Source organism: Schaalia odontolytica (assembly GCF_031191545.1).
In the GTDB taxonomy this organism is placed as follows: domain Bacteria; phylum Actinomycetota; class Actinomycetes; order Actinomycetales; family Actinomycetaceae; genus Pauljensenia; species Pauljensenia odontolytica.
Genome location: NZ_CP133472.1, coordinates 804759 through 862429, shown reverse-complemented (window position 1 = coordinate 862429; position 57671 = coordinate 804759). Strand labels below are relative to the sequence as shown.

Annotated in this window: 41 protein-coding genes (2 of these 41 cut by a window edge); 29 read left to right on the top strand and 12 right to left on the bottom strand. The window is 65.4% G+C overall.

Features of this window, described 5'->3' with window-relative positions:
- From cysS to rlmB, 3 genes are all read left to right on the top strand, one after another.
- Positions 1-645: the end of a cysteine--tRNA ligase gene (gene cysS, locus RDV55_RS03665; protein ID WP_111824079.1), read on the top strand. It extends 813 nt beyond the left edge of the window; only the last 645 of its 1458 coding nucleotides appear in the window; the start codon falls outside the window, past its left edge; its stop codon occupies positions 643-645.
- Positions 646-1485: 840 nt separating this feature from the next.
- Positions 1486-2028 (top strand): DUF1697 domain-containing protein, encoded by a 543-nt coding sequence (locus RDV55_RS03660; protein WP_111824078.1) that lies wholly within the window; start codon positions 1486-1488, stop codon positions 2026-2028.
- 315 nt (positions 2029-2343) lie between these two features.
- Positions 2344-3321: a 23S rRNA (guanosine(2251)-2'-O)-methyltransferase RlmB gene (gene rlmB, locus RDV55_RS03655; protein WP_111824077.1), complete on the top strand. Its 978-nt coding sequence runs from the start codon at positions 2344-2346 to the stop codon at positions 3319-3321.
- Positions 3322-3542: 221 nt separating this feature from the next.
- Here rlmB and RDV55_RS03650 read toward each other — a convergent pair whose 3' ends face one another.
- The 6 genes from RDV55_RS03650 to RDV55_RS03625 all read right to left on the bottom strand — a co-directional run bounded on the left by RDV55_RS03650 (position 3543) and on the right by RDV55_RS03625 (position 6860).
- Positions 3543-3860, bottom strand: a complete 318-nt coding sequence (locus tag RDV55_RS03650) for a hypothetical protein (RefSeq protein ID WP_245907743.1) — start codon at positions 3858-3860, stop codon at positions 3543-3545.
- A 27-nt stretch (positions 3861-3887) separates the two neighbouring features.
- The gene (locus RDV55_RS03645) at positions 3888-4475 is read right to left on the bottom strand and encodes a hypothetical protein (RefSeq protein ID WP_111824076.1); all 588 of its coding nucleotides are present in this window, start codon (positions 4473-4475) and stop codon (positions 3888-3890) included.
- Positions 4472-4822, bottom strand: a complete 351-nt coding sequence (locus RDV55_RS03640) for a hypothetical protein (RefSeq protein WP_245907741.1) — start codon at positions 4820-4822, stop codon at positions 4472-4474. Before RDV55_RS03640 ends, RDV55_RS03645 begins: the two co-directional genes overlap by 4 nt.
- 91 nt (positions 4823-4913) lie before the next feature.
- On the bottom strand, positions 4914-5204 hold the full coding sequence (locus RDV55_RS03635) for a WXG100 family type VII secretion target (RefSeq protein ID WP_111824074.1): 291 nt from the start codon (positions 5202-5204) through the stop codon (positions 4914-4916).
- A gap of 25 nt (positions 5205-5229) precedes the next feature.
- Positions 5230-5643, bottom strand: coding sequence for a hypothetical protein (locus tag RDV55_RS03630; RefSeq protein ID WP_111824073.1), 414 nt, complete (start codon positions 5641-5643; stop codon positions 5230-5232).
- The gene (locus RDV55_RS03625) at positions 5640-6860 is read right to left on the bottom strand and encodes a hypothetical protein (RefSeq protein ID WP_111824072.1); all 1221 of its coding nucleotides are present in this window, start codon (positions 6858-6860) and stop codon (positions 5640-5642) included. Before RDV55_RS03625 ends, RDV55_RS03630 begins: the two co-directional genes overlap by 4 nt.
- A gap of 165 nt (positions 6861-7025) precedes the next feature.
- Here RDV55_RS03625 and RDV55_RS03620 point away from each other — a divergent pair, with 165 nt between their 5' ends.
- The 15 genes from RDV55_RS03620 (at position 7026) to ppdK (ending at position 33453) form a co-directional block, all read left to right on the top strand.
- Positions 7026-7520 carry a DUF456 domain-containing protein gene (locus RDV55_RS03620; RefSeq protein WP_111824071.1) on the top strand — a complete coding sequence of 165 codons (495 nt, stop codon included), beginning with the start codon at positions 7026-7028 and terminating at the stop codon, positions 7518-7520.
- Positions 7521-7616: 96 nt separating this feature from the next.
- Positions 7617-8897: an adenylosuccinate synthase gene (locus RDV55_RS03615; RefSeq protein ID WP_111824070.1), complete on the top strand. Its 1281-nt coding sequence runs from the start codon at positions 7617-7619 to the stop codon at positions 8895-8897.
- A 600-nt stretch (positions 8898-9497) separates the two neighbouring features.
- Positions 9498-10418 (top strand): hypothetical protein, encoded by a 921-nt coding sequence (locus RDV55_RS03610; protein ID WP_174703828.1) that lies wholly within the window; start codon positions 9498-9500, stop codon positions 10416-10418.
- A gap of 115 nt (positions 10419-10533) precedes the next feature.
- Entirely contained in the window at positions 10534-11193 is a 660-nt protein-coding gene (locus RDV55_RS03605) for a heme-binding beta-barrel domain-containing protein (protein ID WP_111824069.1), read from the top strand.
- A gap of 7 nt (positions 11194-11200) precedes the next feature.
- Entirely contained in the window at positions 11201-12355 is a 1155-nt protein-coding gene (gene ygfZ / locus RDV55_RS03600; RefSeq protein ID WP_373462910.1) for a CAF17-like 4Fe-4S cluster assembly/insertion protein YgfZ, read from the top strand.
- Positions 12355-12882, top strand: a complete 528-nt coding sequence (gene dtd / locus RDV55_RS03595; protein WP_111824067.1) for a D-aminoacyl-tRNA deacylase — start codon at positions 12355-12357, stop codon at positions 12880-12882. Before ygfZ ends, dtd begins: the two co-directional genes overlap by 1 nt.
- Positions 12883-13166: 284 nt before the next feature.
- Entirely contained in the window at positions 13167-15635 is a 2469-nt protein-coding gene (locus RDV55_RS03590) for an ATP-dependent Clp protease ATP-binding subunit (RefSeq protein ID WP_165835862.1), read from the top strand.
- 248 nt (positions 15636-15883) lie between these two features.
- Positions 15884-21679, top strand: coding sequence for an Ig-like domain-containing protein (locus RDV55_RS03585; protein WP_111824065.1), 5796 nt, complete (start codon positions 15884-15886; stop codon positions 21677-21679).
- 77 nt (positions 21680-21756) lie between these two features.
- On the top strand, positions 21757-22722 hold the full coding sequence (locus RDV55_RS03580) for an AAA family ATPase (RefSeq protein WP_003791956.1): 966 nt from the start codon (positions 21757-21759) through the stop codon (positions 22720-22722).
- A 20-nt stretch (positions 22723-22742) separates the two neighbouring features.
- Positions 22743-23969: a DUF58 domain-containing protein gene (locus tag RDV55_RS03575; protein ID WP_111824064.1), complete on the top strand. Its 1227-nt coding sequence runs from the start codon at positions 22743-22745 to the stop codon at positions 23967-23969.
- Positions 23966-26641 (top strand): transglutaminase TgpA family protein, encoded by a 2676-nt coding sequence (locus RDV55_RS03570; protein WP_174703827.1) that lies wholly within the window; start codon positions 23966-23968, stop codon positions 26639-26641. Before RDV55_RS03575 ends, RDV55_RS03570 begins: the two co-directional genes overlap by 4 nt.
- A 17-nt stretch (positions 26642-26658) precedes the next feature.
- On the top strand, positions 26659-28170 hold the full coding sequence (locus RDV55_RS03565) for a serine/threonine-protein kinase (RefSeq protein ID WP_111824101.1): 1512 nt from the start codon (positions 26659-26661) through the stop codon (positions 28168-28170).
- A 136-nt stretch (positions 28171-28306) separates the two neighbouring features.
- Complete coding sequence (locus RDV55_RS03560) at positions 28307-29179, top strand: PP2C family protein-serine/threonine phosphatase (protein ID WP_111824063.1); 873 nt, start codon at positions 28307-28309, stop codon at positions 29177-29179.
- Entirely contained in the window at positions 29179-30504 is a 1326-nt protein-coding gene (locus RDV55_RS03555) for an FHA domain-containing protein (RefSeq protein ID WP_111824062.1), read from the top strand. Before RDV55_RS03560 ends, RDV55_RS03555 begins: the two co-directional genes overlap by 1 nt.
- A gap of 231 nt (positions 30505-30735) precedes the next feature.
- Positions 30736-33453, top strand: a complete 2718-nt coding sequence (gene ppdK, locus RDV55_RS03550) for a pyruvate, phosphate dikinase (RefSeq protein WP_111824061.1) — start codon at positions 30736-30738, stop codon at positions 33451-33453.
- 751 nt (positions 33454-34204) lie between these two features.
- Here the strand turns inward: ppdK and RDV55_RS03545 are convergent.
- A complete protein-coding gene (locus tag RDV55_RS03545; protein ID WP_245907740.1) occupies positions 34205-35014 on the bottom strand; it encodes a CPBP family intramembrane glutamic endopeptidase in 810 nt (269 codons plus the stop codon).
- A gap of 373 nt (positions 35015-35387) precedes the next feature.
- Between RDV55_RS03545 and RDV55_RS03540 the strand changes: the two genes are divergently transcribed.
- The 9 genes from RDV55_RS03540 to RDV55_RS03500 all read left to right on the top strand — a co-directional run bounded on the left by RDV55_RS03540 (position 35388) and on the right by RDV55_RS03500 (position 47147).
- Entirely contained in the window at positions 35388-37010 is a 1623-nt protein-coding gene (locus RDV55_RS03540; protein ID WP_111824099.1) for an FTR1 family iron permease, read from the top strand.
- A gap of 55 nt (positions 37011-37065) precedes the next feature.
- Positions 37066-37692 carry an iron transporter gene (locus RDV55_RS03535; protein ID WP_111824060.1) on the top strand — a complete coding sequence of 209 codons (627 nt, stop codon included), beginning with the start codon at positions 37066-37068 and terminating at the stop codon, positions 37690-37692.
- A gap of 138 nt (positions 37693-37830) precedes the next feature.
- Positions 37831-39150, top strand: a complete 1320-nt coding sequence (locus tag RDV55_RS03530) for a DUF2318 domain-containing protein (protein WP_111824059.1) — start codon at positions 37831-37833, stop codon at positions 39148-39150.
- Positions 39151-39171: 21 nt separating this feature from the next.
- Entirely contained in the window at positions 39172-40437 is a 1266-nt protein-coding gene (locus tag RDV55_RS03525) for an ABC transporter permease (protein WP_111824058.1), read from the top strand.
- Positions 40438-40442: 5 nt separating this feature from the next.
- Positions 40443-41630, top strand: a complete 1188-nt coding sequence (locus RDV55_RS03520) for an ABC transporter permease (RefSeq protein ID WP_111824057.1) — start codon at positions 40443-40445, stop codon at positions 41628-41630.
- An 8-nt stretch (positions 41631-41638) separates the two neighbouring features.
- The gene (locus RDV55_RS03515) at positions 41639-42451 is read left to right on the top strand and encodes an ABC transporter ATP-binding protein (RefSeq protein ID WP_174703825.1); all 813 of its coding nucleotides are present in this window, start codon (positions 41639-41641) and stop codon (positions 42449-42451) included.
- The gene (locus RDV55_RS03510; protein ID WP_111824055.1) at positions 42448-43023 is read left to right on the top strand and encodes an FMN-binding protein; all 576 of its coding nucleotides are present in this window, start codon (positions 42448-42450) and stop codon (positions 43021-43023) included. The genes RDV55_RS03515 and RDV55_RS03510 overlap by 4 nt, the downstream gene beginning before the upstream one ends.
- Positions 43024-43069: 46 nt before the next feature.
- Entirely contained in the window at positions 43070-44830 is a 1761-nt protein-coding gene (locus RDV55_RS03505; RefSeq protein WP_245907738.1) for an FAD:protein FMN transferase, read from the top strand.
- Between the two features lie 1801 nt (positions 44831-46631).
- On the top strand, positions 46632-47147 hold the full coding sequence (locus RDV55_RS03500; RefSeq protein ID WP_309187991.1) for a putative endonuclease domain-containing protein: 516 nt from the start codon (positions 46632-46634) through the stop codon (positions 47145-47147).
- Positions 47148-48056: 909 nt separating this feature from the next.
- Here the strand turns inward: RDV55_RS03500 and RDV55_RS03495 are convergent.
- Together RDV55_RS03495 and RDV55_RS03490 are read right to left on the bottom strand one after the other, a co-directional pair.
- Positions 48057-48638, bottom strand: a complete 582-nt coding sequence (locus RDV55_RS03495) for a hypothetical protein (protein ID WP_111824053.1) — start codon at positions 48636-48638, stop codon at positions 48057-48059.
- 210 nt (positions 48639-48848) lie between these two features.
- Positions 48849-51902: an FAD-binding and (Fe-S)-binding domain-containing protein gene (locus RDV55_RS03490; RefSeq protein ID WP_111824052.1), complete on the bottom strand. Its 3054-nt coding sequence runs from the start codon at positions 51900-51902 to the stop codon at positions 48849-48851.
- A gap of 9 nt (positions 51903-51911) precedes the next feature.
- On the opposite strand from RDV55_RS03490, the gene RDV55_RS03485 reads away from it, so the two are divergent.
- Positions 51912-52058 (top strand): hypothetical protein, encoded by a 147-nt coding sequence (locus tag RDV55_RS03485; RefSeq protein ID WP_165835860.1) that lies wholly within the window; start codon positions 51912-51914, stop codon positions 52056-52058.
- 387 nt (positions 52059-52445) lie between these two features.
- On the opposite strand, the gene RDV55_RS03480 is transcribed toward RDV55_RS03485, so the two are convergent.
- Together RDV55_RS03480 and RDV55_RS03475 are read right to left on the bottom strand one after the other, a co-directional pair.
- Complete coding sequence (locus tag RDV55_RS03480; protein WP_111824050.1) at positions 52446-54287, bottom strand: alpha/beta hydrolase; 1842 nt, start codon at positions 54285-54287, stop codon at positions 52446-52448.
- Positions 54288-54290: 3 nt separating this feature from the next.
- Positions 54291-54635: a type VII secretion target gene (locus tag RDV55_RS03475; RefSeq protein ID WP_111824049.1), complete on the bottom strand. Its 345-nt coding sequence runs from the start codon at positions 54633-54635 to the stop codon at positions 54291-54293.
- 226 nt (positions 54636-54861) lie between these two features.
- Here RDV55_RS03475 and RDV55_RS03470 point away from each other — a divergent pair, with 226 nt between their 5' ends.
- Positions 54862-56679 carry a hypothetical protein gene (locus RDV55_RS03470; protein WP_111824047.1) on the top strand — a complete coding sequence of 606 codons (1818 nt, stop codon included), beginning with the start codon at positions 54862-54864 and terminating at the stop codon, positions 56677-56679.
- Between the two features lie 109 nt (positions 56680-56788).
- Here RDV55_RS03470 and RDV55_RS03465 read toward each other — a convergent pair whose 3' ends face one another.
- A protein-coding gene (locus tag RDV55_RS03465) for an alpha/beta hydrolase (protein ID WP_111824046.1) crosses the window boundary here: on the bottom strand, positions 56789-57671 show its 3' portion. The gene runs 263 nt beyond the window's last position; the window shows 883 of its 1146 coding nt (coding positions 264-1146); the start codon falls outside the window, past its right edge; the stop codon is at positions 56789-56791.

Sequence of the window (57671 nt, the reverse complement as noted above, 5' to 3'; positions counted from 1 at the left end):
GAGAAGATGTCCAAGTCGCTGGGCAACGTGCTGTCTATCGGTGCTCTCACCGAGGAGTATCCGGCCGTCGCCGTGCGTTGGGCGCTGTCCACCGTTCACCACCGCTCCGCCATCGAGTGGGGTGCCGAGACGCTGCCCGCCGCGCACGCCGCCTGGGAGAAGTTCTCAACCTTCGTTGCCCGCGCCATCGAGACCGCCGGCGAGGCGGGGGTGGACGAGATCGCACTGGCACCCGCCGACCTGCCCGAGGCCTTCGTCGCCGCCATGGATGACGACCTCAACGTCGCCGGCGCGCTCGCGGTCCTGCACGAGCACCTCAAGGCAGGCAATGCCGCGCTGGCTGCCGGGGATGTTTCCCGTGTCTACCGCGAGCAGGTCCTCGTTCGTTCCATGCTGGACGTGCTGGGCCTGGATCCCGCCTCCGAGCAGTGGCGCGGACAGGCTGGTATCGGCGCTGGTGCCTCTAGCGCTGCTGCCGCCGAGCACGAGGCGCTGGACGCGCTGGTTCGGGCTGTGCTGTCCGAGAGGGCGGCTGCGCGTGCCGCCAAGGACTGGGCGCGCGCCGATGAGCTGCGCGACCGCCTGGCCGCCGCTGGCGTCACCGTCGCTGACGGCCGCGACGGTGCCACCTGGAGCGTCGGCTGATCCGTGGTTGAGCCGAGGCTGAGGGCCGGGCTGCGCCGTGGGCGGTGGCCCGCCCGCTCGCCGTTCGCGACGGTGCCACCTGGAGCGTCGGCTGATCCGCGGTTGAGCTGTGGCTGTGGGCCGGGCTGCGCCGTGGGCGGTGGCCCGCCCGCTCGCCGTCCGCGCCGCGAGCTTCGCTCGGCGCGTCGTCTCGAAGCCCGGCCAGGCCCCGCCACCGCCTGCGGGCACGGCAGCCGCGCCTAACTAGCGCCCACGGGCACCGCAGCCGCGCCTAACCAGCGCCCATGGGCACCGCAGCCAGGCCTCGCAACCCTCCGGCACCCTCCGTATCGGCACCGCTACCAAGGAAGCGCATTATGGCTTGTTGTGTAGGGGCATTGCGCTACTCGGGGAGGCGCTGCACCCGATCCGTAGGCATTGCACCCGTTCTGATCGGGTGCAGCGCCACGTAACAGGTGCAGCGCCACGTAACAGGTGCAGCGCCACGTAACAGGTGCAGCGTTACGTAACAGGTGCAGTGCCACGTAACGGGTGCAGCGCGCTATGCGCTGTTGAGCCAGCCGATGATGGAAGGAACCTTGTTGCTAGCAATGCTCCACGGCTTCGCTAGATGCGCCAGTATTGACTAGACATTGCGGTAATCGGTGGCTCATGCGATGTCTCGCTCAGTCGCGCAATGCTGCCCAGCCTCGCGCGTCGTTTCCCTGAGGAGACCCAGAGAGCGCAGCCGCGGCATTGACGAAGAGGGCTAGAAACCGGGTACCGCGAAAAGCCCGCTCAGCGCTGTACTCTGGTGTCGGGCTGAGGCCTTCTTGACGAGAGACAGACAGGATGAACGACATGGAGTACGTGGCTCTGCTGCGCGGCATCAACGTCGGCGGCAAGAACAAGGTCGTCATGAGCGAGCTGCGTGAGCTTATCGCGCGCGCTGGCTTTACGAACGTGCGCAGCTACATCAACAGCGGCAACCTCCTTTTCGAGGCCGACACCCCAGCTGAGGACGTGGCCCAGATGGTCGAAGACATCCTGGAAAGAAACTATGACTTCCCGATCCGTCTCGCGATTCTGACGGGGGAGGACTACCTCGCGGAACTGGCCGACCTGCCCGACTGGTGGCACGGCGACGTGGCTCGCCGCGACGCCCTGTTCTACGCGAGAGGCCTGGACCGGGATCACGTGCGCGAGCGCATCGAGGCGATGGAACTGGGTGATGAGGCCGTCCACTTCGGTGAGAGCGCTGTGTTTTGGGGCAAGTTCGACGAGAAAGAATTCCTGAAGACTGCGTATCACAAGCGCCTGCTGCGCGAGGACTTCTACCGCCAGGTGACTATCCGCTCGGGTGCGACGGTCGAGAAGATCGCCGCGTTGCTCGAGCGGGTGTGAGGTGAATACCGCCGCGGTCGGCGGTAGCGTCGAGGCCGCGACGAGTCCGGCCGCGGAGGCGTGCGGTGTGCGCGATGGCAGCGCGGGGCTGGGCTGATGCTGTCTCTAGGCTCGGGCCGGCAGTGTGGCGAGGCCGTGGCCGCGTTCGGGCGTGGGACTGACGCGTGGGCGGTGCGCGAGGGGCGACCGTGCCGTGGGGGTGCGACGCAACATGCTCATCGATCGTGATTTTGGCCCCCGCACGCGCCCCTATGGCCCCGATGCGGCCTAAAACCCGTACGCTTGTGTCAGTTCACGAGAAAACGAGGAGACACCATGGCCTCACACAGCGGGCGCCCCGGCGCCATCCGTAAGAAGGGCACCAAGAAGGGCGCGCAGGTCGGTACTGGCGGCCACTCGCGCCGCCGCCTTGAAGGCAAGGGCCCGACCCCCAGGGCCGAGGATCGCACCTACCATCCCGCTCACAAGCGCAAGGTGAAGCGCGAGGCCCGCGAGGCACAGGAGGCAGCGATCGCGCGCGCTCGCGCCAAGTCCTCGATCCGAGTGAAGCCCGGCCATGAGCTCATCGCCGGCCGCAACCCGGTCGCCGAAGCTGCCCGCGCCTCGGTGCCCATCGAGCGCGTGTTCATCCTCGACAACGTGAAGGATGACCGCGTGGAGGAGGTCGTGCGTCTCGCCTCGGCCATGGGTGCTCCCGTTTACGAGGTCACCCGCCGTGACCTGGACGTCGCGACCGACGGTGCCGTCCACCAGGGCGTCGCCATCGAGGTGCGCGGCTACGATTATGCCGATGCCTCGGACTTGATCGCGGGCTCCCTGCAGCAGCTGGGCCACCCGCTCCTCGTCGCTCTCGACCAGGTGACGGACCCCCACAACCTGGGCGCGGTCCTGCGCAGCGCGGGTGCTTTTGGAGCGGACGGCGTCGTCATTCCCGAGCGCCGCAGCGCGGGCGTCAACACGACCGCGTGGAAGGTGTCGGCCGGCGCGGCCGCCCGAGTGCCCGTGGCTCGCGCGACGAACCTCGTGCGCGCCCTCGAAGAGGCCAAGGCGGCCGGCTACTTCGTGGTCGGCCTGGATGGCGGTGGCGACGCGCCCCTGCGCGGCCTGTCGCTGGCGGATGGCCCCCTCGTCGTCGTGACCGGCGCCGAGGGCGCAGGCCTGTCCCGCCTCGTGCGCGAGACCTGCGACCAGATCGTGTCGATCCCGATCGCCTCGGCCGTCGAGTCGCTGAACGCGGCTGTCGCCACGGGTATCGCCCTATACGAGGTGGCCTCCCTGCGCGCGCAGGACTGAGCCTCCCGGACTGTCTGTCGTCTCGCCGTGGGTGCGCTCTAGCGCCTGCGGCGAGACTGCCTTTTGCTGCTACATGGATGACGAGGGCGTCTGTGTGCCTGCCGCTCGGCGCATTGCGGCGGGGGCGTCTGCCCTGAGGACGCCGTCGTCGGGGAGGTCGTTCGCGGTTCAACCCTGATGGAATCGCTGAGTCTGAGTTTCCTGAGGATCGAAGAATCAGGCTACCGTGTGAGCTTCTTGGTGGTCTTGCGCATCGCCTTAAGTTCGGGGACCGAGAGTGGTAAGTCCGGCTCGATGTCCCTGTGATCGAGGTGACGGACGGGGGCGGACAGGATGCCCTGCGCGTTGAAGGACTCTTCGAGCCAGCGCATCGACGATTCGATGTAACTGTTCACGAGGCCGCTAAGGTTGATCTGCGTCGCCCAATCAGCGAGGCACCACAGTTCGGTCATCGGCCCCGCTTCGGTTTCGATCGTGCGTGCGATGATGTCCACGTAAATCTTCGTGATGGCGGCTTGCTTGGCGCGGTTGAGACACAAGAGATCACAGTGTTCTCCGCAGTGGCACTATCGATTATTTCTCTTCGCGGCCCTTCGCATGAGGGCGACGCTCCTGAAGCTGAACAGGTGATCCTTGGGCAGGTCGTGTCCCATGAAGCGCTTGGGGGGACCCAGCAGGAGCCCCTGTGCGAGGAGCGCGTTGGTCAGATCGTGAAGGGCGGTGTCCATGAAGGCGTTGGACACCATCGGGTCCATCGATACCACCTCGCCGTCGAAGCACCACAGCTCGGAGGCCGGCCGACCGCCCACCGAGCAGGGGCGCGCGGCGATGATGATGCGCTTGCGCTCCTGGCGTGCGCGTTTGATGGACTTGGGTGCCAGGGATGGGAAGAGCCCGATGACCGGAAGGTTGTCAATGAATGATGACATGGCGAAATGTCGTGCGTCGGAGCCGGTGATCAGCTCGGTACCGACCCACCCGTGGCTAGCGAGCTGCTCGCTCATCCCCGGCGTCCCGTCCCGTGCTCCCGTGGACACCCAGTAGTCGGCGCAACGCTGGACCGCCTGGTGCGGGTCGGTCGCCAGCTGCGCGTACAAGTAGCGCTCTCGGTTCAGGAGGCTGTTCGAGGTCGAGGCCGGGGGAGTCGTGCTCATGAGCGTTCCTTGGTCGGAATGAATTGGGTGGTGGGATCGAGGATGCTGCCGTGCATCTGGTCGCGGTAGTCGGGGGCGGGGTGCGCCGCGACGACGATGCGGTTCTTGTGCGGCTGGTACAGCTGCGCACGTACGGCCTTCGTCGACAGGTGGATGGCGAGTCCACCCAACGCGAGGCCTGGGGAGATCTCGGCGCCATCCAGAAGGGTGTCGTGGCCGTGGTTGTGCGACGGGGCGGACCCGCCGGGCATGACCATGGCCTCGGCACCCGACCATCCGAGGTTTGCGAACCGTTCAGCCATCATGGTGGTCTCAGGCTCGATGCCGATGGCGCGCCACAAAGTCACGCAGCGCGCGGTAGGCTCCGCCGGTGGGGATGAAGCGCTGAACACCGTCATGGGGCGGCGCTGAAAGATGGCGGGGCCGGCAAGAACACTCTCAAAGCGACCACAGTGACGAGACTGTTTGCTCCGTTTCCTCATAGGTCCGGATCGCCTCGTCGAGGAGCTGCCGGGCGCGAGAGAGCGCCTCCGCAGTCTCACGGAGAGCCTCCTCGGTCATGCGCATGCGGTTGAATGCGGCGCGAGCTGCCTCGCCTTCCCAGTTGTTGGCGAGGTAGGCACTTGTCATGGGAACATTGTCAATGATCGCTTCCATGTGATCCACGCGCTGGCTGAGCGTGCTAGACAGGGACTGAAGTTCGCCCTCGTCGACGTAGAGATCTGCCACGGTTGCCTCCTTGAATAGCGGTTTCTTAGAATCCCCGCATAGTGCGGAGGCGTTGCTGGGTTTCTTCGCTCATAGCGGCGAGGCTTTCCTGGAGAGCTGCGAAGGGGTCTTCTTCATCTTCTTCCTCTGCTTCCTCACGGGCCTGCCGCATCGCTCGAGCGATGTTTTGCTGGGCTGTTTGTCGGAGAGCGTCTGCAGCCTCGGACGTATCCTTCCCGGAGAATACGTCACTCAGCGTTGTCTCGCCTTTATCGATGCGTTCCTGAATCTCTTTCCAGTCCGCACCGAGCTCTCCGTTTCGGGCAGCCTCGGCGCGTTCCTGCCTGTGTTCAGCGTTATCGCGCTCGTCTTGCTGACGCTCCCGCGTAATGCTCTCAGATACGTCTCGAAGTGAACGCATCAGCTCTTCAATCCTGGTGAAATAGTCCTGGTTAGTCATGCTCGTGCTGCAATCCCTCGTGCTGCCGCTTCTGCGAGGTTCGATAGGGTGATACGGGTCTCCAGAAGTTGATCCTTGCCCTGGACTATGGACTCAAAAATATCAAAGAGGATGTTGATGATCTTGTAGGCCTTCATGATCCATTTCGTGATCTTCCAGGCGTACCTCGCGACATCAATGACGCCCTTGATCCATCCTGCGATGGGAACGGAAGCATCTATGAGGATGTCCACGCAAGCGACCTGGAGATCAATGAGCACCTGGCCGATTGCGTCTGCAGCTTCCTTGATGGCCAGCTTGACGGCGGTGAGAATCAACGACATTACGCTCGTTGCGCCCTGTAGCGTCTGAGTCCCCATGGCGAGGGCTGCAATAAAAGCATTGGCTGCCTCCGAGCCCTTCCCGGTCCACTCGGCCAGGGCGGGAAGGATTTCAGAGTCGTTTTGAGCGATGGCGACGAGTGCATCGCCGATCTCAGACCAGGCAGTTTTAGCGCGATCTACGACGCGCCAGTCGCCGACGGTGTACTTGAAAATGATGTCGTTCAGGAATGAGATGCCGGTCAGCTTCTCAATAAGCCAGTCGTAGGCTCCGAGGATGGGCCCAGCCTTCCAGCGTAGATTCTCCATCTCCGATGTCGGAGACTCGGGAGGAACCAGGTAGGAACTCGCGTCCTGTGCCTCTGAAATCGAGCGATTCGCAGACATCGCTTTTTCGACCCGCTGATTGAGCCGGCCGGGAAGATCCTTAGCGTAATCGCGGAGCGCTTCGATGTCCTGCCCCATCTGCTCGATCACGTGGGGGTCAGCACCGCCGTACCACTTCGATGCTCGTTGCTCCGCGGCACCGAGTGTGGGCAGTTGCGAATGAGGATCGTTAAAGGGGAGTGCAGTGCCACCGAGAGCCTGGGTGGCCATAGCCAATGCGTTATGGATCTGTTCGTCAGCGCTGATGTACGCGTCAAGGGTTTGCCCGAGATGATCGGCCGCTCCGCCATGAGCTTTCTCAAGGAGGCCGAGGACGAGATCGCCTGCTGCTGCGGCAGCCTCGTTGTAGGGATAGAACGCCATCAGGATAAGACCGGAGGCTTCGGAGCCCAGGCCAAAGCTGCACCATTCCTTCAGGAATGACCGCATGTTTGCGAGGTGTTCGGAGGACTGGCGCTCCAGCACCTGCTGCGCCAGCGACAGGTCCGCGTATTCGACAGATAAAGGCATGTTCCCTCGCTATGTCTCGAATCTTTGACGGTGCATCCTCACCGATGTGGCGGGCCATGGCGCTCAGCGGTGACTCGATCATGGTGTTCACTCAAAATAGCACAGGCAGTCAAAGTTCGTGGCGGCCTTCTTGAGGGGTGTACTCCGCGCACGTATGATCGCCGCATGAGCGTCCTCGGAACCGTCATCGTCGGCATTGTCATCCTCATCGGAGTGATCGGAGCGGTCGTGCAGGTTTGGCCCTCCGCGCCCGTCGTCGGAGGTGCGATCCTCGTGTGGTCGTGGATGACCGGCACGCGCGCCGCGTGGATCATCTTCGCCATCGCCGCCGCCGTCCTGCTCCTCGGAATGGTCCTGAAATACGTGATCCCCGCCCGCGGTATGAACAAGGCGGGAATCCCTCAGTCCACGCTCGTGTGGGGAGCCGTCGGCGGCGTTGTCGGCTGGTTTATTGGCCTGCCCCTCGGCCTCGTTCTCGGCATGGTCGCCACCATCTTCGTCGTTGAATACTTGCGCAGCCGCGACACCGCCAGCGCCTGGACGGCCACCCTCCACGCCCTCAAGGCCTTCGGATGGACGATCGCGATCGAGCTGATCGCTGCCCTCACGTGCGCGACCCTGTGGGGGGTGGGCGTCGCCCTGGTCGCCGCCGGAAACTAGGCCGACCAGCCAGGGGGTCCCGGCCTCGTCGTTCCTCCGGTACGATGGATGCGTTGCGTGCACCCGCGCGACTCACCCAACTTAACGGAGATACTCATGCCCGCCGTCATCGTGCTCGGCGCCCAGTGGGGCGACGAAGGCAAAGGCAAGGCCACTGACCAGCTCGGCCAGCACACCGACCTCGTCGTGAAGTTCAACGGAGGCAACAACGCCGGCCACACCGTCGTGATCGACGGCGAAAAGTACGCGCTGCACCTCCTGCCCGCCGGAATTCTCTCCGAAGGCGTCACCCCCATCATCGGCAACGGCGTGGTTGTCGACCTGGACGTGCTATTCGAGGAGCTCGCGGACATCACCGCGCGCGGCGTCGACTGCTCGCGCCTGCTCATCTCCTCCAACGCGCACATCATCCCGCCGTACAACCGCCTCATGGATCAGGCGAACGAGCGTGCGCGCGGCAACAACCTCATCGGCACGACCGGACGAGGCATCGGCCCCACCTACGCCGACAAGATGAACCGTATCGGCCTGCGCATCCAGGACCTTTTCCATCCCGAGGAGCTGCGCGCCAAGGTCGAGGCCGCTTTGGCCCCCAAGAACAACATTTTCGAGGCCGTGGACCTTGAGGTGCTCGACCCCGCCGAGGTGTCCGACCACCTGCTCTCCTTCGCAGACCGCATCAAGCCGATGCTGTGCGACGTGTCCCTCGTCGTTAACGACGCGCTGGATCGCGGCGACACCGTCCTCTTCGAGGGCGGCCAGGCCACGATGCTCGACATCGACCACGGCACCTACCCCTTCGTGACCTCATCCAACCCGACGGCAGGCGGGGCGCTCACCGGCTCCGGCGTCGGCCCGACCCGCATCGACCGCGTCATCGGCGTCGCCAAGGCGTACACGACCCGCGTCGGCGAGGGCCCGTTCCCCACGGAGCTGGACAACGAGGTCGGCGAGGCGCTGCGTGCCAAGGGCGGCGAGTTCGGCGTGACCACGGGGCGCCCGCGCCGCACCGGCTGGTTCGATGCAGTCGTCATGCGCTACTCGACGCGCATCAACGGCCTGACCGACATTTGCCTGACCAAGCTCGACGTGCTCTCCGGCTACGACACGATCCCCGTGTGCGTCGCCTACGAGGTGGACGGCGTGGTCACCGAGGAGATGCCCCTCGACCAGGCCGGCTTCGAGGCCGCCGTGCCCGTGTACGAGGAGCTGCCCGGCTGGAGCGAGGACATTTCGCAGTGTCGCACCTTTGAGGAGTTGCCACGCGCCGCCCAGGACTACATCAAGCGCCTGGAAGAGCTGTCGCGCTGCCGCATCCAGTCCATCGGCGTGGGGCCGGGCCGCGAGGCCACGATCGTGCGCTACCCGATTCAGTGACGGTTGCCTGAAGCGTTTGGGGCCGGTGCTGCGATGCGGCACCGGCCCCGCTGTGTGTGGATAGTTGTTGTCCCGCATGGGTTCCGCACGTGGACCCGATGACCTGCACGTAAACCCCTTTATGCGCACGTAAACCCCTCGACCTGCACGTGGGCGGCCCTGCCCACGTGCAGGTCGTCGGGTTAACGTGCGGGGGAAGGGGCCCACGTGAGTACAAGTGAGTGCGCGGAACTCACATGGTGGACACGTGGATAACCGTGTCGTGAGGTGGTGGTGTGCAGGCTGCGCGTCGGCGCGCGGAGATGACGAGGCACGCCGAACCGAATGCGCCTGTCGGCGCGAAGGCCGCTCGTAGCGGCAGAGTTTGGAGCCCGGGGCATACCGGTCCGGCGTGCCCCTAAACTCTACGGCCGCCTCCGCCCGACTGCATCCCGTGGCGGCGTGCATCAACCCACACGGGGCGTACGCCACAGCCGTCGCGTCGTCGCCGAGGCCGTGGCTGCGTCACATGTCGCCGACACCAGGCCGCCTCCTCGTTCGGGCCGACCCGCGTGAGCGGCCCCGGCCTCGTCGAGTGCACACATGTGGGACGATGGAGGCATGACATCGACCCCGCCCACACGCCCGCGAACCGTCCGAGACCGTGGGCGCCGCCGCGACACCCTGGCCACGCGCCACGTTCCCAACAGCATCGGTACCTTCACCGTCACCCTGCTGGCTGCGGCGACCATCGTCGCGTGGTGGCTGCCGGGGTCTCGCTGGTCCGTCGGTCCCATCGTCGCCTTCGCTTCTTTCCTGCTGGCCCTCGGCTGGCCGAGCCTCGCGCGCCTGCATATGCCGTGGCTCGCGCAGGCGGTCCTGGCCCTGGGCGGGGCTCTGACTCCCATGGGCGTGGCCTACTGGAAGAACCTCGACATCGCCGTGCCCCTGACGGGCATCACCCTGGTCGCCCTGGTCGCGGCGACGATCCTGGATGCGCCCGCGCCCCGTGATCATTCCGTCGGGCGCACGAGCGAGCACTGGGGGTCCACCGCCCTGAGTGCGGCTCTCGCCTCGTCGGTGACCGGGCTTCTCATCGTCACCTCCGGGTCCATGTGGGTCTCCCTCACCGTCCACGAGCGCTGGTCCGTCATCGTCCCCATGGCCGCTCTGATCGCCATCGTCGGCGCGGCTGCGGCACGCGCTGGGCGCAGCGCGAAGGCCGGCGTCGCCGTCGCGATGATCTCCGGCATCATCGCGGGCCTCGTTGCCGCGTCGATTGCCTGGTTCCTCGGAGAGACCTCGGACCTGCTGCCCGTCGTCTTCCCTTTCATCGCAAAGCGTTTCGGTGAATTCGCAGCCTTCCTGACGCTCGGCGGCGTCACCGGCTTCGGCGTTGGCTTCGCAGTGTCGGTCCTGGACGCGCTCCTTGGGGAACGGGCCTCCTCCGCCCAGCTCGCCAACGTCCTGGGACGAGGTGCCGCGAAGTTCCTCGTCGCTGCCCTGCCCGTGTACGCGATGATCCGCATCGGCGGCATCTGAGCTCCCCCGACGGCTGGGCGACCGCGCGACCGGGCCCGGACTCGTCCCTTTTCGCTCCCAGCTGCGCGCCCCGGCTCGCGCGGTGAGGGTCGTGTCGACGCGTTAGGCTGGAGCCATGATGGTGATACCTGCTGACCTGCCCGCACTCGTCGCTCCCGTCGCGTGGATGCTTGGAACCTGGGAGGGCTGGGGCATGTACGCCGCCCCGGGCGCACCGGCAGACGCGCCCGCCGAAGATTCCCCCGTCATTGAGGAGATCCGCGGCGACGTCGTCGGCGAGCAGATGCGCCTGGTGACCCGCGTGCACGCGGGCGTCGCCTCCGAGCCGATCGACCCCACCTGGGACGCAGCGAAGGGCCTGTCGGCAATCAAGAAGGGCGACCTGATCAGCGAAGAGACCCTGTACGTGTCCGTCGTCCCTTCCGACGCGCCGCTGCCGCCGCCGGGCCAGTACAACCCCCGCGAGTTCACGGCGACCTCCGCGTCCACCGAGGGCCACAGCGCCGTGTGGGATGGCGTGAGCGTTGGCCCGCGCGTGCAGATGGTTTCCGAGGCGATCGCTCTTTGTGCAGACGCCACCCGCCTCACGCACCTGGGTCGTATGTTCGGCTTGGTCGCTGGCGAACTCATGTGGACGCAGGAGCGCACCCTTGACGGCGAGGACGAGGCCGACGTTGAGATCTCCGGCCGCCTCATGCGCACCGAGCAGGCCTCGACCGAATCCGGCGAGGTTATCGAAGGCATCGACGAGAGCCAGGAGGGCTTCCTTGTCTGAGCCAGAGATGTCCGAGGACTTCATCGACGAGGCCGTGGCCTCCTTCGGCGCGACCGCGCACTTCGGGGATCCGTCGGGGGAGCAGTGGGCCCTCGAGGGAGGGCGCGGCCTGGTGCGCCGCCCGGACCTGGCGGTCATCGACGTTTCAGGCGCGGACCGCCTCACCTGGGTGACGTCGCTGGCCTCCCAGATCGTCACCGACCTCGTCCCCGGCGTCAGCCGCGAGCTGCTGATCCTCTCTCCCGAGGGGCGCGTCGAACACTGGGCGGGCGTGAGCGACGACGGGGAGGTACTGCACCTCATCGTCGAGCGCTCCGACGTTTCGGGGTTCGCCTCCTTCCTGGAGGCGATGCGTTTCGCGCTGCGCGTGAGCGTCGAGCAGCGCGACGTGGCCGTGTTCTCCTCGGTTCGTGCGGGTGCGAATGCGCCCGAGGCGGTGGCCGGCCTGCCCGGGCACCTGTGGACCTGGGAGGACCCGTGGCCCGGCGTCGTGGAGGGCGGGGCCGCCTACTTCCAGGGTGAGCGCCACCCCGGCGCGCGCACCCCGATGATGTGCCACGCTGTTGCGCGGCAGGTGGCGGATGATTTTGAGGCGGAGTGGCTGGCCTCCTGCCCGGAGGGCGGAGCGCGCCGCCGTGCCGGATACCTGGCGTGGGAGGCCACGCGTATTGCCGGCTGGAAGCCGCGCCTGGGTCGCGAGACCGACGCCCGCGCGATCCCGCCCGAGCTGGACTGGCTGCGCAGCGCCGTCCACACGACGAAGGGATGCTACCGCGGACAGGAAACCATCGCCCGGGTCCTCAACTTGGGTCGTCCTCCGCGCCGCCTGACGTATCTGCAGCTGGATGGCTCGCGCGGCGACCTTCCCGCACCCGGCACGCCCATCGAGGTTGGGGGTCGCCAGGTCGGCGTCGTTACCTCCTCGGCCCGCCACGCGGACGAGGGGCCGATCGCCCTCGCGCTCGTCGCCCGCGCCGTGCCCGTGACGACGGTCTTCGACATTGACGGCGTCGCTGCCGCCCAGGAGGAGATCGTGCCCGTTCACGGCAAATCCTCCGTGTCTCCCCAGACCCGCCCGGGTGCCGACCTCTCGCGCGAGGCGGGACAGCGTGGTGGTTCCACGGGTTTTGGCGGACTCGGCTCTGCCCTGGGGTCGCGCTGATGCGCGCCGTCATCCAGCGCGCTACCTCCGGCGAGGTTCGCGTCAGCGGGCGCGTCGTCGGCCGCCTCGCCTTCGACAGCCTTGACGAATCCGGTGCCCGCCGCGAGACCGCAGCGTCCGGCGTTGGTGGGCAGGGCCCAGCAGTCCCGGCGGGGGAGAGCGGCTGCGAGAAGCGCCAGGGCCTTGTCGTCCTCCTGGGGGTCCAGCGAGGCGACGGTGCCGAGCAGGTGGCCACGGTGGCCCGCAAGATCGCCGAGTTGCGCATCCTCGACGGCGAGCTTTCGGCCGCCGACGCGGGCGCGCCGATCCTGGTGATCTCCCAGTTCACGCTGTACGGGGACACCCGCAAGGGGCGGCGCCCCTCGTGGGCTCATGCTGCCCCCGGTGATGAGGCCGAGCCCCTTGTCGACGCGGTGGTCGCCGACCTGCGCGGCCGGGGCCTGCACGTCGAGACCGGCCAGTTTGGGGCGATAATGGAGGTCTCGCTGGTCAACGACGGGCCGTTCACGGTCCTCGTCGAGGCCTAGCGCCGCGTCCTAGCCCCTGACAATCTCGCACGCATTGTCTGCGACAATCTTTCAAGCAATGACGAAGCATCGTTGAAATTGCAACGTGTCTGGACGGTAGTGAACGTTTGGGCCATCGAATTGCGCGCGACTTGTGCCGTGGGAGCACAACGTGAGGGCCGCCCATGCGCCCAGGGCGAAAGCGCGCGCACGGCGCGGGAGCTTTCCGTAGGCTGTAACCAGTCAACTGGGACGGGTGTACGCCGAGCTCGGCGAAATGCCCGTCCTGTGAAATGAGGAGAGGCATGTTCGAACGCTTTACCGACCGCGCTCGCCGGGTCGTCGTGCTCGCGCAGGACGAGGCTCGCGGTCTCAAGCACAACTACATCGGCACGGAGCACCTGCTGCTCGGGCTGATCTCCGAGGGTGAGGGCGTCGCAGCCAAGGCCCTGGAGACGATGGAGATCAAGGGCGAGGCCGTCCGTGCCTCGGTCATTGATATCATCGGCGAGGGTGAGAAGCCGGTTGAGGGTCACATTCCCTTCACTCCCCGCGCTAAGCGTGTGTTTGAGCTGAGCCTTCGCGAGGCCCTGCAGCTGGGCCACAACTACATTGGCACGGAACACCTGCTGCTCGGCCTCCTCAAGGAAGGTGAGGGCGTGGCCGCCCAGGTCCTGACTAAGCAGGGCGCGGACCTGGCGCAGGTGCGTCAGACCGTCATTCAGATGCTCAGCGGTTACCAGCGCGGTGACGAGGAGGGGCGCGAATCCGTGGGTGCGGGCGTGGGCGGTTCGGGTGGTCCCGAGCGTTCCAACTCTGCCATCCTTGAGCAGTTCGGCCGCAACCTGACGCAGGCCGCCCGTGAGAACAAGCTGGACCCTGTCATCGGCCGGCGCGTCGAGATGGAGCGCGTCATGCAGGTTCTGTCGCGTCGCACGAAGAATAACCCGGTCCTGATTGGTGAGCCCGGCGTCGGTAAGACGGCGGTCGTTGAGGGCCTCGCCCAGGCGATCGTGCATGGCGACGTGCCCGAAACCATCAAGGACAAGCAGATCTACAGCCTCGACATGGGCTCGTTGGTGGCGGGCTCGCGCTACCGCGGCGACTTCGAGGAACGTTTGAAGAAGGTCCTCAAGGAGATCCGTACGCGCGGCGACATCATCCTGTTCATCGACGAGATCCACACCCTCGTGGGTGCCGGTGCCGCTGAGGGATCCATCGACGCCGCGCAGATGCTCAAGCCCATGCTGGCCCGCGGCGAGCTCCAGACGATCGGTGCGACCACGAACGACGAGTACCGCAAGTACATCGAGAAAGACGCTGCCCTTGAGCGTCGCTTCCAGCCGGTCAAGGTTGAGGAGCCCAGCGTCGATGAGACGGTCGAGATCCTGAAGGGTCTGCGCGACCGCTACGAGGCTCACCACCGCGTTATCATCACGGATGCCGCGATCCAGGCGGCCGCCGAGCTGGCGGACCGCTACATCTCGGATCGCTTCCTCCCGGATAAAGCTATCGACCTGGTCGACGAGGCCGGTGCGCGACTGCGCATTCGTCGCATGACCGCCCCGCCGGAGCTGCGCGAGCTGGATGAGAAGATCGCCGAGGTTCGCCGCAACAAGGAGGCTGCCATCGACGACCAGGATTTCGAGAAGGCCGCGTCGCTGCGCGACGAGGAGTCGAAGCTGAACGGGGAGCGCAAGGCGAAGGAAGAGGCCTGGAAGGGTGGCGAATCCGACGAGATCGCCGAGGTCGGGGATCAGGAGATCGCCGAGGTCCTGGCCATGTCGACCGGCATCCCGGTCGTGCGCCTCACCCAGACCGAAACCGCGAAGCTACTCAAGATGGAAGACGAGCTGCACAAGCGTGTTATCGGCCAGGATGAGGCCGTCAAGGCTCTTGCCCAGTCGATTCGACGTACGCGCTCGGGTCTGAAGGATCCGAACCGTCCCGGCGGCTCGTTTATCTTCGCCGGCCCGACCGGCGTCGGTAAGACTGAGCTGGCCAAGGCCCTTGCCGAGTTCCTTTTCGGCGACGAGGATGCCCTGATCCAGCTGGATATGTCGGAGTTCTCCGAGAAGCATACGGCCTCGCGCCTCTTCGGTGCTCCTCCCGGCTACGTCGGCTATGACGAGGGGGGCCAGCTCACGGAGAAGGTTCGTCGTAAGCCCTTCTCGGTTGTCCTCTTCGACGAGGTCGAGAAGGCTCACCCGGACATCTTCAACTCGCTGCTTCAGATCCTGGAAGAGGGCCGCCTGACAGACTCGCAGGGTCGTAAGGTGGACTTCAAGAACACCGTCATCATCATGACGACGAACTTGGGTACCCGAGACATCAACAAGGGTGTCCTCACGGGCTTCCAGACCGCGGACAATTCGACGCACGACTACGGTCGTATGAAGTCGAAGGTCGCGGAGGAGCTCAAGCAGCATTTCCGTCCCGAGTTCCTCAACCGTGTTGATGACACGATCGTGTTCCCGCCGCTGACCAAGCCGGAGATCTCTCGCATCGTGGATCTGATGATCGCCAAGCTGGCCAAGCGCATGGAGGCTCAGGACATGCGCCTGCAGTTGACCGACGAGGCGCGCGAGCTGCTTGCTGACGTCGGCTTCGACCCGGTCCTGGGTGCGCGTCCGCTGCGCCGCGCGATCCAGCGCGAGATCGAGGACGCACTGTCCGAGCGCATCCTCTTCGGAGAATTGCAACCCGGTCAGGTTGTCACCGTTGGCGTCACCGGAGAAGGAAAGGAACGCGCGTTCACCTTCAACGGGGAGTGATTTACTCGCCAATTATTTGAAGCTGACAAAGTGCCTTTTCTAGAGGGCGGCCCTTCGTTCTGCGGCGAGCCGCCCTCTAGTTGTTAAGTAATCCTGTCTCTGATAGATTTTGATTAACTATTAGGCTGGGTTGAAGTTGTGCCACACTATTGTGTGGGCACTACTCAGCAATCGGGAGAGGGTCAATGCGCGCGCAAGAGCGACGAAACGTAACCGGTGTGAGGCGACGTCTGCAGGCGTTTGTTCTCGTGCTGGTCGTTGCTGCGCTCTGCATCGCAGGCGTCATCTACGAGGGCGCCGAAGTGACTCAGGTCAACGTCAATGATGGCGGTATCTGGGTGACTAACAAGTCCAAGCAGTTGGTCGGCCACCTCGACTACGAAGCCCGCATCCTTGACGGTGCCCTGCGCACCGAGGCTACCAACTTTGACGTCGGCCAGGCTGGCGAAACCGTGACCGTCTCCGACCTCGGCTCACTGACCGTTGCTCCCGTCAACGTCACCCAGGTCGCCCTCGGCTCTCCGACGGTCCTGCCCGCCGGCTCGAGTGCGATGCAGGGGGGTGACGTCCTCGGCGTCCTCAACGCTGCCGATGGCACCCTGTGGACAACGTCTGCGGCATCGCCGAGCCCCTCCAATCTCGCCGACTCTGCAGCTCTGGCCTCGAACATGGGGGCCAGCGCATTCGTGACCGGCGAGGACGGTTCCGTGTACTCCCTGTCGAACTCGGGAACGCTCACGACCGTCAAGCACAGCGGGTCAGTCGATGAAACGAAGACCACTCAGGTCACCGGGATTCCCGATGGTGCCCGCCTTTCCATCACGGTCGTCGGCGATCAGGTTGTCGCCCTTGACTCTGCCTCTAACACCCTCTTTCTTCCCGGGAATAAGACTATCGACCTCGGCGCGGCCGGTATAGAGGCCGACGCCGTCCTGCAGCAGGCCGGACCCAAGGATGACTCGGTCCTGATGGCCACCGCCACCTCTCTTGTAGCGATTCCGCTGACGGGTGGGCAACCCGTGATCACGCCCGCCGCCGAGGGGTCCCCGACCGGCATCCCGGCGGCGCCCGTGCGGCACGACGGATGTGCCTACGGTGCGTGGAGCGGATCGGGGGCGTATGTGCGCTCCTGCAAGGATCCGGCCTCGAACGAGCAGATGGTCGTCGATACCCTCGTCTCCGCCCGTGAGGTTGTCTTCCGCACCAATCGCAAGGCCATTGTCCTCAACGACGTCGCCGAGGGGAACGTGTGGTTGCCCGACTCGAACATGGTCCTGATGGACAACTGGGATGAGGTCGAGAATCAGCTCGAAGAGAGCGAAGAGGAGCAGGATAGCCCGGAGCTCACCAACGAGGTGGCCGACCCGCAGCAGCGCGAGGAGAATACTCCGCCCGAGGCCGTCGATGACGAGTTTGGCATCCGCCCGGGACGCTCGACCATTCTGCCCGTCCTGGACAACGATTCCGACCTGGACGGGGACGTGCTCACCGCCACCCCGACCACGCAGCCGGGATGGGGTTCTGTGGTCGTGGCTCGTAGCGGGCGCGCCCTGCAAATCGAGGACGTTTCAGCAGACCAGAGCGGATCCACGTCCTTTACCTACGATGCCTCGGATGGGCGGGCTTCCGCTTCCGCCCACGTTCAGGTCACGGTCCACCCCTACGGCCAGAACGAGGCCCCCACTCAGGTGCGTTCTTCCTCCGTCAAGATCGGGGTGGGCGCGCAGATCCAGTACCAGGCCCTCAGTGACTGGCGTGATCCCGACGGTGACCCGATCTACCTCAAGGAGGTCCAGGCTCCGACTGGCCTGAACGTCTCATTCGTCGAAGACGGCACCGTAACCATCGCGGAGGAGGGGGCGTCGGCTGGCCCCAAGACCGTCGTCCTGACGGTGGCTGACGATCAGGGGGCCGAGGCCCGCGGAGAGCTCGTCGTCAACGTCCAGGAGGCGGGCAACCTCCCGCCTTCGGCCAACGGCGACCTTTTCCAGGCTCAGCCGGGCGAGACCGTCACCCTTGACCCGCTCAAGAATGACACCGACCCCAACGGCGACCCGCTCTCCCTCGCCGCGGTCTCCGGAGCCCCGTCGGGCGCGACTCTCACCCCGGATCTCGACCGCGGAACCATCGACTTTCGGGCGCAGCAGCCCGGATCCTACTCCTTCGCCTACACGGTCTCCGACGGGATTGCGACGACGCTGGGTATCATCCGCGTGGAGGTTGTGGCCTCCTCCTCGGTGCGTCCCATCGCAGAGAACGACACCGCCGTCCTACCCCAGGGCGGGTCCGTCCTGATCAATCCCCTGGGTAACGATTACGACCCCGCCGGAGGCATGCTCTCAGTGACCTCGGTGGATACGACGAAGGCACCCGATATCGAGGTTGCGCTCATCGAACGCCACCTTCTGCGCATCACCGCCCATGCGGGCATCGACAAGACCGTGACCTTTTCCTACACGGTCTCTAATGGTCAGGGAAGTGCCACCGCCGAGGTGACCGTGATTCCCGGCGCTTCGGATCGCTCCGACATGGTGCCCGTTCTGCGGCCCGATCGGGCAAAGGTGCGCGTCGGCGACGTCGGCACGGTCTCGGTTCTGTCCAACGACCGCTCCCCGGCCGGTCTGAACCTCCAGGTCGAGTCGACCCTCGAGTACGACCAGGCCTCGGCGGTCGGAACGCCCTTCGTGACTGGAAACCAGGTGCGCCTTGAGGCCGGAACCAGCCCCGGACTCCTTGAAGTCACCTACTCGGTCATCGACTCCGCAGGAAACCACGCTTCCAGCACGGTCACCTTCGAAGTCATCCCGGACTCCGACAGCAACGAGGCCCCCCGTCCGCGCACCCTCAACGCGTGGACGAACGCGGGGCAGGCCGTGACGATCCCCGTGACGCTGAGCGGTATCGATCCTGACGGTGACTCGGTGACCCTGGTCGGCGTGGACTCGTCACCCACGCAGGGCGTGGCCACCGCCTCGGCCACATGGATCGACTACACGCCCAACCGGGGGGCGGTCGGCACCGACACCTTCACCTACACGGTCGAGGACCGAAAGGGCGCGCGTGCGTCAGCCCGCGTGCGCGTCGCCATCTCCCCGTCCCCCGCGACGAATCAGAACCCCGTGGCCGTTCCAGACACGGTGCAGGCTCGCCCCGATCGCGTCCTCAACATCAATGTGCTGTCCAACGATGTTGATCCCGACGGCGATACGCTCTCCCTCGACGAGGGCGGCCTGAGTACGCCCACGCCCGCGCTTAACCCTCAGGTCCGTTCTTCCTCCACTATCTCGGTACGTACCCCGTCCGAACCCGGTAGTTACGCGGTCGCCTACACAGTCTTGGATGGCCGAGGCGGCTCGGCCACCGGTTTGGCAACCATCTACGTATCTGAGGATGTCCCCCTCAAAGCTCCCGTCGCGCGCGACGACTACGTGGCCTATACGGACTTGCCCGAGGACGGGTCGGCGGTGCGCGTGCGCGTCACCGACAACGACGAAGACCCCGACGGGTCGGTCGACGAGCTGAAGGTCGCCACGGGCGAGCCCGGGGTGGAAGTGAACGGCCAGGACCTGCTGATCCCGGTCTCCGATCAGCTGCGCCTCGTCGTCTACACGATCACGGACCGTGATGGATTGACCAACTCGGCCGTCGTCACCGTCCCCGGACGCAACGCGACCGCGCCCTTCCTGAACAACGCGAGCCTCCCGATAGAGGTGGACGCGGGATCTCAGCGCACGATCTCCCTGTCCGACTACGTCATTGTTCGTTCCGGCCGCTCCCCGCAGCTGGTGGAGGGCACGACCCCGGTGGCGCAGGCGGGGCTGACGTCGGTGAGCGCCGACGCTTCGTCACAGTTGACCATCGCCGCGGCCGAGGGCTTCTCCGGGAACTCAGCGTTTACCATTCAGGTCAGCGATGGAACTGACGGGGGCGCGCTGTCGGCCAGCCTGTCCGTACCCGTTCGGGTGCGCGCGACCCAGAATCAGCCGCCCACATTCACCCCGACCGGCGTGCGCGTCGAGGCGGGAGGGGAGCCTGTGACGCAGAATCTGGCACTCGGAGTTTCCGACCCGGAGGGCGCCGACCCCTCGACCTTCACCTACTCGGTGGGCACCGTCCCCGATGGCATTAGCGCCTCGGTGTCGGGATCGACGCTCACCGTGACCGCAGCCCAGGACACCGCACGCGGCCAGGCCGGAAGCATCGCGGTGAGCGTGACCGACACGGACGGCAATTCGGTGTCGGGATCCGTTCCCGTCGAGGTCGTGGCCTCCTCCAAGCCTGCCGTCAGCGTGTCTGACTACCGGACGCGTGCCCGGGTCGGCGAGACGGTCAGGGTGGATGTCGCCTCACAGGCCGTCAACCCCTTCCCCGGCTCTCCTCTGACCATCGAGGGAGCGGTGCTGGGGATGGGCAGCGCGCAGGTTCACACCGAGGGAACGGTCGTGTCGATCACCCCCGACGAGGTGGGAACCATCAAAGTCACCTACCGCATTAACGACTACCTGCGCGACCCGTCGCGCTCGGCGCAGGGCAACATCACCGTCACCGTCATCAGCAAGCCGGACCCGCCAACGAACCTACGCGCAGAGCCCAGAGGGACCAGCGGGGCTCGCCTCACCTTCTCCGTGGGGGCGGACAACGGCAGCAGCATCAACGGCTACCAGGTTTACGACGCGGACTCGGGCCAGCAGGTGTCGGCCACCTGCAAGAGCGGCTCGTGCGCGGTCGATGGGCTCAGCGCCGGTCGCGATTACGCCTTCTACGTCGTCGCTACGAGTAGCGAGGGTGATTCCAAGCCCTCCGCGGTGTCGAATAGGATTACGACGGTCGGAAAGCCCAGCCAGATGGTTGCGCCCAAGGTGGAGCCCGGAGACTCGGTACTGAAGGTCTCGTGGGTCGCCCCTGCCAGCAACGGCGGGTCGGACATCGACCACTATGAGCTTCAGGTCAACGGCGGCCAACCGACCAGCTACACCACCACGTCGGCCACGCTTTCCGTGGTCAACGGGCACGACTACGCTGTGCAGGTCCGGGCCGTCAACGGCGAGGGGCAGGCCGGACCGTGGTCCTCGCCCACCAGCGGGCGTCCTCGTCCCTCACACGTTGCCCCGGACGAGCCGGTCGTCACGGTGACCACCGAACGCTGGGAGGGACAAGGCGTGATCGTGGCGAAGGTCTTCGTCTCGTGGACGGTCGGCTCCTCTGGTGGCAGCGGATGGGGCCAGACAACCATCACCGTTAACGGTGAGCCGCACAATGTTACGGCGAACGAGCCTCAGCCGAAGAAGGTGGTCCTCGAGGACTCGGTCACCACCGCGACCGTGACCGTGACCGTGCGCAACATCGAAGGAGACGCCACCACGTCGACCCCCCAGACTGTGCGCATCCCGCCGAACCCGAACACGCCGCCCTTCGAGATCGACCCTCCGACGATCACGGCGACGGGCAACTCGGGCCAGCTCCTCGTCACGAATGTGAACGTCAAGCCCGGACGCGGCTACCTCGCCAACGAGCTCACCGTGTTCTGGGGCAAGAGCGGCGCCGAGTGTGCCGACAAGGCGCGTGCCAACGATGTCAACAGGAAGGTCCAGAAGGGCACGAGCTTCGTGTTGGACAGGGTCGGCACCGACGGGGTCGAGCAGGCATTCTACTTCTGCCAGATCTCGACCTCGGGCCTGGTATCGAGCTCCATCAGGGTCAATGGAACGCCGCGGAACGACCACGCCGCCGCTCCGCCCCCCCCGGACAAGGACTGGGCGAACATCCCGATTCACGCGGACTACGTCAGCTACCCCGACGGTGGCTTCGCTATAGGAATCCGCCGCACCGAGGAGATTGAGGGCCTGTGTACCTACGGCTGCCGCCTCAAGGTCGTCGGAGACAGAACCGGTACGCTCTACGCTCAGAGCGACGCCGTCGTATCGCCCACTGACACCCCCGCCCTCAGGGTCGAAGGCTCCGAACTGCCCGTTCGTGAGGGCTACCGGGTTGCCCTCCACATCACCTTGTCGACGCGCACAGAGATCATCAAGTACATGCACTAGAACACAGTCCCGAGCGGGAAAGCCCGGGAACCAGCCCACAGACAACCAACACAACGACCGAAGAGAAAAGGATACTCATGTCACTGTCCATTGAGGACGCGACGCGTTTCGCCCAGGTGTTCAAGAACCTCGTCAACGGGGTCTCCGTGGCGGTCTTGGACAAGCGCCAGGCGGTGCGCCTCGCGCTCACGACCATGTTTGCCGGAGGACACCTGCTGCTCGAAGACGCCCCGGGCACCGGAAAGACCGCCCTGGCGCGCGCGATCAGCGCCGTCATCGATGGCACGCACTCGCGTATCCAGTTCACCCCCGACCTGCTGCCCTCCGACATCACGGGCGTGAACATGTTCAACCAGAAGACCGGCGAGTGGGTGTTCCACGCGGGCCCCGTCTTCGCTGAGATCGTTCTGGCGGACGAGATCAACCGCGCCTCGCCGAAGACCCAGTCGGCCCTCCTGGAGGTCATGGAGGAAGCGCAGGTCACGGTGGACGGTGTGCGTCGCCCCGCTCCCCAGCCCTTCATGGTCATCGCTACCCAGAACCCCGTCGAGCAGGCCGGAACATACCCCCTGCCCGAAGCCCAGCTGGACCGCTTCCTCATGAAGACGTCGATCGGCTACCCCTCGCGTAGCGCCATGATCGACGTCCTTGACGGCTCGGCCTCGCCCGACCGATCCAAGAACCTCCAACCCATGGTGTCCGGCCAGGACATCGTCGCCTGGTCCGCACTCGCAGCGGATAATCACACGGACCGCGCCGTCCTGGACTACGTGGCCGCCCTCGCGGAAGCCACGCGAGAGGACGAGTCTTCCATGCTGGGAGTCTCGACGCGCGGTGCGATCGGCATGGTCCGATGCACCCGCGTGTGGGCCGCCGCCCAGGGACGCAACTTTGTCCTGCCCGACGACGTCAAGGCGCTCGCCGTCCCCGTGTGGGCCCACCGCATTGTCGTTGACCCCGACGCCGCCTTCTCCGGTGCCACCTCCGAGGGCGTCATCCAGCGCGCCCTCACCTCGGTCCCCGCACCCGCGGTCGGCGCGTAAGGAGCCTCTCGGTAGAAGTGATGGAAGGGAAGCGTTCGGATAGCGCAGACGGGGTCGGGCACCGCAGGGAACAGACCGGCCGTCCGCGGCCCCTTGCGGCGCTCGCGGGAGCGGTCACGCCGATCGGCTGGGCCGTCATCGTGCTCATCGTCGCCGGTGTTGCGGTCGCCGCCGCATTCCAGTGGGTCGAGGCGTTGGCGTGCGCGCTCGCGGGTGCCGTCGCACTCGTGCTGGCGGCCACCCGCGTCGCTTGGAAGCCCCCGCACCTCGTCTCGATCCGCGTCCCCAACGAGCGCATCGTCGCAGGCCAGACGGCCGTCGGGGAGATTACGGTGCGCAACGAACGTAACCGGCCCGTGCGGTCGGGCATCATCGAGCTACCGATCGGCTCGGGCACCGGCGAATTCGTCGTGCCCCCGCTGGGTGCGCGACGGTCGTGGGACGAATTGTTCCTTATCTCCTCTCGTCACCGCGGCCTCATCAACGTGGGGCCGGCGCGTTCGGTGCGCTCTGACGCCCTCGGACTGCTGCGCCGCGTGCGCGTGTGGGACGAGCCCGTCATCCTTCACGTGCACCCGAAAACCGTGCGCGTTCCCTTCGACGCCACCGGTTTCCAACTGGATGTCGAGGGTGTGTCCACGGGCAGGCTCTCCAGTTCCGATGTGTCCTTTCATGCGCTGCGCGACTACGAGCCCGGAGACGATCGGCGCGCCGTCCACTGGCAGTCGACAGCCCGCTTGGGCAAGCTCATCGTGCGCCAGTACGAGGAAACGCACCGCTCCCACCACGTTATTGTGCTGGATACTTCCCGCGACGTCTGGGATCACGACTCCTTCGAGACCGCGGTGTCCGTCGCGGCGTCGCTTGGTTTGGCCAGTTTGCGAGAGTCTCGTACCGTGTCCGTCACGACGACGGAGGCTTGGCTGCCGTCGGGTAGCGCCATGCGCCTTCTGGACACCCTTTCCGAGATCCAGGCGGGTTCCGGCGGGGACCTGGCACTGCGCGTGCGCGAGGCAGTGGCTGAGCGTCCCGGCGTCTCAGCCCTCACCCTCGTGGTTGGCCCGAAGGTGAGCGATGTCGACGCCGCGCACCTTGCGAGGCTGGCCCCCATTGACGTCCCTGTTTCCATCATCCGAATCGGTGGGGCTGAGGGACGAACCCGGCGAGACCTCGGACGAGGGGTCCTCCTCGACTGCGCGCGCCTTGAGGAACTGCCGCGCATTATCGTTGCCGGAGGGCTTGCATGACCACCAGCGTTGATACCAAGCCCCGCGCGCAAAGGGTCGAATCGCAGGCTCAGACGACTCCGACGTCCCCCGTTGCAACCGAGGTGCGAGCGGCCTCCGTTCCTTCTTCCTCTTCCCGCGACGGTGACCGTCCCAACGTGGGGCAGCAGGGGCCTCGTCCCAAGACGACGCGTTCGCGCCTGCTGACCGTCACGCAGCGTTTCGCGACGTACCGGTCGAGCTTGCCGATATGGTCCCTCCTGGTGCTTGCCTTCCTCTTCGTGGGGCCTGTCGCGGCCTTCGAACCGGTCTTCGGTGGCGGAGTTGGCGCGATCGCTGCCGGCGCAGGAGTGGCCTGCGGCCTAGCGATCGCCGCGGCCTCTACCCACTGGCGGTGGGATGCACTCACGACGGTCTTAAGCGTTGTGGCGACCTACTTCCTGGTCGGCAGCGGTGCCGCGCTGCGCTCCGAGGCGCTGTACGGCTTCCTGCCCACGGGGCAGACCCTGCAGGTCATGGTGCTCGGATCCTTCCGTGCCTGGAAGGACCTGTTGACGCTCACGCCCCCGGTGTCGGTCTACTCCGGACCGGCGCTCGTGCCGTGGATGTGCGGCCTGATCCTGGCGGTCCTGGCGGGCCTGATCACTGCGCGTGCCGGACGGGCAGTCCCGGGGTCCATCCCCGTCGTGGCGATGGCGGTTATCGCCGTGTTTTTTGGTATCGCTCGCTATCCTCTCCCTCTGTCGCTGGTCCTGGTCTGGTGGGCGCTTGTGGTCGCCTGGTGGGCGAGCGCCGCCCAGTACCAGAGAATCACCCTGGGGCAGGATGTGCTCGTGGGACGAGCAAGTTCGCCTGGCGGCGAGGCAACGGTTGGGCGTCGTTCTCGCTCGACCGTCTACGTGGGGAGGCGAGCCCTTGGTGCCATCCTCGTGCTCGCGGTCTCCGTCGGCGTGGCGATGCCGGCTGCGGCGTTCCTGGGGTCCTCCCGCGGGCGCCTTGTTGGGCGCGACCTGATTCAGCCACCCCTTGACGTTCAGGCATTCCCTTCCCCGATGTCTTCCTTCCGTCACTACACGACGGATCTGAAGGACGAGACGCTGCTGACCGTCTCCGATCTACCTGAGAACCAGCGTGTGCGAATCGCCGCGATGGACGTCTACGACGGTACGACCTTCGGCATGTCCCGGAAGAGAGACGACGGACATACGGGTTACATTCCGGTTCATACGACCATCCCCGGTCGCGCGCCGGGCTCCTCAGTGGTGACGCTCACGACCACAGGACTGTCAGGCCCGTGGGTTCCCGTCCTGGGAAATCCCTCGCAGATCGCTTTCACTGGCGGGCAGGCAGCCAGGCAGAAGAAGGGCCTCCATGTCGATACGTGGGCTAATGCGGCTCTGACCACCGGCCCCGTCGGTTCGATGAGCTACAACGTGACCACGGAGTTCGTCGCGCCTGTGCGCGACGAAGAACTGGCCAACCTCGTGGCGGTGTCGGCAACCCTGGAGGACAAGAATATTCCCGACGGCCTCGCTGATAGGGCCGCCGAGCTCACGCAGAACGCGTCGACGCCGCTCGCGGCAGCGCGAGCCATCGAACACTACTTGTCCACCAACGGCTATTACCTCAACGAGAACACTCGTTTTTCGCGGCCGGGCGTGCGCAGCGATCGGCTGGAGCGCATGCTGGCCTCCGACGAGAACCTGATTGGTGACGATCAGCAGTACACGGCTCTCATGGCTCTCATGCTGCACCAGTTGGGCATCAACGCGCGCGTCGTCATGGGAGCCTACCCCGAGGGTGGCTCCCAGGGAGGTGCCGCGACCCTGCGCGGATCCGATATTCGCGCGTGGGTCGAGGTCGAGTTCTCGGGTGGTGTTTGGGGCGTGTTCGACCCGACTCCGCCGCGCGACCATGTGCCGCAGACTCAGGTACCCAAGCCTCGTTCCGTCCCGCGCCCGCAGGTCCTGCAGCCGCCGGAGCCTCCCGAGCCCCCGGCCGAGATGCCTCCGCCCACACGAGACCAGAATGCCGACCCGCTCAAGCCGCCCGAGGTGGGTCTTCCCTGGGGTCTCATCGCCGCAGGCTCGGGCGCTGTCATCCTCCTCATGATGCCCCCCCTGGCGATCCTGGTCTTCAAGGCGGGCCGACGTAGGCGTCGCCGCAGGGCTGCCGCCGGCGAGGCGCTGGTGGGTTCGTGGGACGAGGTCGTGGACTTGGCCGCCGACTATGGCCTGCGTATCGATCTGGGACGCACTCGTCAGGAGACTGCGTGGGCTCTTTCCTCCCAGTGGGAACTGGGGCACGATCCGGGCGATCCCTTTGCGCTGGTGACGGACGAGGCGAACCTTGGCGAGGACGGGGCGACCTCCTCCTCGGATAGTGCAGGCGTCGCCGACAAGGGGCGCTACGTGATTGACGGCTGGAGCCGCTTCGGAGGCGACGTTCCAGGTCCCGTCGTCATCGCGCGCTTCGCCGACGTCGCTAACTTTGCTTCCAATGGTTCTTCGCGCGACCGTGCACGCGCCGCGTGGGCACAGGTGAAGGACCTGCGCGACCAGGTGTCCAAGCGTGCGGGCTTCTTTGCGCGCGTGCGCCGGGCTTTCTCCCTGCGCAGCCTGCGCATGCGCCGCAAGCTGCGCAGGGAAAGCGCTCTGATCGCGCGCGCTAGGCGAGAGGAGATCAAGCGGTGAGCTCAGTCGTCGCAGGCATGAGGGGGCCGAACATTCCGGGATTCCGGTGGGTTCGTCCCCTGGGGCAAGGTGGTTTCGCCGACGTGTTCCTCTATCGCCAGGAGCTGCCGAGTCGAGACGTGGCCATCAAAGTCGTGCGCGCTCAGGGCGATGCGCGGGGCACGAAGGAACTGCATCGTGAAGCCGATGCGATGACGCTCCTGTCGGGGCACCCCTCCGTCGTGGAGTTGCACGGGGTGGGAACGACTGCGGACGGGCGGGCGTATCTCGTCATGGAGTACTGTCCGGTTGCCGACCTCCTCACGCAAGTTCGTGCGCGGCCCATGTCGCTCAAGGACGCCCTGGACACGATGATCAAGATTTGCGGCGTCGTCGAGACCTTCCACTGGCAGGGCTACGTACACCGAGATATCAAACCCTCGAACATCATGCTGGATGCCTACGGCAAGCCGGTCCTGGCGGACTTCGGAGTTGCGTCGAAGGCGGGAGCGTTGGAGGTTGGCGCCTACGATGGCTTCTCGGTGCTGTGGGCACCCCCGGAGCAGCAGGATGTCACTTCCCCGGCCTCGCCCCTGCAGGACGTGTGGGCCCTGGCGGCGACGACGTGGACCTTCGTGACGGGGCGCAGCCCCTTCGAGGACCCAATCGGTGATAATTCGGCGGCGTCGATCGCGAACCGCGTGCAGCGCGGACGCATGCGTGGCCTGGGCCGCGCGGATGCCCCGGCGGAGCTGGAGCGCGTTCTGCGCGCCGCGATGACGATCGACCCGGCTGAGCGCACGCAGTCAGCGATGGAGTTTGGTCGGGGTCTGCAGCGCGTGCAGGAGGAGCTGGGTCAGCCCCGCACGGAGATGGAGGTCAAGCAAAAGCGTTCTAAGGCTTCCACCTCCGTGGCCACCGATCAGAAGACGCGGCTGCGCGGTGCCCCGGTCATCGACCCGGACGCGACGCGGCTGCGCTCGGCCTCTTACTCCTTCGAGGGTGGGGCTGGTTCCGGCGGCGTTGAGGCAGTGGCGGACTCGTGGAAGATCGAGCGCTCTGCGGCTGCGGACGAGGTTTCGGCTCGCCGTGTCGTCGAGGGATCCTCTGTGGCTAAGAAGAATATCTCGCCGCTGGTGGGCGTGCTGCTGGCGCTGGTGGCCGCGGTGATCGCGGCCGGACTGGTGGTGGGGATGCTCCGCGGCCAGGGGTCGTTTACGCGGATCTCTCCCGATCCGGAGGCGAGGAGTACCTCCGCTGCCCCGGGTGACGCGTTGGGCGTGGCTCCCCCGAAGGTGTCGAATCTGGTCGGCGAGTATTCCGACGGTACGGTGACCTGGACGTGGACCGCGCCCGAGGGCCCCGCTTCTGAGGACATCGTGTACGCCTACGAGGGCTCGGGCGCGGCCGGTAAGTCGCGTGGTCGCGTCGACTCAACGAGCGTGACGGTCGATGGGGCCAGCGGCGAGAACTGCATCGAGATCACGACGGTGTCGCGCTCTTCCGGGCGCATGTCAGACCCGGTGCGTGTCTGCGTGGAGGTTCCATGACGCAGATCATTTCGTCGCTTCGTTATTCTTACTTGCATTCCAGTTTCGTCGATCGAGACGCTGGTCACGCCGAGTGTAAAATCGTCAGTATCGCGCGTAGTCTCTCGCGCTCAACGCAGCTAAAGGATGAAGGCACATGTCTCTAGAAGAACATGCGGAACGGCCCGCAGTTCGATGGGGCGCGTCGACCGACATCGGTCCGGTCCGCTCTGAGAACGAGGATTCCTGGCTGGCGGTTCCCCCCGTCTTCGCTGTCGCGGATGGGATGGGTGGGCACCTGGGTGGCGCCCAGGCCTCGTCGAAGGCTGTCATTACGCTGCGGGAGTTCCTGAGCCCACAGCGCCTCGGGAATCGTCCCGTTGACCTGGTGGATCTGTCTGTTGCGATCGACGCTGCGGCCACGGCGGTCGCGTCGTTGGCGTCGGTCGATAATCCGATGAGTGCGCCCGGCACGACGCTGTCGGGCCTTATGGTGCTGCGTACCGCCGAAGGGCCGTACTGGCTGTCATTTAACGTGGGTGACTCCCGTGCCTATGTTGTGGGTGGTGGGGGCATTCGCCAGCTCACCCACGACCACTCCGCGCTGCAGGAGGCGCGTGACCTTGCTGCTACCTCGGGAGCCCCCCGTGTGATCCCTCCCGCAAATGTGGTGACAAAGGCGCTCGGTGCCGGCCAGGTCGGGAGTGTGAAAGCGGACTATACAATCATGCCGTTGGAAGAGGGTGATCGGGCCGTGATCTGCACGGATGGCGTGCACGGTGTCCTGAGTGATTCGCGGATTCATGCGGTTGTTGCGGACGGCGATGGTCCGCAGGGCACGGCCGACAGACTTGTTCGAGCGTCGCTGGAGGCGGGGACTCGGGATAATGCGACCGCGGTTGTAGTTTACGCAGGAACCAGATCGCGAGTAACATTGACAATGAATGTCATGAATCGGATGATTCAACCAGTACGTCCGGCGTCGATTGAGACCGCTCGCCGGGTTCCTCGTAGAGAAGGCAGTAACTGATGCTTCAGATTGGACGCTTCCTGTGTCGCGGGCAGGGTGCGATGCTCGTCACGGGTCCCCTCGGTGCGGCGCTGGCTCCGCTCGACTTTGCGGACTCCGCCGCCGATGTGGTGTGGGGACGCGCCGACACCCAGGCGTGGCTGTCCCATGTCCAGGCTGAAAAGGGTGACGTCCTGCTGCTGGACTGCGCGGGCGAGCAGCCCTACCTGACTGTGCTGGGCAACATTCAGCTGCGCATGCGTGCCGCCGGCCAGATCACCGAGCAGGTGTGGACCGACCCGATCTGGGCGTGGCCCTTTAACCCCGGTGAGTGGCAGACCTTTGAGGCCACCATCGTCGACGGCGACGAGGTCACGTGGATGGTGCCCGCCGCCGATCGCGTCGAAGCTGGTGAGATCCGTATCGGACGCGCGCTCGACGAGGTCGAGGCCCTTGCCTCGATGCCCGTCGACACGATGGGCTTCCTGATCAATCCCGACATTTCGGACCGTGAGCGCCGTGCCCGCCGCGAGGCTCGCGAGGAGCTGCCCGAACCTTCCGTGTACTCGGCTTCCGTCGATCTGGCCGCTGTTGAGGCCCAGTTCCTCGCCGCGACCAGGAATGGTCCCGTGTCGCTGTGTCCCTCGTCGCGCAACTCCGACGACGAGGCAGCTCCCGAGGCTCCCGAGGTCTCGGACGAGCGGGTCGGGGAGGAATCCCGCGAGGAGGTGCCCTCGAAGGATGCTGAGCAGCCCTCCGGCGAGCTCTACGTCGTCGCTGATGCCGAGGAGCCGCCGGTCGACACCGCTGAGTCCGCCGAGCGTGCGGGAGGTTTCGGCGAGTCGGGTGCCCCGGCCTCGTCTGAGCCGGCCCCCGAGGAAGTCGTCGAGTCTCCCGCCATCCCTGAGGCCATGAGCGCCGAGGGGCTCGCTGGCCTGGGTGCCGAGACCGACACGGAGGCGACGATCCTGCGTCTCACCCCCGCGAACTCGGGTCCCGCTGCGCCTGTCGCATTCCTCATTCACGGTGGCACTGTTCCCGTTGAGGTCTCCCGCGACGTCGTCATCGGTCGTGACCCCGATGCTCGCGCGCTGACCGGGCGTCCCGTCGCCACGGTTCTGCGGGTACCCAGCCCAGAGACCGAGATTTCCCGCTCGCACTGCGCCGTCATGATGACGATGCCCGGCTCCTGGGCCCTTATGGACCTGGGCAGCGCGAATGGCACCGTCCTGCGTCACGCCGATGGCTCGTTCCAGGACGTCACTCCCATGGTGACGATCGCCCTGAACGATGGCGACCTCATCGACGTGGGCGAGGGAACCACGATCGAGTTCCGCGTGCGCTGACGTCATTTATTGATCCAGGTGGGGCGGTCCTTCGGGGCTGCCCCACCTGCGTTGTCACTGCTTTTGATGAGTGCGTGCTATCTGGCCCGTTGCCGTGGCCCAGCGTATGTAAGGACAATCATGCTCGCGAGTGTCTTGAGGTGACCTAAGTCCCTTGATACGTGTATCCTTACCCCTGGTAGCGACCCGCTGGTGGGTCGGTCATCGCAAACAAGGAAGTTGAGGGCCACGATGGTCAAGTACGTATACGACTTCTCCGAGGGCGACAAGTCCATGAAGGACCTCCTTGGAGGAAAGGGAGCCAATCTCGCCGAGATGACGAAGCTCGGCCTGCCCGTTCCCCCCGGTTTCACGATCACCACCGAGGCGTGCCGAGCATACCTCAAGGAGTCGACGGTTCCGGAGTCGCTTGCCACCGAGGTCACCACCGCCCTGCGCGGCGTCGAGGACCAGATGGGCCGTCACCTGGGAGATCCTACCGACCCGCTCCTTGTCTCCGTGCGAAGCGGCGCGAAGTTCTCCATGCCCGGCATGATGGAAACCGTTTTGAACATCGGCCTCAACGATGAATCCGTTCTCGGCCTCGCGGCCGTTAGCGGTAACGAACGCTTCGCGTGGGACTCCTACCGCCGCCTCATCCAGATGTTCGGCAAGACCGTCCTCGATATCGATGGCGACCTCTTCTCCGACGCCCTTGACAACCTCAAGGCTGAGCGCGGCGTCAACGGCGATACCGAGCTGACCGCCGAGGACCTCAAGGGCCTCGTCGTGACGTTCAAGGGCATCGTCAAGGAACAGACCGGCAACGACTTCCCGCAGGACCCGCGCACCCAGATGGACATGGGTATCGAGGCCGTATTCCGTTCCTGGAACACCGAGCGCGCCCGCATCTACCGCCGTCGTGAGCGCATCCCCCACGACCTGGGCACCGCCGTCAACATCTGCACCATGGTGTTCGGCAACATGGGCGAAAACTCCGGCACCGGCGTGTGCTTCACCCGCGACCCCTCTTCCGGACACTCCGGCGTCTACGGTGACTACCTGGAGAACGCGCAGGGCGAGGACGTCGTCGCGGGTATCCGCAACACCCTGCCCCTGTCCGCCCTGAAGGAAATCAACAAGCCCGTCTACGACGAGCTGCGTGGCATTATGCGCAAGCTGGAGACCCACTACCGCGACATGTGTGACATCGAGTTCACCGTCGAGCGCGGCAAGCTGTGGATGCTCCAGACACGCGTCGGCAAGCGAACCGCCGCCGCCGCTTTCCGGATTGCCACCCAGCTCCTGGGCGAGAAGCTCATCACCCGCGACGAGGCCCTGGGCCGCGTCACGGGCGACCAGCTCACCCAGCTGATGTTCCCGCAGTTCGATGCCAAGGCCGAGAAGGAGCTCATCGCTCGCGGCATGGCCGCCTCCCCGGGTGCCGCCGTCGGCAAGATCGCCTTCAACAACGCCCAGGCCGTCGAGGCCGCCGAGAAGGGCATCAAGACCGTCCTTGTGCGTCGCGAGACCAACCCCGATGACCTGCCCGGCATGGTCGCGGCCGAAGGTGTCCTCACCGCTCGCGGTGGTAAAACCTCGCACGCCGCCGTCGTCGCCCGCGGCATGGGCAAGACCTGCGTGTGCGGTGCCGAAGCTCTCGTCATCGACGCGGCCGCCGGCACCGTCACCATCGGCGACCTCGTGCTGACCGCCGACGACACCATCGCCATCGACGGCCAGACCGGCGAGATCTTCCGCGGCGAGGTCGCGGTCACCGACTCGCCCGTCACCACCTACCTGGCAGATGGCCTCGAGGCCGGTATCGCCGCCGCCGGCGAAGACCAGGGCACCCGCGAGCTCGTCGAAGCCGTCGACAAGCTCCTCGCCCACGCTGACAAGGTTCGCCGCCTGAGCGTGCGCGCCAATGCCGACACCCCCCTCGACTCCAAGCGCGCCATCGACTTCGGCGCAGAGGGCATCGGCCTGTGCCGCACCGAGCACATGTTCCTGGGCGAGCGCCGCCCGCTCGTTGAGCGCGCGATCCTCTCCGCCCCCGAGTCGGACGAGCGTCAGGCGGCGTTCAACGAGCTCGAGAAGCTCCAGAAGCAGGACTTCCTCGCGATGCTCGAGGTCATGGACGGCAAGGCCATGACCGTGCGCCTCATCGACCCGCCGCTCCACGAGTTCATGCCCGCCCTCATCGAGCTCGAGACGAAGGTCGCCGTCGGCAAGGCCACCGGCACCCTCGACCCCGCCGACGAGGCCATGCTCGTCGAGGTGCGTCGCATGCACGAAGAGAACCCCATGCTGGGCCTGCGCGGCGTGCGTCTGGGCATCTACCTGCCCGGCCTGTTCGCCCTGCAGATGCGCGCCCTGTGCGAGGCGGCCGCCGAGCTCGTGGCCCGCGGACTCAACCCGCGTCCCGAGATCATGGTCCCGCTCGTCGGTTCCGTGCGTGAGCTCCAGCTCGTGCGTGAGGAAGGCGAAGGCATTATCGCCTCCGTCGCCGCCGCCCACGGAGTGGACCTGTCCGGCGTCTCCATCGGCGCCATGATCGAGCTGCCGCGCGCCGCCATGACGGCCGAGGACCTGGCCGAGGAAGCCGACTTCTTCTCCTTTGGCACCAACGACCTGACGCAGACCGTGTGGGGCTTCTCGCGCGACGACGTCGAGGGAGTGTTCTTCCCGCAGTACATCGAGGCCGGTATCTTCGGCGTGTCCCCCTTCGAGTCCATCGACGTCCATGGCGTGGGCACCCTGGTCTCTGAGGGCGTGCGCCGCGCCCGCTCCACCAAGCCGAACATCAAGCTCGGAGTGTGTGGCGAGCACGGTGGCGACCCGGCCTCGATCCACTTCTTCCACAACGTGGGTGTCGACTACGTGTCCTGCTCCCCGTTCCGCGTCCCGGTCGCCCGCCTGGAGGCCGGCCGCGCCGCGGTCGAGGATCACGTGGACATGACCGCCTGATGCGTGAGGCGGGCGGTGCCGTCGCGGGTGCCGCTCGCAGAGCGTAGCGACGAGGCCGTGGCCGGGTAACCGGTCGCGGCCTCGTTCCGTTGTGGGTGGGGTTGTGATTCCGCTGGTGTTCCGGGTGCCGGAGGGCTCGGCCGCCCGCGAGGCTGGACGGCCTCGCTTCGTTCGGCGCCGCGCCTCGAAGCCCGCCCGTGCCCTCCGGTCTCTCCGGCGCACTTCATGCCGGTGGCGGTGGGGGTTTTGCAGCATTAGGAGCTGGCTGGGGGCATGTCGCCGGCGTGTCGAGGTTCTAATGACGCCATTTCCCCCGTTTGGTGGCGGTGAGGCAGCGGCTTGAGGCAGTATGGTGCCCAAAGTGCAGACCACCTCGGCGAAATAGGCTGAAAATGGGCCGTTGTGGGTGAGGTGGTCTGCGTTTTGGGCGTAACGGTGTCTTGCGTGGTGTGTTGTTTGCACGTGAACCCCTGAACATGCGTGTTGACCCTTTGATGCGCACGTTAACCCCTAGACATGCATGTGGGCGTGGCTGCCCACGTGCAGGTCATCGGGTTAACGTGCGCAGGCGTAGGGCCGGAGCAGAGGTGTCACGGGTTTTGGCTTGTCGACGGTGGCTGCGCTCAGGGTGCGGACGCTTGTGCGTTGCCCTCGCGGGTGCCGCTCGCCGAGCGTAGCGACGAGGCCGTGGCCGGGTAACCGGTCACGGCCTCGCGTGTTGTAGGTGTCGCTTGTGTGTTGTGCTGGCTGCTCAGGGGGTGACGCCCGTGCTCTGCAGCAGGAAGATCAGGCCCACCATGATCGAGTTGTTGAGAGCGTGGAACGCCCACGAGTAGGCGACGTTCTTCCCTGATTTCACATAGACGAGGGTGAGGGTGATGGAGATCGGCAGGTAGGCCAGCAGGTCCTGCCACTGGTAGCAATGCATGTAGGCGAAGAGAAGGGCGGAGATCGACGCGACGAGCCACGTGGGCGCAAACGCGCTGAGCTTGCCGATGAGGATGTGCCGGTAGAAGACCTCCTCAATCACTGGGACGCCGATGGCCACAAACAAGGAGAACACGATGCTGAGCGCGCCGTCGGACAGGGCGTTCATGATGGCCTGTTGGTTCTGGGCGATCGGCGGATTGGTTCCGTAGATGGCGATGCGCAGCGTGACTTGCACGATCGTGAGGAGAAGCCACAGGCCGGGTAGCAGCGCGATCTTGAGCACCGGTCGTGCGCGGAAGTATGAGAAGGCGGGGAAGAACTCGCGCCCGAAGAACGCCAGCACCATGACCAGGAAGATCGAGTCGAGCACGATGTTGACGGCGGTGATGTTCCACGATTCGGGGATGATCGATGTCGGAATGATGCCGAAGAGGAAGAAGGTTGCGTAGGGGATGCCGAAGATCGCGATCCGCACCCAGTCGGCGCGACTGGGGCGCGCGGGCCGAACGGGGGGCGAGGCCTGGGGAGCATTGTCAGATGCGGTGACAGCGGGCTGGGTGCTCGGTGCTGGCGTTGACTCGGTCGATAGGGGAGTCGTCGGTGTGGAGTTCGCGCTTGGGTTGGTGGGCATGGTGCTGAGGCCGCTTCCTGTTGGCGATGTTGTGTTACGTAGACAGTGTGACAGATTGTGACGGGGTGGCGTAAGACGGTACCGAGGAGTGGTGGATCGCCGCCCGGGAATACCTATGCGGACTCTGTTTGCTGCATCCTCCCTGGCGGGAGCGTGTTTTCATGGCATTGTGTCAGTAAGTTGCTCCAATGGGCCTTTGGTCCCGTGCGGTCGGGGAAGGTGGGCGCTAAACATCATCGTGGCGCGGTCACAGTTTAGGCAAACCTAAAGGTATTACTTTTCACCTGGCCGAGATGTGGCTACGCTCAATGGTAGGAATTCCATCATCCGGGCGGTGCCTCATCGCCGGGGACTCAGGAGGCAAGCGGTGGCAGTGCTTCGTGCTCACGCACACGACGTCAGTCAGCGACTCAGTCGCATCCTTATCGTCGCCGTCATGGCGGCGGTGGCCATCGTGGTCTTTGGCGCACCCTCACGCGCCGCTGACCAGACCTGGAACGACGTGGCCACCACCATCAACGGCCTCCTTGACGAGGGCGTGACCACCTTCAAGTCTGGCGATGCCAAGGGTGGCAAGGACAAGGTCAACGAGGCCTACTACAAGCACTACGAGATCACCGGCATGGAGAAGCAGGTCATGGCCCGCGTCTCCGGCTCGCGCGTCTCCCAGGTTGAGGTTGAGTTCTCCCTCCTGAAGAAGGCCATGACCGACGGCGACGCCGCAGAGGTCGACTCCCACGCGAAGACCCTCAAGCAGTACATGCTGGAAGACGCCGCCTCCCTCGACGGCGTGGCCCCCGGTGCCGGTACCCAGGCCTCGTCGAACGATTACAGCCCCGGCCCCTGGGGCGAGGTCGCCAAGACCATCAACGGCATCCTCGAAGAAGGCGTCGAAGCTTTCAAGTCCGGCGATGCCAAGGGCGGCAAGGACAAGGTCAACGAGGCCTACTACAAGCACTACGAGATTACCGGCATGGAGAAGCAGGTCATGAGCCGCGTCTCCGGCTCGCGCGTCTCCCAGGTGGAGATGGAGTTCTCCCTCCTGAAGAAGGCCATGACCGACGGCGACTCCACCGCGGTTGACGAGCACTACGCGACCCTGTCCAACCTCATCCGCGAGGATGCGAACACCCTCGACGGCTACACCGGCCAGACATCCGCCTCCGGGTCCTCAACCTCTCCGTGGATCGCGCAGTTCCTGCCCTCCCTCCTCGTTATCCTGCGCGAGGGCATGGAAGCGATCCTCGTTGTCGCCGCCGTCCTGGCCTACCTGGCCAAGGCTGGCCACAAGAAGAAGACCCCCGTCGTGTGGGGCGGCGTGGCCTTGGCTCTCGTCCTGTCCGTCGGCCTGGCCTTCCTCTTCAGCTACGTGACCTCCCTGGCGGGAGCGAATCAGGAGCTCCTCGAGGGCTTCGCCGCCCTCTTTGCCGTTGTCATGCTCATCTGGGTGTCGAACTGGATGATCAACAAGTCCTCCAACAAGGCCTGGGACCAGTACATCAAGAAGCAGACGGACGCATCGCTGACCAGCGGCTCCCTGCTGGGACTGGCGTTCATCTCCTTCCTCGCGGTCCTGCGTGAGGGAGCTGAGACTATGCTCTTCTACGTGCCGATCGTGGCGGCTGCGGGCGATAACGTCCGCTACGTGTGGATCGGACTGGCCGTTGGCCTCGTCATCCTGGTCGTCATCTACCTGCTTATCCAGTTCGCAGCGGTTCGAATCCCGCTGCGCCCCTTCTTCACCGTCACCTCGCTGCTGATGGCCTTCATGGCCGTCACGTTCGCGGGTGCGGGAATCGCGGAACTCCAGGAAGCGGACGTCGTGTCTTTGACGCCCGTGAGTGGGTTCCCAACATTGGACCTCTTGGGGATCTACCCCCGAGTGGAGAACTTGGCCGCGCAAGCCATCGTTCTTGTCGTTATCGTCGGCCTGTATCTCTTCGGAAAAGCTCGCCTCTCCCGAGAGGCAGCTGCCCAGTCGCGGGCGAAGGAATGACACCCCTCGAGCGACACTGACCCATCATCAACAAACACGCACAGGAGATCATCACATGAAGCGCTCTCTGTTCCGCGTCGGCGCGGCCCTGGCTACGCTGGCCCTCGCAGGCACACTCGCTGCCTGCTCCGCTCAATCCTCCACCGACTCCAAGCCCTCTGCCGATTCCTCGACCAGCGCCGAGGCGAACGCTCCCGCCCCCGGCGAGGACGCTGGCTTCGAAGAGCAGCCCCTGGGTGACGAGGTCCACGTGGGCCCCCTCGTCGTGGGTGGCGTATACTTCCAGCCCGTCGAGATGGAGCCCCAGGTGGGCACCCCCGCCGCCGATTCCTCGATGCACATTGAGGCCGACATCGCCGCCGCCGTCGACAACAAGCTCGGCTACGGCGCGGGCGACTTCGTGCCCGGCCTGACCGTGGACTACGCGATCAAGGACAAGTCCGGCAACGTCGTCCAGGAAGGCACGCTCATGCCGATGAACGCGTCCGACGGCCCGCACTACGGCCTGAACCTGCCCAAGCTGGACGCCGGCACCTACGACGTGTCCTTCATGATCAAGCCCCCCAGCGTGTGGCTGCTGCACACCGATAAGACCACGGGTGTCGAGGGCCGCTTCTGGACTGAGCCGCTCGTCGCCGAGTTCCCGGATTGGCAGTGGGATCCCACGGCCGTCTCCTGGTGATCGACGATCGCTTGTAGCGGGGCCGAGGCAGTGGTTCTTATCGGGGACCGCTTGCCTCGGCCCCCGCCCCCTGAGGGGACTAGACTCGACACCGTAGTCGCGTGACTTCGGTGAACCTTTATTTCGGGAGGAAAGCCAATGCTTCAGCAGATGAGCGAAGCAACCTTGACGCTGCTGTTGACGATGATCGCTGTCGGTGCCGTCATCCGCTTTATGCCTGCCGCCGGGCGTGGCCGCCGCGGCAAGAAGGCGCGCTCGGCGGCCGTGTGGGTGGGCATCGGTCTGGGCGTGCTCGCCTCCCTGGCCCTGACGATCATCAACATCGAGGCTCCCAAGTCCGTGAACCGCCAGACCGTCGGCCTGGTGACCCTCCCGGTGGGGATTGTCTTCGCGTTGCTGTTCCTCGCGCTCGTCGCCGTGCGTTCGCGTCGTGTGCGCTCCCTCCTGCCCGGCGATGCCGACGACGAGGCCCGGGCGGCCTCGTCGATGGAAACCGCAGTGAGCGGCGATTCCCTCGTGCGTATCGTCGGTGCCCTCTACATCGCGGCCGCCCTGTTCCGCGCCGTCCCCACGGCCATGAACCAGGCCGTCATGATGCTCTCGGGCGGCGTTGAAATCTACTCGACACCGGTCGTGCTCGCCCTGGTCGGCTACGTGCTGGCCTGGGTGCTGGTGTGTTTCGTCGCCTGGGTGTCCTACCGCCTGTGCTCGTGGAACAACCGTGTGTGGCCGGCGGCTTTCATCCTGATCTCCCTGCTGGCCAACCACTCTCTGATGGTTGTGCGTATCCTCAAGGCCAAGCGCTGGATCTCAACCGGCAAGGAAACATGGGCGGTCATGTCGTGGTTCATCAACCACGAGGCGGTGTTCACGATCGCCGCTGGCCTGGCCCTGTGTGCCGTCGTGGTCCTGACCTGGCTGGCCTCGCGCTCCATCCCGACGGCCGGGGCAAACCCGGCCGAGGGCCGTTTGGGCCGCGCGCGCTCGCGCCTCTATAAGTCTATGGCCGGCACCGCAGCCCTCGGCTACCTGTGCGGTGCCCTGCTCATCACCGTCGGCGTCGCCTACGGCAGCCAGGAGATTGAGCTGTCCCCGCCGGAGTCCTTCAGCGTCGTCGACGACCAGGTGAGCGTCAATCTGGCCGACATCTCCGACGGCCACCTGCACCGCTACGAGTACACGACCTCGGGCGGCGTGAAGGTGCGTTTCATCGTCATCCAGAAGTCCGGCTCCGCCTTCGGCGTGGGCCTGGACGCCTGCGAGATTTGCGGTCCCTCGGGCTACTACGAGAAGGACGGCAAGGTCATCTGCAAGCTGTGTGAAGTGGCGATGAACATCGCGACCATCGGTTTTAAGGGCGGCTGTAACCCGATCCCCATCGAATACAAGGTCTCCAACGGCACGCTGACGGTGCCGATCTCGGCTCTCGAGGCATCGGCCTCCATCTTCGCGAAGTAAGGCTCAGGCGTGTTTCTCCGAATGCTCCGCAGTGCGCTCACGAGGCGCGGTAACCGTCACCTGATGATCGCCCTGACCGTCGCGCTGGGCGCGTGCGTGGCCACCTCAATGCTCTCCGTGATGTTCAACGTGGGCGACAAGGTCAACCAGGAACTGAAGTCCTACGGAGCGAACATCGTGGTGCGCCCCCAGGGCGCTGCCCTCCTCGACGACCTGTACAGCACGGGCGAAGCCACCGAGGCGCGCTCCTACCTGCGCGAGGACGAGCTCGGCAACATCAAGACGATCTTCTGGACGTACAACATCCTCGACTTCGCGCCCCTGCTCAGCGTGTCTGCCACCGATGCGTCGGGCGAACACGTCCCCACGACCGGCACCTGGTTTAGCCACAATCTGGCGCTGGCAACCGGCGAGAGCGTCGAAACCGGCCTGGATAAGCTGCGCGGCTGGTGGAGCATCGAGGGCGCGTGGCCCGCGGACGACGACGATAGCGGTGCCCTCGTGGGATCCGCCTACGCGGCCGCACGAGGCCTCGGCGTCGGGGACTCCTTCACGCTCACCCGCGAAGGAATAAGCCGCGACTTCACGGTGCGCGGCATCCTCACCAGCGGCGACGACGCCGACCGCGGCGTGTTCATCCACCTTGCCGCCTCCCAGGCGCTCATGGGCCGCGAGGGCATCGTCGGCAGCGTCGAGGTATCCGCCCTGACGACGCCGGACAATGACCTGGCGCGCAAGGCGGCGAAGAACCCGAACTCGCTGAGCGTATCCGAGAAGGAAACCTGGTACTGCACCGCCTACGTCTCCTCCATCGCCTTCCAGATCGAGGAAGTCATGACGGACTCTGTGGCCCGCCCGGTCCGCCAGGTCGCCCAGTCCGAAGGCGTCATCCTGGAAAAGACCCAGCTGCTCATGGTCCTCGTGACCGTCCTGGCGCTCATCGCCTCGGCCCTGGCCATTGCGAACCTGGTGACCGCAGGCGTCATGGAGCGTTCCAGCGAAATCGGCCTCATGAAGGCCGTGGGTGCCAAAGACAAGCAAATCATCGCCCTGTTCCTGACCGAAACGGTCATCGTCGGCCTGGTCGGCGGTGCCCTCGGCTACGGCGGAGGCCTCGCCCTCGCGCAGGCGATCGGATACATGGTTTTTGGCTCCTCCATCGCCTTCGTGCCCGTCGTCGTTGGCCTCGTCGCAGTCCTCGTCGTCCTCGTCGTCCTGGGAGCATCCATCCCGGCGATCCGCTACCTGCTGCGCCTCAACGCGGCGGAAGTCCTGCACGGAAGGTGACGCCCATGTCCAGACGAGCAATGTTCTGGCGGATGGTCACCTCCTCCATCCTGCGCCGCCGTTCCCGCGTTCTCATCGCGGTCCTCGCCGTCGCCATCGGTGCGACCACGCTGTCCGGCCTCGTCACGATCGCCGTCGACGTCCCGGCCCAGCTGGCCCGCGAGATCCGCTCCTACGGTGCCAACCTGGTCGTTACCCCCGCCGGGGACGTGCCCATCACGGACGAGGCCGTGGCTGCCGCGACCGCTCAGATTCCCGCGACCGCACTGGTCGGTTCCGCGGCCTTTGACTACGAGACGGTCACGATTAACGACCAGCCCTACGTTGCAGGCGGTGCCGACCTGGAGGCCGTGCACGCCATGAACCCCTACTGGTTCGTCGACGGGCAGTGGCCTGCGGCAAGCGGACAGGTCCTCGTGGGCGAGCAGATCGCCTCGACCATCGACGTGAAGGCCGGGGATGCGATCACGGTGAGCCAGTTGGACACCGGTGCCTCCTCCAAGGGCGCGCACGTCCAGTCCGGAGACGCTGACGCGACCCTCAAGGTTGATCCACGCACCGTCACCCTGACCGTGTCCGGCATCCTCAAGACCGGCGGCAACGAGGACGGCTACGTGTACATGTCCAGCCAGGACATGAGCGCGCTCACTGGCCAGAGTGACACCGTGTCGCTCGCCGAGTACTCGATCGCCCTCGAGGGTGATGAGCTCGCCGCCATCGCCGACGCGATGAACGCCGCGAACCCCGACATTCACGCGCAGACGGTGCGACGCCTCGCCCAGTCCGACACGGGCGTGCTCACTATGCTGCGATCCCTTCTGGTCGTCATCACCGTCATCGTGCTGGCGCTGACCATGATCGGCGTGTCCACCACGATGATCGCCGTCGTCACCGAGCGACGCAACGAGATCGGCCTGCGCAAGGCGCTGGGTGCCACCGCCCGATCCATCACCCGCGAGTTCATGGGTGAGGGCGTCATGCTCGGCCTCATCGGAGGCATCCTGGGGGCCGGGGCCGGTTACGGCCTCGCCGTCCTCATCTCCACCTCCGTCTTCCACCGGAGCATTTCGCTGCACCCCGTGATCCTCCTCGGCACGGTCGCCTGCTCGATCCTCATCGCCGTCCTCGCCTGTCTCCCGCCCGTGCGCCGCGCACTGGCCGTCGACCCCGCGCTCGTGCTGCGCGGAGAATGAGAGTCACCATGACCAGCCCCGACACCACCACCGCCGCGACAGAGCCGAACGAGACCATTGGCGCCTCGTCCTCCACGGACGCCCTGCTCACCCTCGACGGCGTCTCCAAGATCTACGGAGACCTGCACGCCCTCGACGACGTGTCGCTGGAGATCCCGCGCGGCCAGTGGGTCTCCATCGTCGGCCCTTCCGGCTCCGGCAAGACGACCCTCATGAACATCGTCGGTGCCATGGACACCGCCACCAAGGGCACCGTCATGCTCGACGGGCACGACATCTCCGATCTGACGGCCGACGAGCTCACCGAGGTGCGCTGCCGCACCATCGGCCTCGTCTTCCAGCAGTTCCACCTGATCGGCCACCTGACGGCCCTCGAGAACGTCATGGTTGCCCAGTACTACCACTCGATGCCCGACGAGAAAGAAGCCCTCGAGGCCCTCGACCGCGTCGGCCTCGCCGACCGCGCCACCCACCTGCCCCGCCAGCTCTCCGGCGGCGAGCAGCAGCGCGTGTGCGTGGCCCGCGCCCTCATCAACTACCCCAAGCTGGTCCTCGCCGACGAGCCTACCGGCAACCTGGACGAAACCAACGAGGAGATCGTCCTCGACCTGTTCAACCAGCTCCACCAGGAGGGCACGACCCTCATGGTCGTCACCCACGACGCGCTCGTCGCCGAACAGGGCCAGCGCGAGATCCGACTCGACCACGGTAAGGTCGTGAAAGAAACCTGGCACAACCACGATTGCGAACAGCGCGCCTCCGGGCTCATCGTGCCCGGTCGCGACGGCAGCGCGCGCAGCGGAAAGGACAAGGTGCGATGATCACGCCCACCACTGTTGAGAGCCGATCCCGTTGGGCGGCGCCGGCCTCGTACGCGGTCCTCGGGGCCCTCGGTGCGACCATCCTGGCAGCGTGCACGCCCTCTACCGGCCTGGACATGACCAAGCCCATGAGCGACGGTACGTGGACCGCCCAGTCCAACGCCGACGACCAGGGCTCCATCGGCACCATCACCATCACCGTCGAGGGCGGACGCATCACCGCCACCTCCTACGAGACGACGCTGGCCGACGGCACGGACAAGGGTGCCGACTACGGCAAGAGCTCGTCGGGCGAAGTCTTCAACGAGGACTACTACAAGAAGGCCCAGGCCGCCGTCGCCTCCTATCAGGAGTACTCCGAGAACCTCACCCAGGTCGGCGACCCCGCCAAGGTCGACGTCATCACCGGCGCGACCGTCGCCCACCAGCAGTTCGTACAGGCCGCCATCCGCGCCATCGCCGCCGCCCAGGGCGTGTCCCCCGACGGTGCCGACGACATCAACATCCCGGGCCTGAACGACGCCACCAAAGACGGCGAACTCGACAAGGACCTCGGAGGCTCCGACGGCTGAGCCGATCCCCGTGGCGGGGGCCGACGTCGCGCGGGACGAGGCTGGAGTGCCTCACCCGACCCACGTCGCGGCACACCTCCGTGCCGCTGAATCCAACGCGTCCGCCCGCGGCTCAAGCGCCCAGGATGTTGCTTCAACCGTCGACCCTGCTGCGGCCCCTGCTGCGTCACCGTCCGATGCGCAGGCCTGCCTCGCAGCTCCGCCGATGTGGCGTTCGTCCTTCCCCGCGATGGGTACCCGCGTCGACATCATCGGCTGGGGCGGGGACGGCATGTCGATCGTCAACGCCGTCGTCGAGGTTGTGGCGCGCCACGAGGACATGTGGAGCGTGTTTCGGCCAACCTCAGAAATCTCGCGCCTCAATGCCTCCTTCGACGATGCTCACCTCGATGAAACGCCGCTGCCCGCGCGGGCGTTCAGTGATGTTATTGACAACGCCTCATCGTCGCCCGCCCGCATCCCCGCGGCCCGTGCGGATGTCGGCGAGAATACCAACGTGGCGGATACCGCGGTCGATTGCCCGCCACCATCCCACGACGGAGACGCGCGCGCTCAGACCGGACCCGGCCTCGTCGTGAGCGAAGAAACGGACCGTCTGCTGCGATGCTCTCTGGTGCTCGCGGAGGCGACAGGGGGCGCGTTTAACCCGCTGATCGGCCCGCTTGTGGCCGCGTGGGATGTGAAGTCCATGCGGGCAGCGTACGTCGCGGGATCCCCGATGCCGCCAGCGCCCGACACGACGGCTATTCAGGCGGCGATGACTGCCTCGTCTCTCGAATGCCTCACGCGCATCGGTGAGCGACGATGGGCGCTGCGTGCGCCAATTGCTGACGTCGATCCTGCGCGCGAAGGTGGCACCGGACTCTTCCTCAGGCACCCCCGCGCTGCCCGCGCCAGAGCTGATTCAGAAGCTCGATCCGTGGACACTTGGCATGAGCGAGACGACCGTGTCTCGAGCAGATTTTTTGGCTCGGCAATCGACTCGGATACGGGCGCGTCTACTGCGCCGAGCTCCCCGACATCCGGCGATAACTTGTCGCGGCCGCGCGTGGACCTGGGTGGCATCGCAAAGGGTTACACGGCGGACGCGTGCCGAGACCTCGCGGTGAGCTTGGGGGCCCGCGGCGTCCTCGTATCCGTGGGAACGTCCTCGGTATCCGTGTACGGTACCCGCTCTGATGGGACCCCCTGGCGTGCCGGGATGCGAGACCCGAATGGTTCGCCCACCCGTGTCGCCGATGTCGTTGAGTTGCCCGCCGACGGCATGGCATCCCTGTCGACCTCGGGCGACAACCTTGGCCCGCTCGGTGGGCTGGTGCGCCGCGGCGATCGAGACGGTGGCGGCGGAGAGTCTGCTGGGTTAGATGCGGCTGGTGCCCCAGCTCCTGAAGCTTCCGTTGAGTCGGCGCCGGCCTCGCGTGTCGTCGGGGATGCTCCTACTGCGTCAGACGCTGCCGGTTCTGGCATCACGGCGTCTGCGGCCCCGCGTGATCTGTCCCCCGCTGCGCTAACTGATGGCCTCGTCTTCGCGTCGGGTGCGTGTGAAACGTTGCGTGAAACAAGCGAGATAGGCGCACGCCTGCTCACCCACCACATCATCGACCCGCGCACGGGATGCTCGGCACGCTCCGGCGTGCGACAGGTCAGCGTCGTGGCGACGTCAGGGGTGCTAGCAGAGGCACTGTCCACGGCGCTGCTCGTCGATCCGTCAATCGATGTGGCAGAAGTCGTCGCCCGATGGTCCCGAGACAGTGGCACCCCGGCCTCCGCGCGAGTCGTCAGCCTGGTTGGGGTGGCGCAAGGTTGACGTTCAGGAACGAGGCGCTTTAGTCAGAGTCTGGGGGGACAGAGTCTGTGGATCGATCAACCCGGCTTACTTGGCGGGAGTGATGTCGCGCTGCCGCGCGCATCCCAGGCTCCTAAGGGTGTGATGGTTTCTGCTTGTTGCTGTTGCTGTTGCCGTTGCCGTTGCTGTTGGTTCTTCGGCGTTTGCTACGTGGAGGAAGCTGCGACAGCTGGATGCAATCGCGTCGTGCCTGACGGTCTCGTAACGCTCGGATGGTTGTGACACTGCGACACCAGTTTTGAATGCGGCAACAGCCGCTCTAAGTAACATCGGTTGGTCGCGTGCCGGTGGACAGGATGCTGGGCGGCGGCGGTTACGATGCCGCGATCTCCGGTTGGTCGCGTGCCGGTGGACAGGATGCCAGGGCTGATGCTGAGGTCGGAAGCAATAGCTCCCGCCCCGATCATCGAGTGTTCGGGAGTTGTCATCGTTGCATATTCGCCGTCGCTCGGGGCACAAGTCGCTCGGAAGGCATCCGTTGCGGTGCCCTGCACCTATTGTGGGGCGCTGCATCCGTTGCGTGGCGCTGCACCCGTTGTGGGGCGCTGCACCCGAACAGAAGGGGTGTAATGCCGACGGATCGGGTGCACTGCTGCTTGTGTTGCGGCTGTTGTGGTGGTGTGTTGCGCTCCGTTGTCGGCCACTGCTCCCGTTGGAGTGCTGTGTGGCGGTTGGCGCTTGATTGCGCGCTGTCCCGTTGGAGTGCTGTGTGGCCGTGTGCCTGTTGTGGTTCGCTGTACCTGTTGTGGGGCGCTGCATCCGTTGCGTGGCGCTGCACCCGTTGTGGGGCGCTGCACCCGAACAGAAGGGGTGTAATGCCGACGGATCGGGTGCACTGCTGCTTGTGTTGCGGCTGTTGTGGTGGTGTGTTGCGCTCCGTTGTGGGCCACTGCTCCCGTTGGAGTGCTGTGTGGCCGTGTGCCTGTTGTGGTTCGCTGTACCTGTTGTGGGGCGCTGCACCCGTTACGTAGCGCTGCACCCGAACAGAAGGGGTGTAATGCCGACGGATCGGGTGTAGCGCAGTCTCGAACACGTAAAGGCGCGGTCAGTGTAGGGGAGAGCGTATCTAACTGCGACGAGGATAGGAACGCAATACGCTCTTTCCACAGCCCCTTGTTGGTGTTGTCGGTTATCCACAGCGGGTGATTGTGTTGATGAAACGGGCGTGTGAGGCTGCAAGAATCCACATATGAACAGCCACCAATTGACAGTAATTCGTTCCTCGGACGGGTTCCGAATGGCCCATGCGGAAAAGGAATCAGATGCTTGCTTGCACGTGATGCGGGGGTACTACGTTCGAGTTGAAGATCAGCGTCTTCTTGAGACTCCATGGAGTACTTGGACAACAGTGGCGCGAGCGCGCCTCCTCGCTGTTCACGCGTCAGGGAGTGGGGATCGAGTATTTGTTGGGGCAAGCTCACTCGCCTGTCGAGGCATCCCTCTGTGGGAGGCGAATCCGGACGTATTTGTTTGGGCTCATACTCGCCGCGGCAGCAAGCCTCTGCGACTGATTCGTGCCGCAGGCTTTCACGTGCCCGCAGTTTCGGTGCGATGGTCTGTTATTCCTCCGCTAGAGAGAGAAGTGCAGGCTGTTGGAGGTGTCCTAGCTGAAGGCGTCATAGGTGCTGCGGTGCGAATGGCTTGCTGGTCAGAGAACCTGAGTGCATTTGTTGGGATCTGTATGGTGCTGCATAGGCAGTCGTCGTTTTCCCCCTTTTCGCAGGAAGAATGTCGTCGCCGGGCGGATGGAGTCAAGTCGCAGATGCTGGGTAGGCTGGCCGAGTGGCACCAACGACAAGGCAACATACCGTCACAGCGCGCTGAAGCCATTATTCGAGCCGCTGATCCTGGATGCGAGAATCCGGCTGAGGCTGCCTTGCTGTGGGTATTGAAGACTGTTTGTTCATTCGATGCGGTCACTCAGCATGAGGTCGTCGTCAATGGGCGGCGCTACTTCGTAGACATCGCGCTTCCTGGCCTCATGATCATCTTTGAGTTCGATGGGATTGGCAAGCTTGGAATGACTGACGCTGAGTTTTCTGAGGCGAAACGCGAATGGATCCAACGCGAGAACGACCTGCGCAGCGCCGGATGGAGGATCTACAGGGTTTCGTGGCCGGACTATGAGGACATGAACAGACTGAGAGCGTGGGTGGCTGAGCTGTTGATGCCGTACCAAGCATCGATCCCTGCGTCGGCTCAGAGGTTGTGGGCGGAGCCCACGCAGGCCTGCGACGGTCCGAATCGGCGTTTTCACACGGCTGGATGGCGGCGTTGAGCGTAGGCGACCGACACTTGATCGGAGGAGTCGCGCGTGTTGCATGCTGCGCAGGTTGGAGGACCCGCTGGTTGTGTGGCGTCTAGGTTCTAGTGGTGGTTACAACGGATCTTGGTGAAGGAGCTCGTTGTGGCTAGTCTTGGTCGCGTATTTCAGGGGGGTGGTGTGCGTGTTAAGGGCGAGCAACCGCCGTGGGGTGCTGCACCCGTTGTGTGGTGCTGCACCTGTTGTGTGGCGCTGCACCCGAACAGAAGGGGTGTAGTGCTTACGGATCGGGTGTACTGCTGCTTCTGTTGCGGCTGTTGTGGTGGTGTGTGGTGGCGTGTTGTGCTCCGTTGTGGGCCGGTGTTCCCGTTGGGGTTTCGTGCCGTGGTGCACCCGTTGTGTAGCGCTGCACCTGTTGTGTGGCGCTGCACCCATTACGTAGCGCTGCACCCATTACGTAGCGCTGCACCCGTTACGTAGCGCTGAACCTGTTGCGGGGCGCTGCACCCGAACAGAAGGGGTGTAGTGCTTACGGATCGGGTGTACTGCTGCTTGTGTTGCGGCTGTTGTGGTGGTGTGTGGTGGCGTGTGGTGGCGTGTTGTGCTCCGTTGTGGGCCGGTGTTCCCGTTGGGGTTTCGTGCCGTGGTGCACCCGTTGTGTAGCGCTACACCCGTTGTGTAGCGCTGCACCCGAACAGAAGGGGTGTAATGCCGACGGATCGGGTGCAGCTCCCTTGAAAACAAGTGCTATCGAGGCAGTCTATTGACAAACGACAAATGATGAAGGACGCACATCCCTCGACGCTCGACGATTGCTGTCGGGCGGCTGCGGCGTGGTGTTTCGTTTGGTTGAGTAGTCTGCGACGTGTGTTGGTGGGATGCTGAGTGCCGGGTTTTGGCGCGGATTTCCGCGCCGATTGCGCATCAGTAGGAGGCGGCGCCCGTGTCGCCTCCGGGGTGGTTACGGGGAGGCTCAGGTACTTGTGCGGTGACCTCACTGCCGTTGATCGTCACGTCGCCGTTGATGACGAGGCTCGGTTCCGGCGGGAAGAGCCTGGCCATCGTTGACTGACGTTTCAACCACGCGACGATCGCCAGGACGATCCCGATGGCGATATAGATGATGTGTTGAACCGTGGGGTTGTCGGCCAGGCGCGGGGCGATCTCGTCGGCTATCTTCAGGACGAGGCCAAGCATGATGACGAGGCTGGAAGCGACGACGAAGGGGAAGCTGACGATCTTGTAGGTGTGGGCCGACCTCAGGTAGAGCCACCTATTGAGGGCGTGGTATCCGAATCCGGCGGCCATCATCGCCAGGGTTGCCCAGATGTAGTGGGCTTGCCTGGTCGAGGTGAGCCACCACATGTGATCGACGGTGAAGGTGCCGACCGCGCCGATGATGAGGAGGTAGTCGGGGGAGAAGAGGAGCCACAGGACGAGCTTCTTGTAGTACCAGATGGCGAAGAGGACCACCAGCCACAGCAGCACGGCGACGAAGAAATACATGCTTGCATTGTACCTGACCGATTGGTATGAGCGCTGCGTTTTCCGTCCTGTCAGGTCGGTGGATAGAACTGTTCTCAGCTGTTGAGAGAGAAAGTCCGAAGCTTGTCACTCCAGGGTAGGAAGGTGCAACGCTTGTCACCGCGTGCCTAGCGCGGCGCCAGCCACGCCACAGGTGATGCTCGCACAGATCCAGTTCTGACACCGCGACGCCTAGCGCGGCGCCAGCAGCGTCGCCAGGTGGATGCCACCGCGGTCCGCCAGCTGTGCGGCTTGGGTGCGGCACGAGAAGCCGTCCGCCAGGTACACGGCCTCCGGATGTGCTGACAACGTGGGTAGCAGTGAGTGTGATGCGACCGCGACCGACAGATCGTAGTGGCCCGCCTCCATGCCAAAGTTGCCGGCTAGGCCGCAGCAGCCCTCGAGGCGTGTGACGCGCGCTCCCAACGACTCGAGCAGCGCCTGGTCCGTGTCCCACCCCATGACGGAGTAGTGGTGGCAGTGCGGCTGCGCGACGATCTCGACGCCCTCCAGGCTCGGCAGGCGACGGGCGGATGCGGGAACCGCCGACAGCACCTCCGCAAGGGTGTGGGTCGCCCCTGCCACGAGCACCGAACGCGGGTCGTCGGGCAGCAGGTCCGACAGGTCGTCGCGCAGCACCGCCGTGCACGATGGCTCGACGCCGACGATCGGGATTCCCGCCGCAGCGAAAGGGGCGAGTGTACCGAGAAGTGACGTGAGGTGCTTCTTGGCCCCCGTCAGCTGACCCGTTGTGATCCACGTGAGCCCGCAGCACGCATCCGGCGCGACGATCACAGCGAAACCGTTGGCCTCAAGTACGTCGACTACTGCGCGCGCACCCGTGTCGTCCAGGGTCTGGCTAAACGAGTCCGCCCACACGAGCGCGTACGGCCGCCCGCCGGGATCGCGCGGGCCGGTCAGGATCGGGGAATCCGGCAGCGACGAGGCAGTGGCCGCCTCGCGCTCGCGGGCTGAGTCAGACCAGGCAGGGGTGTTGCCGTGCTCGCGGGCAGAGGTGCCGGGGTCAGAATGGGAAGGGACGGACGTGGCGAGCAGTGACCGGCGCCGAGCCCACGCGTTGAAGGTGCCGGACTGGAGGTCGGGCATGCCGCGGCGAGGGTCGAGGCCAATGATGCGGAAGGCCATGGACCGCAGCGGTGCTACTGACATGAGTGCGTTCGCGACGGCGGCCAGCCCGGGCACGCGAGCGGTGACGCGGGTGAGGCGCGGTAGCCAGCCGAGCGTGTAGTGGCTGAGGGGACGCGGGCGTCCTCGGTAGGTGCGGAAGAGGGCCTCGGAGCGGTAGCGGGCCATGTCGACGCCGGCGGGGCAGTCGGCCGAGCAGGCTTTGCAGGCTAGACACAGGTCGAGGGCTTCGAGGACCTCGGGGGAGTCGATGGCCTTCACGAGCTGCGAGTTTGCGGCCTCCTGGAGGATGCGAGCGCGGCCTCGGGTCACGTCCTTCTCGTCGCGCGTGGCCAGGTAGGACGGGCACATGAAGGTTCCCGATACTCCCGCTCGGCACTTGCCCACGCCGGTGCAGCGGTGGACGGCGGCCGTGAAGTCGCCGCCGTCGTGGGTGAACGCAAATCCGCCGTCCGCGGGCATCGGTCGGGCGGACACTCGTCGCAGGTTGCGATCGAGAGGATCGACGCCTGGCTGCAGCTCTACGGAATTCCCGGCGAAACCGGAAGCGCGCGCCTTCGAGCGGGAAGCGGCCTCGGCCTCGTCCATGGGTGCGGCGAGGACTCCCGGGTTGAGGAGGTTGCCCGGGTCAAAGACGTGCTTGACGCGCGCGAAGAGGTCGAGCATCTCGGGGGAGTACATGAAGCGCAGGAGCTCGCCGCGGGCGCGGCCGTCGCCGTGCTCGCCGGAAACGGAGCCTCCGTGCGCGGCGCAGATACGGGCCGCGGACTGTAGGAATGCGCGCGAGTGGGCGACGCCCTCGGGGGTCTCGAGGGGCATGGAGAGGCGCACGTGTACGCAGCCGTCGCCAAAGTGACCGTAGAGGAGGCCGTCGATGTCGAACTCTTCCATGAGGGCGGTGAAGTCCCGGAGGTAGTCCCCGAGTTTTTCGGGTGGGACGGCAGCGTCCTCGAAGCCGGGCCAGGCCTGCTGGTCGCCGCCGCCCGCGCCGTCTGGGGGCGTGCGTCCGCCCAGGCCCGCACCGTCCGCGCGGATCCTCCACAGCGCCGAGGCCTGCGTGCCCGGCGGGTACACGACCGTATCGACGGCGGCCGAGTCGGCGCATAGGGTGCGTGCGCGCTCGAGGGTGACCTCCAGGTCCTCGCCGGGGGCACCGACCTCGACGAGGAGCCAGCCGTCGCCCTCGGGCAGGGCGGGGACGGCACCTGGCCCCTTGTGTGCGCGTACGACGTCGACGAGGCGGCGGTCCATGCCTTCCACGGCGAGGGGCGAGTGGGCGAGCAGCGCGGGCACGTCGTCGGCCGCGTCGATCATGGAGTGGTAGCCGAGGGCCGCCAGGACCGGTGCCTCGGGCAGGGGGACGAGGCGCACGGTGATGGACAGGATGAGGACGAGCGTTCCCTCGGTGCCCGCGAGCATAGCGGCGAGGTTGCGCCCTCCTTCGGGGGTGAGGTGCTCGAGGGAGTAGCCGGAGACCTGGCGCTTGAATCGGCCGAGTTCGGTGCGGATGGGGGCCAGGTTTGAGTCGATGAGCGAGGCTAGTCCCGGCACGTCGCTGAGTGCGCCGTCGTGTCTGGTCGTGGCCGTGAAGCGCCGCCCCTGTCCGTCGACGCAGTCCAGGGACACGATGTTGTCGCAGGTGCGCCCCCATGCGGTCGCGTGTGGGCCGCAGGCGTTGTTGGCGACCATGCCGGCGATTGTCGCGCGGTTCTGGGAGGAGGGGTCAGGGCCGAAGCGCAGCCCGTGCGTGCCCGCGGCTGCCTGCAGGGTGGAGCCGACGCAGCCGGGCTCGACGGTGGCGGTGCGTGCCTTGGGGTCGATCGAGATGACGCGGTTCATGTGGCGCGAGAAATCGAGGACGAGGCCGGGGCCGATCGCATTGGATGCGCAGGAGGTGCCGCCGCCTCGGGCGGTGAGGGGGACGCCGTGGGCGCGGGCGAGGTCGAAGGCCGCGATCGCCTGCTCAGGCGTGCGGGGGAACGCGACGGCCAAGGGCGGGATGCGCGTGAGACCGGCGTCGGAGGAATAGCGCGCTCGCGTGCCTCTCGAGGAGTCGACGTCGATCAGTGTGCGCAGGTCCGTCAGGAAGCTCTCGCTCATGAGGCCAGTGTGTCACGATGGCGCGGCAGCGGCCCGGGGTATCCGGTGTGCGGATGGTTGATCGCAATGGTGGCTTGGGCGGATGCTGGCGTGGAGGGGTCGTGGGCGATTGACGAGGGAGAGGGCCGCGGCATCTCGATGCGTGCGGCCCTCTAATTAGGCGGGTTCCGGGTCGTCACGGAAGAGATTTGGGAAAGGTGTCACGGGGACGGGCATGCGCTCGACGGGAGGGAAGTGAGGGCTGACTGTCTGGTCAGAATGTGGGTACATGCGCGGCCATGAGTGAGCGTCCAGGCGGTAGGGGGATAATTCGCGGCGAGTCTCCTCGGAAGCCGGAACTCGTGGTTCTGGTGCCGAGTATTCAACGATGCGCAGGTCTTTTCTGCCCATTGTTCGCCACCCTGTCTGTTGCTGATAACCTGATGCGCAGTAGTCTAACCGCTTGGAAGATGATCTGTCATCCGTTCCGTGCGCAACACAAGGTATCCTACACGACATTGGTCCTATGTAGGCAGGGAAACGAGAATAGTTGCTCAGAACATGTCAGTGGCCAGTCTTGTCGCTTGTGCGGGCTTCTTTGATGGCCGCCCACTCCTCATCGGTGGTTGGCTTGGAGCCGGCGACAATGTTGGCAAAGTCCTGCGACGTGCGGGTGCCTTCGTGGAAGTAGGCCATGTGGTGGTCCAAGGCGTGCTGAAAGCGATGGACGATCGCTCCCAATGGATTCTTACCCTTAGGGTCGACGAAAGGCGGTACGTATTTTGCCGAATCTGTGACGTCGCCGCTCAGATGGGTGATTCCGTCGAGGTAGCGGGGGTCGCTGCCGTATCCGCTTGAGGTATATGGATTGAGATTCTGAACGGAATCGGATCGCGGGATGGCAGAAACGTAGACGTTATCCGGTGGTACGTTGTAGGCGTCGATAGTGTCAGCGCCAGCACCGGGGGAGCCTGCCATTATGAAGCGGTCGACAGTACCGGGAGCAACGAGGGTCATTGATCTGCCGGATGTGGTTGAGCCGTAAGAGTGTCCGATAAGGGTGTTGGTGAACGCGTGGCCGTTGGCATTTGCGCTCGCCCGCAGCCCCTCCTCGAAGCGGGCTAGCTTGGGGGCTCCGCGTTCGGCATAACCGATGTCCGCCGCCTGGACGATGTCTACTCCGGAGTTCTTCGGCGCCACGTAGCCGAGATAGGAGATCGTCGCGACGTTTCCTGGGTCGACTCCCGCATAGGCGGTCTGTTGTCTTAGGCGATCGTTGAAATCCATGTAGTATCCGAGGTCTCCACGCACGTTTGTGCCGATGCCGGGGACGGTGGTTGATACGTGGGTCGCTGTGTCGGGATTGCCGGAGGAGACGATCGCGGTCGTGCGCTTGTACTTCTCGTCGTAGTTGAAGTCGAGCAGGTAGGCGGGGGCGTGGCCCTTCTTATAGCGCTCTAAATTGTTGGTTTGCGTGTCGATGGCGAGCAGGTCATGGTAGGCCTCCTTCGCAATGTCAAGACGTTGTTTCGCTTGTTGGAGCTTGCCGTCGGGAAGGTGGTTCAAACTGGCTGGCGCGTTGGGGGTGCCCTTCTTTGCGGCACTTGTCTCGTCGGCGAGCGCCTTGTTGTATTCGCGCTGTGCCTTATCGGCTTCTTCTTTTGCTTTTTCAAGCGCGCCTTTTTGATAGTCACCGTGGGCGTCCGTGTAGCCGTTGAGTGCATGCCTGTTGGCCCTGTCTCGGGCAGAAGCCGGGAGGCCGTCGAGGTGGCGAACCTCGTCTGGGCAGTGGTCGATGAGGTGCTTCTGCTGCGTCTCGGGTAGTGAGTTCCACCAGGCGGCAACCTGGGAGGGTGTCCAATCCTTCTTTGGGTGGTCGGGAACGCCGGCGACTTTGTTGTCTTTCTTGTCCCCGTCGGTGTAGGTGTCGGTGTTGATGTCGCTGAGCGCGTGATAGAGATCCGTGTCGACCTGGTCGGCTTGCTTGATGACGTCCTTGATCCCCTGCTCAAGGGCGTACTTTGCTGAAGAGGTTCCACCGCGCTGTGTCTTTGATCCGTCTCCGACGACGCTGCCGTCATTGAGGATCGTGCAGTCGTTCGTCTCGGCGTAAGCCTGTAGGGCGTTGATGTTCGCCATGACGGTCGCGACCCCGTCGCGTGCGCCTTCGATGGCGATGAGAGCACCGTTGACGTTGGTGAGCGCGCGCTCAAGCGATGCGAGGTTCGAGATGGTCGTCGCGCGCATGGCCGTGACGGCGTTGCCCTGCGACTGGACCGCCTGCAGTGCCCCCTCGCCCTGTTCGTAGGCGCTGCGAAGGCCGCTACTTGCCTCGAGGAGGTCGCTCCCGATGGAGTCAAGGGGGCCTGTCTCCCATTCGAGGATGTCTGCCCATGAGATCGCCATGCTTTACTCTCCCTTCGCGGGGCCGACGGGCGGGCAGGGTTCGGGTGTGCTCGCCATGATGTGTTGGAGTGACTGCTGGTTGATGTCTTCGGTCGCTTGGAACTCGGTGGCTGCTGCCTGAACGTTGTCCGCGAGTCCCTCGAGGGAGGTCTTCAAGGCTGTCAGCTGGTCCTCCATGTGCTCGCCCGCGTATTGGGCCTGCTTATAGGCCGATCCTCCCGGCATGGCCGACTGCACCTGGGACAGGTTGAGGGGCAGTGTCGTGTAGGTTGCGATGCTCGCGGAAAGTTCGCGCAGCTCAGTGGAGAACTTTTCGAGGTCGCCTTGGCGGATGTCGAGGTCGGGCATCGGAGTTGTGTCCTGGAGTCGAATGTGTGCGTTACTGGTCCACTATTCTACCGACTTGAAGGAGCGTGGTAGCTGCGGGTTCATGCGGTGAGATGGCAGGCGAATGCGTCTTGTTCGCACGCATGATTACGTGGTATCTGTCGCAATGTCCCCGTGTCACCCGAGTTTCTTTTGGAACGTATGAAACAATGGCCACGAGCGCCCCATACACGTGAAGGAAAGAGCGATGGCCCTGTTTGAGTTCGAGGATGGTCACCTCGTACCCGCTCAATTTGGATACCCGGTCGCCCAAGACCTGGGCCCCGACCTCGTCGACGCTATCTGCGCGCAGGTCCTGCAGATCGTCTCGCGGCCGCTGTTCCCCGTGACCTGGCGTGATATGACAGGTCAGGGGGACGAGGAGGCACCTCGCCTGACGGCCCTCGACGTGACCGGACAGATCGTCTCTGTCGAAATCCTCAAAGAACTCGACTCGGAGGCCCTGATTACCTCTCTGTCGCGCCTAGCTGAGGTCGCCTCAATCTCCTGGTCGGACCTGGCTGCTGAGTACCCCTCGGGGTCCGATGGATTCCTCGCCGGTTGGGCGCAATTCCGCGACTCGATGCCTCCGGCGGTGGGGCCTGGCCCGCGACTGATCATCGTCGCGGGTGAGATCGCCCCCTCGGTGCGCCCGGCTCTGTCCATCCTGGCGACGTCCGGCGTCGAGGTGCACCTCATGAACCTGCGCCAGATGTCGAACGGACGTCTCTTCCTGGACGTGAACGCGGTGGGTCCGCGCCTGTACGGCCACGCCCCGCAGCTTCTTGCCTCCGCGCCCGCGCCCGAGATCGTGGCACCCGCAGATGACACCGTCGAGGAAGTCTCCTCCAAGGCAAGTGTGATCCCCGCGCCCGCCGCGGAGACTCCGGGCGAGGAGGATGCGGAGACTCCCACGACTCGCCCCACGCCCAAGGTTGCCCCGCACCTGCGCGGCGTCTCGCGCTACCCGATGGACGAAGAGCCCCCGCCCCCATACAAGCCTGCAGATAAGGATGCGGCGGATGAGGAGCCTTCCGATGAGAGCGCAGAGATCGAGCCGGACGAATGGGTCGACGAGTCCTACGCCCCCGAGCGCGACGAGCGCATCGACGATCCTGAGGATAGGGATGAGTCCGAGGATACGCATGCGTCCGAGGATACCGAGGCTGAGATGGATGCCGAGCGCGAAGCCGCCCGCGAGCACGCCGAAGATTCTGAGGACGAGCGCACCTCCGACGAGGGCAGCCTCGATGCGGACGACGCTCACGACCACGATGCCCGTGAGCACGACGAGGCCGTGGACGCTTCGACGGACGACAATGATCAGGTGGGCGAGCAGGGGGAGACCGAGACTGGTCAGCGTGTCGAGTCCGAGGCCAACCCCGTCGAAAACGCCGAGGACGTCGACGATGCCGAACTGGTCGACGAGCTGATCGATCGCGAGAACGCGCCTGCGGCTGAGTCGGTCGCTGCTGAGCGGTCCCCCGAGGCGGCTGACGTCACCGAAGGGCAGGAGAACTCCGAGGCCGAGAAGCCTCGCTGGGAGCGCCCCGCCCACATGAGCCGACGCGCGACTCGTCGCGCTCGCGAAGAATCCTCTGAGCTCAACGATGGGGGAGCAACCGCTGCAGCCACCGCCTCCTCCGTGGATCGCTTCGAAGAGTCCGCCGAGGTCGCCCAGGCGCGCGCGGAGGGCCTGCCGATCCTCGGCCGTGACGAGTCCGGTCTGCGCACCCTCGCGCAGATCCTCGGCCAGGACACTCCCCTCGTGGCCCGCTCCGAGCTTGGGCTGCCTGCGGACCTCGTGCTCGCGGCGAGCGGCGCGGTGTCTGGCGCAGGCCTGACCTACCCGTCGCTCGACACTCTCCTGACCGCGCGCGGCCTGGGGCACCTTGACGTCTGGGGGCAGGTCCGTATCGGCGACCGCCTGGGACCGACCCTGTCTGAAGCGCTCGACGAGATCAACCGCGAAATCGTGCGCGAGTACGCTCAGGCGCCGCGGACCCACCATTTGGCCAAACACTGACGAAGCAAGCGTAACACCCGCGGCGAGGCCCGCGGACGCTGGAGACGCGCGTAGTCGTCAGGAAAGGCCCGGGATCTCGCGATCCCGGGCCTTCGGCGTATGGACGGGCCTAGCGCACAAAGGCGTCCAGCCATCCGCGCATCGTCGCGTACACGGCCTCACGAACCGGGGCATCCGACAGGACCAGGTCATGCTTGCCGGAAAAACGCGCGATCGTCACCAGATTCGATAGGCCCAGGCTCCGCTGTGCGATCACCTCGGGGTCCAAAACGGTGTCGGACGTAAAGGCGCGCTCGCACCACTCGTCGTCGACATACGAGGAGGTGGATACCATCGACAGGACGGGGCACTCCAGGTGCACGTCCTTCTCGACCGTGTCGTGCCCGGCCATAATCGCCTCCAGCCACGAGGCAGGCACCGGGTAGGACTCGGGTCGCTTCCACTCGAGGGCGATCGGCCAGCCGGTGACCGATGGGTCCTCGGGTTCCAGTCCCTCGGGGATGGGCAGGTCCGAGGAGGCGCGCCCGGCGAGAGAACGCCCATAGTGTCCCGCTCCTCCCGCGGGAACCTCCCACATGGGGTTGCGTGAGGCGATGCGCCCGATGACGGGGGCCATTGCTCCGCGCCAGGCGGCCATCGACTGCATTTCCAACCACGCCGAGTTCAGGATGAGGCCGTCGAGGACGCCCGGGTGGCGGTGTGCCCACAGGGTGGCGATGAGGCCGCCCGTCGAGTGACCCATGAGGACGAACGGCTCATCGTCGCGCTCCGAGCGGATGATCTCGATGGCCTCGCCGATTTCCTCGTCGTACACGGACAGGTCGTCCGTATATCCGATGGTTTGGTGGGGGCGCAGGGAACGCCCGTACTTGCGCATGTCCAGCGCGTAGAACGCGGCACCTGCCTCGCGCAGTCGCTCGGCCATCTCGGTTTGGAAGAAGTAGTCGTTGCGCCCGTGCAGGTACAGGATCGTCATGCGTGCGTTCTTCGGC

Coding starts and splice junctions, on each gene's coding strand:
- RDV55_RS03660 (WP_111824078.1), top strand. CDS start 1,486: ATGGAGTACGTGGCTCTGCTGCGCGGCATCAACGTCGGCGGCAAGAAC.
- rlmB (WP_111824077.1), top strand. CDS start 2,344: ATGGCCTCACACAGCGGGCGCCCCGGCGCCATCCGTAAGAAGGGCACC.
- RDV55_RS03645 (WP_111824076.1), bottom strand. CDS start 4,475: ATGAGCACGACTCCCCCGGCCTCGACCTCGAACAGCCTCCTGAACCGA.
- RDV55_RS03630 (WP_111824073.1), bottom strand. CDS start 5,643: ATGACTAACCAGGACTATTTCACCAGGATTGAAGAGCTGATGCGTTCA.
- RDV55_RS03625 (WP_111824072.1), bottom strand. CDS start 6,860: ATGCCTTTATCTGTCGAATACGCGGACCTGTCGCTGGCGCAGCAGGTG.
- RDV55_RS03620 (WP_111824071.1), top strand. CDS start 7,026: ATGAGCGTCCTCGGAACCGTCATCGTCGGCATTGTCATCCTCATCGGA.
- RDV55_RS03615 (WP_111824070.1), top strand. CDS start 7,617: ATGCCCGCCGTCATCGTGCTCGGCGCCCAGTGGGGCGACGAAGGCAAA.
- RDV55_RS03610 (WP_174703828.1), top strand. CDS start 9,498: ATGACATCGACCCCGCCCACACGCCCGCGAACCGTCCGAGACCGTGGG.
- RDV55_RS03605 (WP_111824069.1), top strand. CDS start 10,534: ATGATGGTGATACCTGCTGACCTGCCCGCACTCGTCGCTCCCGTCGCG.
- ygfZ (WP_373462910.1), top strand. CDS start 11,201: ATGTCCGAGGACTTCATCGACGAGGCCGTGGCCTCCTTCGGCGCGACC.
- dtd (WP_111824067.1), top strand. CDS start 12,355: ATGCGCGCCGTCATCCAGCGCGCTACCTCCGGCGAGGTTCGCGTCAGC.
- RDV55_RS03590 (WP_165835862.1), top strand. CDS start 13,167: ATGTTCGAACGCTTTACCGACCGCGCTCGCCGGGTCGTCGTGCTCGCG.
- RDV55_RS03580 (WP_003791956.1), top strand. CDS start 21,757: ATGTCACTGTCCATTGAGGACGCGACGCGTTTCGCCCAGGTGTTCAAG.
- RDV55_RS03575 (WP_111824064.1), top strand. CDS start 22,743: ATGGAAGGGAAGCGTTCGGATAGCGCAGACGGGGTCGGGCACCGCAGG.
- RDV55_RS03570 (WP_174703827.1), top strand. CDS start 23,966: ATGACCACCAGCGTTGATACCAAGCCCCGCGCGCAAAGGGTCGAATCG.
- RDV55_RS03565 (WP_111824101.1), top strand. CDS start 26,659: ATGAGGGGGCCGAACATTCCGGGATTCCGGTGGGTTCGTCCCCTGGGG.
- RDV55_RS03560 (WP_111824063.1), top strand. CDS start 28,307: ATGTCTCTAGAAGAACATGCGGAACGGCCCGCAGTTCGATGGGGCGCG.
- RDV55_RS03555 (WP_111824062.1), top strand. CDS start 29,179: ATGCTTCAGATTGGACGCTTCCTGTGTCGCGGGCAGGGTGCGATGCTC.
- ppdK (WP_111824061.1), top strand. CDS start 30,736: ATGGTCAAGTACGTATACGACTTCTCCGAGGGCGACAAGTCCATGAAG.
- RDV55_RS03545 (WP_245907740.1), bottom strand. CDS start 35,014: ATGCCCACCAACCCAAGCGCGAACTCCACACCGACGACTCCCCTATCG.
- RDV55_RS03535 (WP_111824060.1), top strand. CDS start 37,066: ATGAAGCGCTCTCTGTTCCGCGTCGGCGCGGCCCTGGCTACGCTGGCC.
- RDV55_RS03530 (WP_111824059.1), top strand. CDS start 37,831: ATGCTTCAGCAGATGAGCGAAGCAACCTTGACGCTGCTGTTGACGATG.
- RDV55_RS03525 (WP_111824058.1), top strand. CDS start 39,172: ATGCTCCGCAGTGCGCTCACGAGGCGCGGTAACCGTCACCTGATGATC.
- RDV55_RS03520 (WP_111824057.1), top strand. CDS start 40,443: ATGTCCAGACGAGCAATGTTCTGGCGGATGGTCACCTCCTCCATCCTG.
- RDV55_RS03515 (WP_174703825.1), top strand. CDS start 41,639: ATGACCAGCCCCGACACCACCACCGCCGCGACAGAGCCGAACGAGACC.
- RDV55_RS03510 (WP_111824055.1), top strand. CDS start 42,448: ATGATCACGCCCACCACTGTTGAGAGCCGATCCCGTTGGGCGGCGCCG.
- RDV55_RS03500 (WP_309187991.1), top strand. CDS start 46,632: ATGCTGGGTAGGCTGGCCGAGTGGCACCAACGACAAGGCAACATACCG.
- RDV55_RS03495 (WP_111824053.1), bottom strand. CDS start 48,638: ATGTATTTCTTCGTCGCCGTGCTGCTGTGGCTGGTGGTCCTCTTCGCC.
- RDV55_RS03490 (WP_111824052.1), bottom strand. CDS start 51,902: ATGAGCGAGAGCTTCCTGACGGACCTGCGCACACTGATCGACGTCGAC.
- RDV55_RS03480 (WP_111824050.1), bottom strand. CDS start 54,287: ATGGCGATCTCATGGGCAGACATCCTCGAATGGGAGACAGGCCCCCTT.
- RDV55_RS03475 (WP_111824049.1), bottom strand. CDS start 54,635: ATGCCCGACCTCGACATCCGCCAAGGCGACCTCGAAAAGTTCTCCACT.
- RDV55_RS03470 (WP_111824047.1), top strand. CDS start 54,862: ATGGCCCTGTTTGAGTTCGAGGATGGTCACCTCGTACCCGCTCAATTT.